Source organism: Limimaricola sp. AA108-03 (assembly GCF_050847355.1).
Classification (GTDB): Bacteria; Pseudomonadota; Alphaproteobacteria; order Rhodobacterales; family Rhodobacteraceae; genus Limimaricola.
This window is the reverse complement of record NZ_CP193755.1, coordinates 373,698-428,323: the sequence shown is the minus strand read 5'-3', so window position 1 is coordinate 428,323 and position 54,626 is coordinate 373,698. Positions and strand designations below refer to the sequence as shown.

The window sequence follows — 54,626 nt, the reverse complement described above, 5'->3', positions numbered from 1 at the left end:
ACCGCGTCGAGATCGTCGAGCGTGTCGACATCGACCCAGCACTGCGGCACGGCGATCACGAGATCGGCGCCGCCGAAGCCCATCTGCGCCAGTTCACGCAGGCGCAGGTCCCAGCCCGCCACCTTTTCGCGCACCAGATCCGATCCGGTGACACCGAGATGCAGCCGGCCGGCGGCCAGTTCGCGCGGGATCTCACCCGCCGACAGGAGCGCCAGTTCGACACCGTCGATGCCCTCGACCACGCCCGCGTATTCGCGGTCGTTGCCGCGCTTGCGCAGGGTCAGGCCGCGCGCGCCGAACCAGTCGAAGGTCTTTTCCATCAGCCGCCCCTTGGACGGCACGCCGAGACGGATCGTCATGTCCGGCCCTCCCTGATCTGCACCGCCAGCTCGGGCCGGATCACGCCGCCCACGGCGGGCACGGCACGGCCCCGCCCGAGATGCCGGGTCAGCGCGTCGTAGCGGCCGCCGGTGGCCACCGGCGGCAGGTCGGCGCGAGTGGGGGATTGGAAGCCGAAGACGAAGCCGTCGTAATATTCGAGCGTGGTGCGGCCGAAGCTGCCCTCGAAGGGCAGCGCGTCCACGTCGATGCCGCGTGCCGACATGGCATCGAGACGGCGGGTCAGCCCAGTCACCGCATCGCCGATGGCCGGCATGTCCACGGCGATGTCGCGCAGCGCCGACAGCACGTTGGGCGCGGTCTCGCGCAGGTCGAGGATCATGTCGACCAGCGCCATCTCCTCCTCGGAGAGGGGCCGCGTGTCGGCCTCCGCGCGCAGCGTGGCGATGCGCGCCTCGACCTCGCGCCGGCCGCGAAGCCCAAGCGCCGGCCCGGCACCCTCGAAGGGATCGGCGGCCGCCAACAGCGCCTTCTTGTGGGCAGGCAGCGGGGTGCGCGCGCCATAGCGGTCGAGCAGCGCCCGGAACCGGCGCGGACGCCAGACATGGCGCAGCAGCGCGCCCTTGCGGGCCTCGGATGTCTTCAGACCACGCACCGCCGCCATCAAGATGCCGATATCACCGGTGGCGGGCCGAAGTTCGAGCCCCTCCAGCGCTCCCGAAATGGTCGCGAAAACCTCGGCATCGGCCTGCGCCGGCTCGCCGCCGAAGATCTCGAAGCCCACCTGCAGGAACTCGATCGGCCGCGCCGGGTCGGTTTCCTGACGCCGGAACACCTCGCCCGCATAGCTGTAGCGGGCCGGATCACCGCCCTCATCCATATGCGCGCGCACAACCGGGACGGTGAAGTCCGGGCGCAGCATCATCTCGCCCCTGAGCGGGTCGGCGGTGACATAGGCGCGGGCGCGGATATCTTCGCCATAGAGGTCGAGCAGCACGTCGGCGGGCTGCAGGATCGAGGTGTCGACCGGCTGCGCGCCCAAGCCCTCGAAGATGGCCGAGAGCCGCGCCGCCTCGGCGCGGGCCTCCGGCCCCATGGGTCCGGGCATCATGACGACTGGCTTTCGATCATCGCGCGGACCCGCTCGACCAGCTCGTCGCGCGGCACCTCGATCTGGGAGGGGCGGTCCTTCCACTGCTCGAGCGTGGCCTCCTTGGCGATCTGCGCGCCGAGGATCAGGTCCTTGATCTGCACCACGCCGCGCTCCTTCTCGTCAGCCCCCTCGATCACCGCGACCGGGCTGCCGCGCCGGTCGGCATATTTCATCTGGTTGCCGAAGTTCTTGGGGTTGCCGAGATAGACCTCGGCGCGGATGCCGGCGGCGCGCAATTCGGAGGCCATCGCCTGGTAATCGGCCATGCGGTCGCGATCCATCACGGTGACGACCACCGGCCCCTGCGCCTCCGCCTCGCCGCACCCCTTGGCGGCGAGCGCCGCGAGCAGCCGATCGACGCCGATCGAGACGCCGGTGGCGGGCACGGCCTGCCCGGTGAAGCGCTTGACCAGATCGTCGTAGCGCCCGCCGCCCGCGACCGAGCCGAACTGGCGCGGCCGACCTTTCTCGTCGAGGATCTCGAAGGTCAGTTCGGCCTCGAAGACCGGGCCGGTGTAGTAGCCCAAGCCCCGCACGACAGAGGGGTCGATGACCACCCGGTCCGGGCCCATGCCCTGCGCCGACAGCAGGGCGGCGATGGTTTCCAGCTCGTCGACGCCTTCGGAGCCCATGGCCGAGGGGCCGACCAGTTCGCGCAGCCGTGCCAGCGTCGCCTCGGCCGTGTCGCGCCGCGCCTTCATGAAGCCCATCACGACCTCGGCCTGCTCGGCACCGAGCCCGGCCCCCTTGGTAAAGTCGCCGGATTCGTCCTTGCGGCCCTCGCCCAAGAGCGCCCGCACGCCATCCGTGCCCAGACGGTCGAGCTTGTCGATGGCGCGCAGCACGATGCCGCGCTCATGCGCGAACCTCTCGGGATCGGACGGATCCAGAACGCCCGCCACCTCCATCACGCCGTTGAGGACCTTGCGGTTGTTGACGCGCACGATGTAGTCGCCGCGCGAGATGCCAACGGCTTCCAGCGTGTCCGCGAGCATGGCGCAGATCTCGGCATCGGCGGCCACCGAGGGCGCGCCCACCGTGTCGGCGTCGCACTGGTAGAACTGCCGGAACCGGCCCGGACCGGGCTTCTCGTTGCGCCACACCGGACCCATCGCATAGCGACGATAGGGGGTCGGAAGGTCGTTGCGGTGCTGGGCATAGACCCGCGCCAGCGGCGCGGTCAGGTCGTAGCGCAGCGCCAGCCAGTCGCCGGGCCTGTCGCCTTCCGCGTCCTCCTGCCAGGCGAAGACGCCTTCGTTCGGACGATCGACGTCGGGGAGGAACTTGCCTAGCGCCTCGACCGTCTCGACGCCGCTGGTCTCCAGCGCCTCGAATCCGTAGCGATGATAGACCTCGGCGATCCGGCGCAGCATCGCGGCGCGCGCGGTGACCTCGGCGCCGAAATAGTCACGGAACCCCTTCGGCGTCTCGGCGCGGGGGCGGCGGATCTTGTCCTTGGCCATGGATCGGCATCCTTTCGGGAGCGGAGTCGCGCGCGGGCTTAGCGCGGGCCGCTCGCGGGGGCAACCTTCGGGCTTGAAACCCACGCGCCGCTGGTGTGTTTAGAGGGCATGACCGACCAGATCGACATTGAAGAGCGGCTGAGCCACCTGATCCGCACGGTCGAGGACCTGTCGGACGTGGTGGCGCGGCAGGAGCGCGACATCGACGCCCTCACCCGGCGCATGCGTATGCTGGGCGAGCGTCTGGCCGAAGCGGAGGCCGAGGCCGACAGCGGCGTCACCATCGGCAACGAGCGCCCGCCGCATTACTGAGGCTCAGCCCTCGACCCCCATCGCCAAGGCGCGTCCGTCATGCAGCAGCATGTCGGCATGGCGGCCGCTCGCGCCGAAGGCGGCATAGGCGGTGAGGAAGGTCGTATTGCGCGCCAACCGGGCGGTGGCGCGGCCGCAGGGCTGTCCCCTCGGCACGCCGCAGATCTGCCGCTTCACCTCCTCATAGGCCGGCTCGACCGGGCTATGCGAGATCCCTGCGCCGTAAGAGGTGGCCTCGAGCGTTCCGACATTGCCGAACAGCGCCAGAGCCGCCGTGAATTGCCGTGCGCAGCCATCGGCGAAGCCGGTCACGTATTGCGTGCGCTGCGCGGTCGATGTCGCGGCGGTGTCGTAGAGGGTGAAGCCCGCCTCGGTGGCGACCGGGGTGCCCAGCGCCGATGTCGACACGCCGCAGACCTTTGCCATCTGCCCGAACGGCAGCGCCGTGCCGGGCGCGACCTCCCGGGTATCGGGTCCGGGGGTCGAGAGCGTGGCGCTGCCACCGCCGGGCCCGGCCTCGCAGGCGGCGAGCAGGGTCAGGGCGCAGAACACGATGGCGGGGCGCATGGGTGATCTCCGGTTGGGCCTTGCCCGGTTCTAGCGCGCTGCTCCCCCGCGTCCATCGCGCGGGCGGGAGCCCGCTCAGACCTCCTCGACCTCGATCACCCCCGGCAGCGAGCGAAGCGCGCCCTTGATCTGCGGTGTCACCGGCCAGTCGGCGCCGCAGTCGATCTCGACCTCGCCGGGCAGCCCCTCGCCCATCAGGCAGATGCTGATCGGCCCGCGCGCGATGCGCTGGCCCTTCGGCACCTCGCGCCCGGCCCGTTCCAGCACATTGGCCAGCATGGTGATCGCGTCGGGCTGTTCGAGGAACACGCGCAGCCCCGAACCACCCGCATCCGCGACCACCCCCTCGATCGGCGCGACCGAGCGGCCCAGAAGCTTGAGCTGGTCGCTCTCCATCGTCGCCTCGACCTGCACCACCACCTGTGAGCCGGTCTCCAGATGCTCGCGCGCCGCCTCCAGAGTGTCGGAGAACATCGTCACCTCGAACTGACCCGTCGGGTCCGAGAGCTGCACGAAGGCAAAGCGGTTGCCGCGCGCCGATTTGCGCTCCTGCCGCCCCGCCACGGTACCGGCCATCTTGCCGACGAAGGCGCCGCGCGCGCCTGCCTGCTCAAGCACTTCGTCGAGCGTCATCACGCCCTTGCGCTTCAGGGGGGCAAGGTAGTCGTCGAGCGGATGCCCCGAGAGGTAGAAGCCGACGGCCTTGAACTCTTCGGCCAGCCGCTCGGCAGGCAACCAATCGGTGACCTGCGGCATCCGCGGCTCGGGCAGATCGTCGCCCGCCTCGCCAAAGAGCGAGACCTGCGCGCTGGCCTTCTGTTCGTGGATCGCGGCCGAATAGGCGACCAGCGCGTCGAGCCCGGAAAATACCCGCCGCCGGTTGCGGTCGAGCGCGTCGAAAGCCCCGGCTCGGGCCAGCATCTCCAATGGTCGTTTGCCCACCTTCTTGAGATCGACGCGGCGCGCGAGGTCGTAGAGCGTGGCGAATTGCTTTTCGCCCCGGCCCTCGACGATCAGCCGCATCGCCTCCACGCCCACGTTCTTGAGTGCGCCCAGCGCGTAGACCAGCTTGCCGTCCTTCACGTCGAAGGTCGCCTGCGAGCGGTTCACGCAGGGCGGGGTCCATTCGAGCGACAGCCCCTTGCGCACTTCCTGGAAGTAGATCGCGAGCTTGTCGGTGAGATGGATATCGCAGTTCATGACACCGGCCATGAACTCGACCGGGTGGTTCGCCTTGAGCCATGCCGTCTGGTAGCTGACCACGGCATAAGCGGCGGCGTGGGACTTGTTGAAGCCGTAATTGGCGAACTTCTCCAGAAGGTCGAACACCTCCATCGCCTTCTTCTTGTCGACCCCGTTCTTCATCGCCCCGTCGACGAATTTGGGGCGCTCCTTGGCCATCTCCTCGGCGATCTTCTTGCCCATGGCGCGGCGCAAGAGGTCGGCGCCGCCAAGGCTGTAGCCCGCCATGACCTGCGCGATCTGCATCACCTGTTCCTGGTAGACGATGATGCCCTGCGTCTCGGCGAGGATGTAGTCGATGCTGGGATGGATCGAGGTGATCTCGCGCTGGCCGTTCTTGACCTCGCAGTAGACCGGGATGTTCTCCATCGGGCCGGGGCGGTAGAGCGCCACCAGCGCCACGATGTCCTCGATGCAGGTGGGCTTCATGCGCTTGAGCGCATCCATCATGCCCGAGGATTCCACCTGGAACACTGCCACCGTCTTGGCGCGCGAATAGAGTTCGTAGGTCTTTTCGTCGTCGAGCGGGATCAGGTTGATCTGGTTCTCCGCCCCCTCGGGCGGGGTGTAAAGCTCGGCCCCATCGGCCGACACATGCAATGGCCGACCCGATTTCAGGATCAGATCCATCGCGTTCTGGATCACCGTCAGCGTCTTGAGACCGAGGAAGTCGAACTTCACCAGACCCGCCTGCTCGACCCATTTCATGTTGAACTGGGTCGCGGGCATATCCGAGCGCGGATCGCGGTAGAGCGGCACCAGCGCGTCGAGCGGCCGGTCGCCGATCACCACGCCGGCGGCGTGGGTCGAGGCGTTGCGATAAAGCCCCTCGACCTGCTGCGCATAGGTCAGCAGCCGGTTCACCACCTCCTCGTTCTTGGCCTCCTCCCGCAGCCGCGGCTCGTCGGCCAAAGCCTTCTCGATCGAGACCGGCTTGACCCCCTCGACCGGGATCATCTTCGACAGCCGGTCGACCTGGCCATAGGGCATCTGCAGCACCCGCCCCACATCGCGCACCGCGGCCTTCGACAGCAGAGCGCCGAAGGTGATGATCTGGCCCACCTTCTCGCGGCCGTATTTCTCCTGCACGTAGCGGATCACCTCCTCGCGGCGATCCATGCAGAAGTCGATGTCGAAGTCGGGCATCGAGACCCGCTCGGGGTTGAGGAAGCGTTCGAACAGCAGCGAGTAGCGCAGCGGGTCGAGGTCGGTGATGGTCAGCGCGTAGGCCACGAGAGAGCCCGCGCCCGAGCCCCGTCCCGGCCCCACGGGGATGTCGTGGTCCTTGGCCCACTTGATGAAGTCGGCGACGATCAGGAAGTAGCCCGGGAAGCCCATCCCCTCGATGATGCCCAGCTCGAATTCGAGCCGCTGCTCGTATTCCTCGACGCTCACCGCATGCGGGATCACGGCGAGACGGGCCTTGAGCCCCTCCTGCGCCTGACGCCGCAGTTCAACCACCTCGTCATCGGCGAATTTCGGCAGGATCGGCGCGCGCTTGTAGGTCTTGAAGGCGCAGCGTCTCGCGATCTCGACCGTGTTCTCCAGCGCCTCGGGCAGATCGGCGAACAGCGTTGCCATCTCCTGCGGGCTCTTGAAATAGTGCTGCGCGGTGAGCCTGCGGCGCGGCTCCTGCTGGTCGACATAGGCGCCCTGCGCGATGCAGATCAGCGCGTCATGCGCCTCGTAGATTTCCGGCTTCGGGAAATACACGTCGTTGGTCGCGACCAGCGGCAGGTCCATCGCATAGGCCATCTCGACATGGCCGCGCTCCGACAGCTTCTCGGCCTCGGGCAAGCCGTCCTCGCCGGGATGGCGCTGCAGCTCGACATAGAGCCGGTCGGGAAAGGCCGCCTTGAGCCGCCCCATCAGCGCCTCGGCCTTGGGTCTCTGGCCCTGCCGCAAGAGCCGTCCGATCGGGCCATCGGGGCCGCCCGTCAGGCAGATCAGCCCGCCCGACAGCGCCTCGATCTCCTCGATCGAGACCTGCGGAAGCTGCCCGTCGCTCTTGAGGTAGAGACAGGAGTTCAACTTCATCAGGTTCATGTAGCCGGCCTCGCTCTGCGCCAGCAGAACGATCGGCGCGGGTAGCTCGGGGCGCTTGCCCGGCTCGGGCGGCAGGTAACACAGGTCGACCTGGCAGCCGACGATCGGCTGCACCCCCGATTTCGCCGCCGTCTCGGAGAATTCGAGCGCCGCGAACATGTTGTTGGTATCGGTGATCGCCACGGCGGGCATCTCGGCCTTGGCGGCGAGACCCGGCAGCTTCTTCACGGGGATCGCGCCTTCGAGCAACGAGTGCTCGGTGTGAACGCGCAGATGTATGAATCGGGGATTGGCCATGCCGGAGTTCTATCCCGACGAGGCGGACGCGGGAAGCGCGCGCCGCCCCTGCCCCCCGGTCAGTCCGAAAGTTGTGATGCGAGATCCACGAGCTTTCGCGAGCCAGTGAGATCGGCGGCCGCCTGCGTGGCCCGGATCGCCATGCCGCCTGCGCTCTCCACCGCCATCAGCTCCAGAAATTCGGCGCGGCGCGCGCCGTCCGGAGCTTCGACCCGCGCCATCACGATCTCGCCACCGGAGGTCGCCACGAAATCGCGCACCGTGCCGACTGCTTCGCCCATGCTGGCGCTCCGTTCCAAGCCCGGATGATCCGTGACGAGCAGCCATGGATATCGGCTCGTCAGCGGCACCGCCGATGGCATCGGGCAGATGGTGCGTGGCGAGGATGGCGGCTTGGCTCGGGCGATCCATGGACGGCCTCCATCGGACCCATCCTTCAGGCGAGCCCGCGCCCCTCGACTCGCGTTCCGCCACGGCAGATACGAGACACTTGCCAAGCGCGGCCCGCATCGGGTTTCATGTTGTTCGACATGAGGGTGTCCCGGTCTACGCCGCATCGACCGGGTAGGATCACCCAAAGGCACATGGTAAGGCGGCGGATCTAGCGATGACCGAGATCGCGTTTCTTCTCAACGGAGAGACGGTACGCGCAGGCGGGGCGCCGACGCGCAGCCTGCTCGATTACCTTCGTGAACAACGGGGCCTGACCGGCACCAAGGAGGGCTGCAACGAGGGTGATTGCGGCGCCTGCACGGTGATCGTCACCGACCCCGAGGGGGGCCTGCGCGCGCTCAACGCCTGCATCCTGTTCCTGCCGCAACTCCAGGGCCGTGCCGTGCGCACGGTCGAGGGGCTGGCCGAGGGCGGTGCGCTGCATCCCGTCCAGCAGGCGATGGTCGAGCATCACGGCAGCCAATGCGGCTTTTGCACGCCGGGCTTCGTGATGGCGATGGCCGCGGCCCATGCGCAGGGCCGCACCGACCATGACGACCAGCTTGCGGGCAATCTGTGTCGCTGCACCGGCTACGCGCCGATCATCCGCGCGGCCGAGGCCGCCGAAGGCACCGCCCTACCCGCGTGGATCGAAAGCGACCGCGAGAAGCTCGCGACGCTCACCACCGCGCAGGTCGCGGGCGACGCCGCCCGGAGCGGCGACGCTGCCAGCGGCCCGGCGGGCGGTCATGCGCCCTACGAGCCCGAGGCGGGCCGGGGCAGCGATGCGACGCTGACCGAAGCGCCGGGCTTCATGCCCGAGAGCGCCGACGAACTGGCAGCGTGGTATCTCGACCACCCCGAGGCGACGCTGATCGCGGGCGCCACCGATGTCGGGCTGTGGGTCACCAAGGGGCTGCGCGCCCTGCCGGAGACGGCCTTTCTCAACCGTTGCGGGGATCTGAAGCGCATCGAGACCAAGGATGGCCGCATCCGCTTCGGTGCGGGTGTGACGATGACGCGAGTCATGGAAACGCTCGCCGCGCCCTACCCCTCCTATGCCGAGATGGTGCGCCGCTACGGCTCGGTGCAGGTGCGCAACGCCGCCACGATCGGCGGCAGCCTCGCCAACGGCTCGCCCATCGGCGACAACGCCCCCGCACTGATCGCGCTGGGCGCCACGATCCACCTACGGCACGGCGACGACCGTCGCGAGTTGCCGCTCGAGGCGTTCTTCATCGACTACGGCAGGCAGGACCGGCAACCCGGCGAGTTCGTCGAGGCGGTGAGCCTGCCCGAGACCCGCGAGAGCTTCCACGTCTACAAGATCTCCAAGCGTTTCGACCAGGACATTTCCGCCGTCTGTGCCGCATTCGACGTGAGCGTCGAGAACGGGGTGGTCACCGCGATCCGTACCGGCTTCGGCGGCATGGCCGCGACGCCCAAGCGCGCCTCTGCCTTCGAGGCCGCGCTCACCGGCAAGCCTTGGAACATCGAAAGCGTCGAGACGGCGCTGCCCGCATTGGCCGACGACTTCACCCCGCTCACCGACATGCGTGCCTCGGCCCAGTATCGGCTGGAGGCGGCGCAGGGCCTCGCGCGGCGCTACTTCGCCGAGGTGTCGGGCCAGCGAACCAGCGTTCTGGAGGTGCGGGCATGAGCGTCGGCAAACCCCTCCCCCATGACAGCGCGGTGCTGCACGTCACCGGACAGGCGCGCTACATCGACGACATCCCCGCCCCCGCCCATGCGCTGCACCTCGCCTTCGGCCTGTCGCGCATCGCGCGCGGGCGCATCGTGTCGATGAATCTCGACCGCGTGCGCGCCGCCCCCGGTGTCGCCATGGTGCTGACGGCCGAGGATCTCGACCGGCCCGCCGACTGCTCGCCCAGCGCCCATGACGAGCCGCTGCTGTCGGACGGCGCGGTGCATTACCTCGGCCAACAGCTCTTCCTCGTCGCCGCCGACAGCCACCTCGCCGCGCGCAAGGCGGCGCGGCTGGCGGAGGTGGAATACGAGGAAGAGGAGCCCATCCTCACCGTCGAGCAAGCGCTCGCCGCCAATTCGCGCTTCGAGGACGGGCCGCGCATCTGGTCCAAGGGCGACGCCGAGGCCGCCATCGCGAACGCCCCGCGCAAGCTCAGGGGCCGGATCGAGATGGGCGGCCAGGAGCACTTCTACCTCGAAGGCATGGCCGCGATGGCGCAGCCGCAGGAGGACGGGGTCACGATCCACTCCTCGACCCAGCACCCGACCGAGATCCAGCACAAGGTGGCCGATGCGCTTGGCCTGCCGATGTCGGCGGTCAAGGTCGAATGCCGACGCATGGGCGGCGGCTTCGGCGGCAAGGAGAGCCAGGGCAACGCGCTCGCCGTGGCCTGCGCCATCGTCGCGCAGAAAACGGGCCGCGCCTGCCGGATGCGCTACGACCGCGACGACGACATGACCATCACCGGCAAGCGGCACGATTTCCGCGTCGATTACGAGGTCGGGTATGACGAGAGCGGCCGGGTGCTCGGCGTCGACTTCACCCATTACACCCGCTGCGGCTGGTCGCTCGACCTGTCGCTGCCGGTGGCCGACCGGGCGATGCTGCATGCCGACAACGCCTATCTGCTCGACGCGGTGCGGATCACCTCGCACCGGCTCAAGACCAACCACCAATCCGCCACCGCATTCCGCGGCTTCGGCGGACCGCAGGGCGTGCTCGGCATCGAGCGGGTGATGGACGAGGTGGCGCATGAGCTGGGCCTCGACCCGGTCGAGGTACGGCAGCGCAACTACTACCGCGCGGCCTCAGAGCTGAACGAGGCGCCGCAGCACCACGACGACCCGGCGCCCGCCCTGCCTGCCGATGGCGACACAGACCTCGCCTCGCGCGGCGCGCAGACGCAGCTTCCTGCGGGAGAGGCCGCGCCGGAAAAGGGTCGCAACACCACGCCCTACGGCATGGAGGTCACCGATTTCATCCTGCACGAGATGACCGAGCGGCTGCTGGAGACCTCGGACTACAAGGCCCGCCGCGAGGCCATCGCGCAGTGGAACGCCGAGAACCCGATCCTCAAGCGCGGCATCGCCTTCTCGCCGGTGAAGTTCGGCATTTCCTTCACGCTCACGCACCTCAACCAGGCCGGCGCGCTGGTGCATGTCTACCAGGATGGTTCGATCCACCTGAACCATGGCGGCACCGAGATGGGACAGGGCCTGTTCCGCAAGGTGGCGCAGGTCGCCGCTTCGCGCTTCGGCGTCTCGCCCGAGCGGGTGCGGATCACCGCGACCGACACCCATAAGGTGCCCAACACCTCGGCCACCGCCGCCTCCTCCGGCTCGGATCTGAACGGCATGGCGGCGAAGGCCGCCTGCGACACGATCCGGACCCGGATCGCCGAGTTCCTCGCCGGGCTGCATCAGTGCAGTGCCTCCGAGGTGCGCTTCGCCGATGACCAAGTGCATGTCGGCGGCGAGACCTTGAGCTTCGAGCAGGCGGTCAAGCTCGCCTACGAGGCGCGCGTGAGCCTCTCGGCCACCGGCTTCTACAAGACGCCGGACCTGAAATGGGACCGCATCAAGGGTCAGGGCCGGCCCTTCTTCTACTTCGCGCACGGTGCCGCCGTGACCGAGGTGGCGATTGACACGCTGACCGGCGAAAACCGCATCCTGCGGACCGACATCCTGCATGATGCGGGCCATTCGCTGAACCCGGCGCTCGACCGTGGCCAGATCGAGGGCGGCTACGTGCAGGGCGCGGGCTGGCTCACCACCGAGGAGCTGGTCTGGGACGAGAAGGGCGCACTCCGGACCCACGCGCCCTCGACCTACAAGATTCCCGCCTGCTCGGACCGGCCGGACCTGTTTCACGTGGATCTGTGGGACGCGCCGAACCCGGCGCAGACGATCTACCGCTCCAAGGCGGTGGGCGAGCCGCCCTTCATGCTCGGCATTTCAGCCTTTCTGGCGCTGAGCCACGCGGCCTCTTCCTGCGGTCCCGCCTATCCGAACCTCGACGCGCCCGCCACGGCCGAGCGCGTGCTCGCTGCCGTCAGGAGGGCGAAGGGGTGAGCTTCGACCGCGACAGCCTGGCCGCCGCCATCGCCGCCCACGGGCCGGTGGTGCGCGTGCTGGTCGCGGCGACCGCGGGCTCGGCGCCGCGCGATGCCGGCACCGCGATGCTGGTCTGGGAGGAGGGCCAGTCCGGCACCATCGGCGGCGGCGCGCTCGAACACGAGGCGATCCGATCGGCGCGCGACATGCTGGCGGCGGGGCGCGCCACTGCGCAGCGCCGCCTGCCGCTGGGCCCGGCGCTGCGTCAGTGCTGCGGCGGGGCCGTGACACTGGTGTGGGAGCGTTTCGAGGCGGGCGATCTGCCCGACAGCCTGCCCCGCGCCCGTCCGCTCGGCCCCGCGCACGAGATGCCGGAGGCCGTGGCGCGCAAACGTGACACGATGCGGCCCGGTGCGGCACCGGCGCTGGTCGAGAACTGGCTGATCGAGGCCGCCCTCCCCAATGCGCGGCCGCTCTGGGTCTGGGGCGCCGGCCATGTCGGCCGTGCCGTGGTCTCGGTCATGGCCCCCCTGCCCGGTCGCGCGATCACCTGGATCGATCTCGCGCCCGACTGCTTTCCGGACACCATCCCCGAAGGCGTCACGGCGATCCCCGCCGCGACGCCGCCGGCGCTGATGCCGCGCGCACCGCGCGATGCCGATCACCTGATCCTGACCCGCGACCACGACCTCGATCTCGCGCTGTGCCACGCCGCCCTGAACCACGGCTTCGCCAGCTGCGGGCTGATCGGCTCGGCCACGAAATGGGCCCGCTTCCGGTCGCGTCTCGCGGCGCTGGGCCATTCCAACGCCTTGATTTCCCGCATTGCCTGTCCGATCGGTGACACCTCACTGGGCAGAGATCCCCAAGCCATTGCCGTCGGCGTGGCCGCCGCGCTACTGAGGTCCGGGAACAAGACGATGACGAGGGACCGGGCCGTATGACGACGCCGTTGCTGGAGCTGTCCGGCCTGACCAAGGCCTATCCCGGCGTCGTGGCCAATTCGGAGGTATCCTTCGACATCGCGCGCGGCGAGGTCCATGCGCTTCTGGGCGAGAACGGCGCGGGCAAGTCGACGCTGGTCAAGACGATCTACGGCCTCGTGCAGCCCGATGCCGGGACCATGCGCCTCGACGGCCAGCCCTTCGCGCCGCCGGAACCCCGCGCCGCACGCGCCGCCGGCGTCGCCATGGTGTTCCAGCATTTCTCGCTCTTCGACGCGATGAGCGTGGCCGAGAACGTGGCGCTGGGCATGGAGACGCCGCCCGCGCTGAACCGACTCGCGGCGCAGATTCGCGAGGTCTCGCAATCCTACGGCCTGCCGCTCGACCCCGACCGCATCGTCGGAGACCTCTCGGCCGGCGAACGCCAGCGGGTCGAAATCGTGCGCTGCCTGCTGCAGGAGCCCCGGCTCCTGATCATGGATGAGCCGACCTCGGTGCTGACCCCGCAGGAAGTGCAGATCCTGTTCGAGACGCTGCGCAAGCTGCGCGCCGAGGGCGTCTCGATCCTCTATATCAGCCACAAGCTGGAGGAGATCCGCACCATCTGCGACAGCGCGACGATCCTGCGCCATGGCAAGGTGGTCGGCAAATGCGACCCCAAGGTCACGGCCGCGCGCGACATGGCTGAGCAGATGGTCGGCGCGACGCTGTCCACACCTTCGCGCGCGGGCGGTCGCACCGGCGAGGTGGTGCTGGAGCTGACCGGCCTCTCGGCCCCCGCCCCGCGCGCCTTCGGCACCGCTCTCAAGCATATCGACCTGAGCCTGCGCGCGGGCGAGGTGCTCGGCATCGGCGGCGTCGCCGGCAACGGTCAGGACGAGCTGGCCATGGCGCTGTCGGGCGAAATGTCCGTGGCGCCCGGCATGATCCGCCTGAAGGGCCGCGAAATCGGTACCGTTGGCGTCAATGCACGCCGCCGGATGGGACTTCTCTGCGCCCCCGAGGAGCGCATGGGCCACGCCGCCGCCCCGGATATGAGCCTCACCGAGAACGCGCTTCTGACCGCCGGTCCGCGCGAGGATCTGGTGCGGCACGGCTTTCTGCGCTGGGGCCGGGCCCGCGGTTTCGCCGAGCGGGTGATCCAGCGTTTCGACGTACGCACGCCGGGTGCCGGCACCGCGGCGCGGGCGCTGTCGGGCGGCAACCTGCAGAAATTCGTCATCGGTCGCGAGATCATGCAGCGCCCCGAGGTACTGGTCGTGAACCAGCCCACCTGGGGCGTCGACGCCGCCGCCGCCGCGACGATCCGGCAGGCGCTCTTGGACCTCGCCGAGGCGGGTGCGGCGCTGATCGTCATCAGCCAGGACCTCGACGAGCTGATGGAGATCTCGGACCGCTTCGCGGCGCTGAACGGCGGCAGCCTGAGCGCGCCGCGCCCGGCAGAGGGGCTGGGTATCGATGAGATCGGGATGATGCTGGGCGGCGCGCATGACATGACGCCAGCGCATGGGGAAGGCTGAGGGATCTTGATTATTTCCGGAGTGAAGAAGCAGGGGCCCCGCGCCTCGGGAGCCACCGTGTGATCCGGCTCGACCGCCGCCCCGAACCGTCCCACGCCTGGACGATCGCCACGCCCTTCGTTGCCGTGGCGCTGACCATGGTGGCGGGCGGGCTGATGTTCGCGCTCCTGGGCAAGGACCCGGTCGAGGCGATCCGCACCATCTTCTGGGACCCGCTCTTCGGGGATTTCGCCTCCTATTCGCGGCCCCAGCTCCTCGTGAAGGCGGGGCCGCTGATCCTCATCGCCATCGGCCTCTCCCTGGGCTTCCGGGCTGGGATCTGGAACATCGGCGCCGAGGGGCAATACATCCTCGGGGCGATCTGCGCCGCCGCCACCGGCCTTGCCATCTATCCCGCCGAAACGTGGATCGTGTTTCCCGCGATGATCGTCGCGGGCGCGCTGGGCGGGCTGCTCTGGGCGATGATCCCGGCGCTGCTGAAGGTCCGCTTCGGCACCAACGAGGTGCTGGTCTCGCTGATGCTGGTCTATGTCGCCGAAGCGCTGCTGGCCTCGATGTCGCTGGGGCTGCTTCGCAACCCCGAGGGCATGGGCTTTCCCGGCTCACGCAACCTCGCGCAATACCCCTCCGCCGCCAATCTCGACCTGATCCCGGGCACCGGGCTGCACTGGGGCGTGGCGCTGGCCTTTGCCGCGGTGATCGTGGGCCAGGTGGTGATGACCCGCCACCAGCTCGGCTTCAGGGTCCGCCTCGCCGGGCAGAGCCCACGCGCCGCCGTCTTCGGCGGCGTCAATCCGGGCTGGCTCGTCGTGGTCTGCATGGGCATCTCCGGCGGGCTTGCCGGGCTTGCGGGGATGTTCGAGGTGGCCGGTCCCGCGGGTCGGCTCAGCATCGACTTCAACGTGGGCTACGGCTTCACCGCGATCATCGTGGCCTTCCTCGGGCGGCTGAACCCGATCGGCATCCTGCTGGCCGGGCTGCTGATGGCGCTCACCTATATCGGCGGCGAGCTGGCGCAGCTGCAGATGAACCTGCCGCTGGCCGCGATCCAGATGTTCCAGGGCATGCTGCTGTTCTTCCTGCTGGCGGTCGATCTTCTGACCAATTTCAGCATCCGTTTCGGCCGGAGGGTGGCGGCATGAGCAATATCGACCCGATCCTGCTGCTCTCGGCGATCATCATCGTCTCCACCCCGATCCTGCTCGCCGCGATCGGCGAGCTGGTGGTCGAACGCGCCGGCGTGCTCAACCTCGGCGTCGAGGGGATGATGATCACCGGCGCGGTCTGCGGCTTCATCGCCGCGACCTCGACCGGCTCGCCCTGGCTCGGCTTCGCGGGGGCGGCCTTGGGCGCGGCGCTGCTGTCGATGGTCTTCGGCGTGCTCACCCAGCTGTTCCTGTCGAACCAGGTGGCGACCGGCCTTGCGCTGACGCTGTTCGGCCTCGGCCTCTCGGCGCTTCTGGGACAGGGTTATATCGGCGTGAAGGGTCCGGTGGTGCCGGATCTCTACCTGCCGGTGCTGCGCGACATTCCCTTTTTCGGCCCGGTGCTGTTTCGCCACGACGCCATGGTCTACATCGCGCTCTTCATCGTGCTCGGCGTCTGGCTGTTTCTCAACCGGACCCGTGCCGGCCGGGTGCTGCGCGCGGTAGGCGAGAACCACGACGCGGCGCATGCGCTCGGCTACAAGGTGGTGCGGGTGCGGCTTTTGGCCATCGCCTTCGGCGGCGCCTGCGCGGGGCTGGGCGGCGCCTATCTCAGCCTCGTGCGCGTGCCGCAATGGACCGAAGGGATGACCGCCGGCGCCGGCTGGATCGCGCTCGCCATCGTCGTCTTCGCCAGCTGGCGACCGGGTCGGCTGGTGCTGGGCGCCTGGCTGTTCGGCGGTGCCACGGCGCTGCAACTGGCGCTGCAGGCCTCGGGCGGCGTGCAGATCCCGATCGAATACCTGCAGATGGCGCCCTACTTGGCGACCATCCTCGTTCTCGTCATCCTGCGGGCGGGGCGCGCCCCCGGCTCGCTCGGCCGCAGCTTCCACGCCTCGAGCTGAGGCGGAAGATCCACCAACAGGGAACAACGACATGACCTTCAAGACAGTGCTTCTGGGTGCCACCGCCGCCATGGGCCTCGCCACCGGGGCGATGGCGCAGGACGACAAGACCAAGGTTGGCTTCATCTATGTCGGCCCGATCGGCGATCTGGGCTGGTCCTACCAGCACGACCAGGGCCGCCTCGCGGTCGAGGAAGAGTACGGCGACAAGGTCGAGACGGTCTATGTCGAAAGCGTCCCCGAGGGCCCCGACGCCGAGCGCGTGCTGACGCAGATGGCGCTGCAGGGAGCGGACCTGATCTTCACCACTTCCTTCGGCTTCATGGAGCCGACGATGAACGTCGCGGCGAAGTTCCCGGACGTGAAGTTCGAGCACGCCACCGGCTATCAGCGCGCCGACAACGTCTCGACCTACTCGGCCCGCTTCTACGAGGGCCGCGCCGTGCAGGGCCTGATCGCCGGTGAGATGACCGAGAGCAACATCATCGGCTATATCGGCTCCTACCCGATCCCCGAGGTGATCCGCGGCATCAACGCCGCCTACATCCAGGCCAAGAAGGTCAACCCCGAGGTCGAGTTCCGCGTGGTCTGGGCCTACACATGGTTCGACCCGGCGAAAGAGGCCGAGGCCGCCAAGGCGCTGATCGACGCCGGCGCCGACGTGATCCTGCAGCACACCGATTCCACGGCGCCGCAAGCTGCGGCGCAGGAGGCGGGCGACGTCATCACCTTCGGCCAGGCCTCCGACATGCTCGACTACGCGCCCGAGCCGCGGGTCAGCTCGATCATCGACAACTGGAACCAGTATTACGTCGACCGGGTCGGCGCGGTGATCGACGGCAGCTGGGAGTCGACCGATACCTGGGGCGGCATCGACAGCGGCATGGTGGAGATCGGTGAGATCACCGAGGCCGTGCCGGCCGAGGTGAAGGAGGCCGCGCTGGCGCTCAAGGATGCGATCGCCGCCGGCGAGACCCACCCCTTCACCGGCCCGATCAACAAGCAGGACGGCTCGGAATGGCTGGCCGAGGGCGAGGTGGCCGATGACGAGACGCTGCTCGGCATGAACTTCTACGTCGAGGGGATCGAGGGCGACATCCCGCAGTAACCTGCCTCCAGCGACAACTCGAAGGCCCGCCCCCGTGGCGGGCCTTTTCGTGTTCGCGCATGATCCGCCCCCCGTGTAGCATGGCGCCAGCGCAAGGGAGGACGCGACATGCCAAGGATCAGACCCTGCCTATGGTTCGACGGGCAGGCAGAGGAGGCCGCCGAGTTCTATGTCTCGGTCTTTCCGAACTCGGAGATCACCGCGCGCAACACCAGTGCCATGGACTGGCCCGGCGGCCGCGCCGGCGACGTCATCCTCGTCGAGTTCAGCCTCGACGGTCAGGAGATGCAGGCGCTGAACGGCGGGCCCTACGCCACCTTCAACGAATCGGTCTCGCTCTCGGTCCCCTGCCCCGATCAGGCCGGGCTGGACCGGCTCTGGGCGGCCCTGCTGGCGGATGGCGGGGAGGAGATGCAGTGCGGCTGGCTCAAGGATCGCTACGGTCTGCGCTGGCAACTGGTGCCCGAGCCTTTCGAGGCGATGCTGCGGGAGGCGGATGAAGACCAGTCGAAACGGCTGATGGCGGCGATGATGGAGATGGTGAAGCTCGACCTCGCGGCGCTGGAGCGCGCCTGCCGGGGGGGTGCGCCCGCCCGGTAGGACGGGCGCACCGCGATCTAGCCGTCGGCGCGGATCGTAGCGTTGGCGGGATCGTAGGGGCTGTCCTCGCAGACTTCGGCATCCCACAACTCGCGGAACATCCTGAGCTTGAGCTTCGTCCCCGGCGCCGCCAGATCCGGGCGCACATAGCCCATGCCGATGGACTTCCCGAAGGCCGCCGACCAACCGCCCGAGGTCAGCCGCCCGACCTTCTCACCACCCGCATAGAGCGCCTCGCGGCCCCACGGATCGGCGTCCTGCGGCCCGTCGATCAACAGCGTCACGCATTTCGAGCGGATGCCGATACCCTCCATCGCCGCCTTGCCGTGGAACTCCTTGGACAGGTCGACGAAGCGGTCGAGACCGGCCTCGAGCGGCGTAGCATCCCGGCCCAGCTCGGTGCCGAAGGCGCGGTAGGACTTCTCCTGCCGGAGCCAGTTCTGCGCCCGCGCGCCCACCAGTTTCATTCCCGAAGGCGCGCCCGCCTCCACCAGCCTGTCCCACAGGTGGGTCTGCATCTCGATCGGATGGTGCAACTCCCAGCCCAGCTCACCGGTATAGGCGACGCGCAGCGCCCGCACCGGCACCATGCCCAGTTCGATCTCGCGGCACGACAGCCATGGGAACCGCTTGTTCGACAGCACCGTCGCGGGGTCGGCGTCGCGCACCAGCCGGTTCAGCACCTCGCGCGAACGGGGGCCCGCGATGGCGAAGACGCCCCATTGCGTGGTCACGTCCTGCACGTCGATCCGGCCGAACTCGGCCTCCTTGTCCTCCACGGCCTTTCGTAGGAAATCGCCGTCATAGGCCGCCCAGACCCCGGCCGAGACGAGGTAGAACCGGTCCTCGGCCAGCCGCACGATGGTGTATTCGGTGCGCGTGGTGCCGGCATCCGTCAGCGCGTAGGTGAGGTTGATGCGGCCGACCTTCGGCAGCTTGTTGGTGGTGAACCAGTCGAGGAAGGCCGCCGCGCCCGGCCCCTTCACCTCGTGCTTGGCAAACGCCGTGGCGTCGATCAGCCCGACGCCTTCGCGGATCGCCTTCGCCTCGCTTGCCGCGTATTCCCACCAGCCGCCCCGCCGGAACGAGCGGGCGTCGTGGTCGAAGCCCTCGGGCGCATCGGCGGGGCCATAATAATTCGGCCGTTCCCAGCCGTTCACCTGCCCGAACTGCGCGCCTGCCTTCTTCTGCCGGTCATAGGCGGGCGAGGTGCGCAGCGGTCGCGCCGCCGGGCGCTCCTCGTCGGGGTGGTGCAGGATGTAGACGTGCTCATAGGCCTCCTCGTTCTTGGCCACGGCATAGTCGGTCGTCATCCAAGACCCGAACCGCTTGGGGTCGAGCGACGCCATGTCGATCTCGGCCTCGCCCTCGACCATCATCTGCGCGAGGTAGTGCCCCGCCCCGCCAGCCGCCGTGATACCGAAGGAAAAGCCCTCGGCCAGCCACATGTTGCGCAGGCCCGGCGCCGGGCCGATCAGCGGGTTGCCGTCGGGCGTGTAGCAGATCGGGCCGTTGAAATCGTCCTTGAGCCCCACCGTCTCCGAGGACGGGATACGATGAATCATCGACATGTATTCCTCCTCGATCCGGTCGAGATCGAGCGGGAACAGGTCGGCACGGAAGCTGTCGGGCACGCCGTAGGGGAAGCGCGCGGGGGCGCCGCGCTCGTAAGGCCCGAGGATCCAGCCACCGCGTTCCTCGCGCACGTACCACTTGGCGTCGGCGTCGCGCAGCACCGGGTGCTGCGGGTTGTCCTTGCGCCATTCGACCAGGGCCGGGTCGGGCTCGGTGACGATGAACTGGTGCTCGACCGGGATCGCCGGGATCTTGATGCCGAGCAGGCGCGCGGTGCGCTGCGCGTGGTTGCCGGTGGCGGTGACGACATGCTCGGCGGTGATGACGGCCTGCTCGTCGGAGGGCACGAGGTTGCCGCCCTTCTCGACCATCTTGGTGACGGTCACGCGCCATTCGGAGCCGGTCCAGTCGTAGCCGTCGACCTGCCATTTGCGCTCGATCGTGACACCCCTCTGCCGCGCGCCCTTGGCCATCGCCATGGTGACGTCGGCGGGGTTTATGTAGCCGTCGGTCGGATGGAAGATCGCGCCTTCGAGGTCCTCGGTGCGCACCAGCGGCCAGCGCTCCTTGATCTGCGCGGGCGTCATCCATTCGAACGGCACGCCCACCGTCTCGGCGGTCGAGGCATAGAGCATGTATTCATCCATGCGCGCCTTCGACTGCGCCATGCGCAAATTGCCGACCACGAAGAACCCGGCGTCGAGCCCGGTCTCCTGCTCCAGTGTCTTGTAGAGCTTGATCGAATGGTCGTGGATCCAGGTCGTCGCGTAGGACATGTTGAAATAAGGCAGCAGCCCGGCCGCGTGCCATGTCGAGCCCGAGGTCAGCTCGTCGCGCTCGAGAAGCATCACCTCATCCCACCCGGCTTTCGCGAGGTGATAGGCGATCGAGGTGCCGACGGCGCCACCGCCGACGACAAGGGCTTTCACATGGGTCTTCATCGCGCGCACTCCGGGGCTGGCCTTGCCCGCACCATCGCGCGAATCCGCGAAACGGCCCGAAGCCCGGCGACCTCTCGCGCGCCGAATGCGACAAGAGCGGCGCGGAGGCGCGGAAACTCTGGACAGGCGCGGCAAGCATGACGTCCAATGACGCCACCCTCTGCGCATAGTCCCGGGAGCAGCCATGAAGACGCTCGATGTCGCCGAGGCGGCGCGGATCATCGACCGGATGGATGGGGGGCTGGACGGGCCCGACGTCGTCGAAACCATCGACCTGCGCGGCGTGCAGGCGGCGATGCTGAAACGCGGCATCCTCTACATCGCCGGGACCAACGAATTCTCGGACTGGTTCGAGTTCAACTTCGACTTCATCCATGACCGCGCCCCCGATGCGCATGGCTTCCGCATGGCGGCGGGCGACAGCGGCGCGATCTGGCACGCGGGATTCCTCGAACACGCGCAGATCGTCTACGCCTTCGCCAAGCCGCAGAAACCTGCCTTCATCATCGGTCATTCCCTTGGCGGAGCCTCGGCGCAGATCGTCGGCGCCTCGCTCGGGGTGCCGAGCCTTTCCTTCGGCAGCCCGCGCACGCATCTCGGGCGTGCGCATTTCGGCCGCGAGGGCTTCGTGCTCAACATCTGCCGCACCGACGACACGCTGTGCCACCTGCCACCGCGCTTCTTCGGCTTTCGCCATATCGGCTCGGTGCACTGGCTGAGCCCACCGGTGAGCGATGTCGAGGAGGGGCATTCGATCGCGAGCTATGCCGAGCTGCTCGAGCAGGGGCCCCTGCCCGCGGCCTTCCCCAAGGCCTGGCCACCCAGCGCCTGAGCGCCCTCGCCTGCCCGGTTGTGAAGCCCCCCGCGCCCCCGTAAAAGGCGCGCAACGTCTGGGAGGACCTCATGCAGATCTGCCGAAGCATCGCCGCCATCCGCGACGCGGTCGCGGGGTTTCGCGCCGAGGGCCAGAGCATCGGCCTGGTCACCACCATGGGCGCCCTGCATGCCGGCCATATGAGCCTGATCGAGGCGGCCAGACGCGATCATGGCCGGGTCGTCGCGACGATCTTCGTGAACCCGACCCAGTTCGGCGATCCGAAGGACCTGGAGACCTATCCGCGCACAGAAGAAGCCGATCTGGCGATGCTGGAGGCGGCGGGCTGCGACGCGGTGCTGATCCCGCGCGCCGACGAGATCTATCCCGAGGGCGACGAGACCATCGTCGAGACGCGAGACCTCGCCGTGCGGCTGCATGGGGCGGTGCGGCCCGGCCATTTCCGGGGCGTCGCCACCGTCGTCACCAAGCTGTTCAACATCACCCGCCCCGACGCCGCCTATTTCGGCGAAAAGGACTACCAGCAGCTTCAGGTGATCCGCCGCATGGCGCGCGATCTGCACATGAACATCGACATCGTCGGCGTGCCGACCATGCGCGAGGCGGACGGGCTCGCCATGTCGTCGCGCAACGTCCGGCTGGGGCCCGAGGACCGGGCCGCGGCGGTGGTGCTGAACCGCGCGCTCGACCGGGCCGAGCGGATGGCCATCGAGCGCGCCAGCCCGGCGCAGATCGAGGCCGCGATCCGCGCCTGCCTCGCCGACGAGCCGCGCGCGACGCTGACCGGGCTCGACCTGGCGCGGCCCGGCGACCTCGCACCGCTTTCGCAATCCGCCGACATGCCCTTGTCGGAGCCCGTAGCCATCATGATCTCGGCGCAGTTCGGCGAGGTCCTCTTGATCGATCAGAGGGAGATCGCCCCATGAGCACCCAGACCGAAACGATCCGCCGCACGACGGTCCCGCAGATCGCCCGCCGCAAGGGCGGCGAGCCGATCGTCTCGCTCACCTCATACCACGCGCACACCGCCGCGATCGTCGACCGCCACGCGGATTTCATCCTCGTGGGCGACAGCCTCGGCATGGTGATGCACGGCATGGAAAGCACGGTCGGCGTCTCGCTCGACCTGATGATCATGCATGGCCGTGCCGTGGTGCGCGGCACCAAGAAGGCGCTGATCGTCGTCGACATGCCCTTCGGCAGCTACGAGGAAAGCCCCGCCATGGCCTTTCGCAACGCCGCGCGGGTGATGAAGGAAACCCAGTGCGGCGCCGTGAAGCTCGAGGGCGGCGCCCGCATGGCCGAGACGATCCGTTTCCTCGTGGAGCGCGGCATCCCGGTGATGGCCCATATCGGCCTGACGCCGCAGTCGAGCCATGTCATGGGCGGCTTCAAGACCCAAGGCCGCGACGAAGAGACCTGGGAGGCGCATCTCGAGGACGCCCGTGCCGTGGCCGAGGCCGGCGCCTTCGCCGTGGTGCTCGAGGGCATGGTCGAGCCGCTGGCCGCGAAGATCACCAAGGCGGTGGAGATCCCGACCATCGGCATCGGCGCATCGGCCGAATGCGACGGCCAGATCCTCGTGCTCGAGGACATGCTGGGACTGAACCCTTGGACCCCGAAATTCGTGAAGGTCTATGGCCAGCTCGGTCCGATGATCGAGGATTCCGTGAAGCGCTACGCCGAGGACGTGAAGTCACGCGCCTTTCCGACGGAGGACGAGGTATACCGCTGACACATGTCGTTGAAAGGATACCGATGTTCCATCGTCGTCACCTGATCGCCCTCGGCGTCGCCGGGCTTCTCGCGGCCTGCGGCGCACCCGATCCGAACCCGCTGTCGCGCGCGGCGCGCGGCGAGTTGCAGCTCGCCGACATCGTGGTCACGGCCGAGGGCGCGGGTTTCGAGAGCGGTGCGGCCCGCGACTACACGAGCCGTATCGCGCCCGATCTCGACGCCGCGTTGAGCCGGGAGTTCGCCGACAGGTTGGACCGGGGCGGCCAATGGCGGATGCTGGTCGAGATATCCCGAATCAATCTCGCCGGTGGCACCGCGACGGCGCGGGGACGCGATCAATCGCGGCTTTCGGGGGCGGTGCGCGTCATCGATCCGACGGGGGCGCTGCGCGGCAGCTACACGGTGCAGGTCCTTGCGGGCGAGGCCGCCGAAACCCGAACCGGCGCGCTTGTCGGCGCGGTGACCAACTCGGCGGGCGGGTATTACCGCGATCTGCTGGCAGCCTTTGCGCGTGATACGCGCGAACAGGTACTGGGCGGCGACCTGCCAGGCCAGCGTCTCGTGCGGCGCATGTCGAACTGATCAGGTCCTGAGCGGCCCGCCCCTGCCGGGCCGCTCGCGCAGCCGGGCCTGCAGCCTGTGGGCGGTCGCCGCATAGGCGGCCAGCACACCGAACAGGACCATCAGCGTGCGCGCGACGCTCAGATCCGCAGGCGTGTTCGACCCGAGGCAGACCAGCCCCGACAGGAACGCGAGCGCGAAGAATACGATGGCCCAGTTGCGCATTGAAACATGAATCCCATTGGCTTCAGTCGCCCGTGCAACGCGCCTGACGCGTTTTCGGTTCCGATGACATGAACCTTCTCAGGCGTCCTGCGGCCTCACGAGATCGGGAAGCGGAGCCCCTTCCGCCAGTGCCGCGATGTTGGCGATCACCCGCTCGCCCATCGCCAGGCGCCCCTCCACCGTGGCCGAGCCCATATGCGGAAGCAGCACCACGTTGGGCAGCGCCCGCAGCCGCGGGTTGATCTCGCGGCGCTTCTCGAACACGTCGAGCCCGGCGCCGCCGATTTCGCCCGCGCGCAGCGCCCGAGTCAGGGCATTCTCGTCGATCACCTCGCCGCGTGACGTGTTCACCACGACCGCGCCGGGCTTCATCAGCGCGATCCGGCGCGCATTGACCAGATGGTAGGTGGCCGGGGTGTGCGGGCAGTTGATCGACAGCACGTCGGCCTGCGCGATCATTTGGTCGAGGCTGGACCACCAGCGCGCGCCGAGGGCTTCCTCGACCTCCATCGGCAGCCGGTTGCGGTTGTGATAGCCGATCGTCATGCCGAAGGCGGCGGCGCGGCGAGCCACCGCCTGACCGATCCGGCCCATGCCGAGAATCGCCAGGTTGCGACCGGCGATCCGGCCACCCAAGAGCAGGTCCGGCGACCAGCCGTCCCATTCGCCCGATTGTAGCAGCGCGAAGGCCTCCGGCAACCGGCGCGTCACCGCGAGGATCAGCACCATGGTCACATCGGCGGTGTCCTCGGTGGCGACATCGGGGGTGTTGGTCACGGCGATACCATGCCGCGCCGCGGCCGCGACGTCGATATGATCGACGCCCGCGCCGAAATTGGCCAGAAGCCGCAGCCGCTCTCCCGCCGCCTCAAGACAGGTGTCACTGATCCGGTCCGAAAGGGTGGTGACCAGCACTTCGGCCTCGTGCAGTGCCGCATCGAGCGCCTCGCCCCCGAGCGGCGTCTCCGCCGGTCCCGGCGTGAAATCGAACCGTGCCGCGAGTTGCCGCTCCACCCCTTCGGGCAGGCGTCGCGTGGCGATCACACGAAGCCGCTTCTCCGACATGCGAACGTCCCTTGCGCTTTTCCCCGAACCGGCTTCATGACAGAGTGCCGGGACCGGGCGCGCGACGCAAGAACGCGCCTTCTGCGGGCCAGTGGCCTCGGCATCGGGACCAGACGGACAGGGCGCGGATGACGCATTTCGGACCAATCGTGACGCTGCTGCTGGCTCTGGCGGCACAGCCGGTGCTGGCTCAGGACGTGCCGGGCAGCCGCCCCAAGCCCCGGCCCGAGCGGTCGGAGACCGTGGCAGCGGCGCCCCAACCGGCGCCCGCCCCCGCCTCGCCCGCCGCCCCGCGCGAGATCGCGGTACCGGAAGGGCCCGAGAGGGGTCCCGAGACCAACCTGCCGCTGCCGCGCTTCGTGTCGCTTTCGACCGATCGCGGCAATGTCCGGCGCGGCCCGTCACTGTCGCACCGGATCGACTGGGTGTTCCTGCGCCGTGACATGCCGCTGCAGGTGACCGCCGAATACGGCCACTGGCGCCGCGTCACCGACCGCGAGGGGGTGGGCGGCTGGATGCATTACGCGATGCTGTCCGGCGTGCGCACGGTGATCGTCGATGCCGAACTGCTGCCCCTGCGCAGCCGGCCGCAGGAGAACGCCACGGTGGTGGCGCAACTTGAGGCCGGCGTGGTGGCGCGGCTGGGCGAATGCGAACCGGACTGGTGCCGCCTCACCGCCGGCGGCTACAAGGGCTGGGCGCCCAAGACGCAGATCTGGGGCGTCGCTCCGGACGAGATCCGGGACTGATCGCATGGCAGCGCAGCGCGACGACGACCGGCTGAACCTTTCGGCCGGGATCGCCTCCGTTGCGGTGGCCCTGATCCTGATCGCGGCCAAGCTCTGGGCGCTGTTCCAGACCGGCGCCCTCTCGGTCGCCGCGACGCTGGCCGATTCGGCGCTGGATCTGGCGATGTCGCTGGGCGCGCTGGCGGCGATCGCCTATGCGGCGCGGCCGGCCGACGACGACCACGCCTTCGGTCATGGCTCGGCCGAGGACCTCGCGGCGCTGGGGCAATGCCTGTTCATCCTCGCCTCGGCCGCGCTGATCGGCGGCGCCGGGGCGCAGCGCCTCGCCAACCCCGCCCCCGCGATGCCCACCGCGGAAGGGGCGGGCATCGCGGTGATGTCGCTGTCGATCGGGCTGACGCTGGCCCTAGTCGGCTGGCAGCGCCACGTGGCCCGCGCCACCGGCAACCGCGTGGTGGCGGCGGATTCGCTGCATTACCTCGGTGATCTTGTGCCCGCGCTCGGCGCGATCGGCGCGCTATGGGCCTCGCGACGCTTCGGGCTGGGCTGGGTCGACCCGGTCGTCGCGATCGGCGCGGCGCTGCTGATGGCGCGCGGCGCGCTGATCATCGGACGCGACGCTTGGGACGCGCTGATGGACCGGGCGGTGGATGCCGAAACCGTCGCCGGGATCGAGGCGATCGCCAGCGATTTTCCGGGCGTACACGGCCATCACGACCTGCGCACACGCCGCTCCGGCGGCCGGGTCTTCGTGAATCTGCATATCGAGCTCGACGGCACGCAGAGCCTGCAAGAGGCGCATGCCATCGGCGCCGCGCTCAAGCATGAGATCCTCGCCCGATACCCGCGGGCCGATGTGATCATCCACAAGGACCCGGTCTGAGGTCAGTAGCTCGATGGCGGGTCCGAGGCCGGAAAGCTTTCGTCCGCCGTCTCGTCCTGCAGGTCCCAGCGCCGCGGCGGATCGCGCATTTCCTCGCGCCCGGCCTGCCGCACCGGCCCGCCATCGTCATGGGCGAAAGCGGCGTAGCCTCGATGGCGGGCCCGGCTGGCCTGCATCCGGTCCATCCCGGCCTCGGCCGCTTCGCGGATCTCGCTGCGATAGCGCCGGACCAGCCAGACCGCGCCGCCCAGAAGGGCCAGCGTCGGCAAAAGCGCGGGCCCGCGCTTTCGGTGGTGTCGCATGACGTGCCTCCGATCCTTGTTCTCAGGGGAGGAAACGCCTGGCTGACGCGCGCGTTCCGGGAACGTCCCACCCTCAGCCAACGTTGGCCCAACAGGATCAACCAAACCCGGAGGCCGCCCATGTCCGCCAATCCAGATACGCTCGAAGGCCGTCTCCTGGCCCAGCGCAAGGTGCTTGCCCGGCTGGTCGCCGCGCTCGAGGGGCCGGCGGGCGACGAGTTGCGCGATTACATCCGCGATCGCAGCCACATGATCGCCGACGAAGAGGACCCGGGCGCGGTGCCCGGCGAAGGCCTGTCGATCGAGGGTGCCCTCGCCGACGAGATGCACCACATCTTCGAAGCCGCCGAGGCGCATCGCAAGGCGGTCTGATCCGCGTGGCCACGAAAAAGGGGCGCGGAAAACCGCGCCCCCCTTCATGGCCCTTCGGGCACTACCGGGACGCTCAGTCCCAGAAGCCTTCATCCACGCCTTCGAGCGCTTCCAGTTCCTCTTCGCTCAGGCGGGTCACGATCGCATAGGTCGCATCGTCGACGGCGACGAGGCGGACATCGCCGGTGGCCAGCATCACGTGCTTGTCCGCGATGTCGAGAAAGCCGCCGACCTCGGCCACCACGCCGACCATCTGGCCGTCGCTCGACAGGACCACGTCCTCGATCTCGCCGATCTCGTTCCAGTCCGCGCCAAGCTCGTCATAGGCGCTGACGCCGTCCCAGCCTTCGTCGTCGGCCTCGTTGATGGTGTAGATCGCCCCGCCGGTGATGTCGCGGGTCCGGATCAGATCCCCCTGCATGCCCGACAGGTCGGCGCTCGTCATCGCCGGGGTCTCGGTCATGACGTGGCTTTCGGCCAGCGCGCCGGTGGCGGCGACGGAAAGGGCGAGGGCGCTTGCGGTGAAGAGTTTCATCTTGGGCGTTCCTTTCTTGGTCCGTGTTGCCGACTCAACGGGTCGGGCGGAGCGCAGTTCCCCGCCCCGTCCCGCTCCGGCCTTCCCCTCGCGTCAGCTCAGGCCGCCAGTCCCCGCCCCTTCAAGAGGGCCTCGACGCTCGGCGTCGCGCCCCGGAACCGCTCGTAGAGCACCCCGGCCTCCTCGGAGCCGCCGCGTGACAGCACATGCGCCTCGAGCCTGCGCGCGGTATCGGGATCGAAGGGATCGCCGGTCTCGCGGAACGCTTCGAAGGCGTCCGCATCCATCATCTCGGACCACAGGTAGCTGTAATAGCCCGCCGCATAGCCGTCGCCCGAGAAGACATGCGCGAAATGCGGCGTGGCGTGGCGCATCGCGATGGCGCGGGGCATGCGGATCTCCTCCAGCAGTTCCGCCTGTCGCTGCATCGGGTCGGCGGGGGCCGGGCCGCAATGAAACTCGAGATCGACGATGGCCGAGGCCGTCTGTTCGACCGTGGCAAAGCCTTGGTCGAAATTCGCCGCCGCCAGCATCTTTTCCATCAGCGCCTCGGGCATCGGCGCGCCGGTCTCGGCATGGGTGGCGAATTCGCGCAGCACCTGCGGCACTTCGAGCCAATGCTCGAAAAGCTGGCTCGGCAGTTCGACGAAATCGCGCGCCACCGAGGTGCCCGAGATGCTCTCCCATGTCACGTCGGACAGCATCTGGTGCAGCGCGTGACCGAACTCGTGGAAGAGGGTGCGCGCATCGTCGAAGGAGAGCAGCGCCGGTTCGCCCTGGTCTGGCTTCGCGAAGTTGCACACGTTGAGGACCAGCGGCCGCACCTCCTGCCCGCCCATGCGGTGCTGCTGGCGCATCGTCGTGCACCACGCACCGGAGCGCTTGGACGGCCGGGCGAACCAGTCGCCGATGAAGACGGCAAGGTGCTTGCCGTCCCGGGTGATCTCGAAGGCGCGGGCGTCCGGGTGGTAGAGCGGTGCCTCGATCTCGCGCGCCTCGATCCCGAACAGGCGCTGCGCCACGGAAAAGGCGGCCTCGATCATCCGGTCGAGCTGGAGATAGGGCTTGAGCGTGCCGTCATCGATCTCGTGTTCGGCCCGGCGGCGAGCCTCGGCATAGTAGCGCCAGTCCCAAGGCTCCAGCGGCCCCTCATGCCCGTCGGCACGCAGCATCTCCTCGTAGATCGCGGCGTCGGCCTCGGCCGCCGCGCGCGCCGGCTCCCAGACCGCGTGCAGAAGCTCGCGCACGGATTGCGGATCCCCCGCCATCTCGGTTTCGAGCTTCCACGCGGCGTAGTCATCGTGGCCCAGAAGCTTCGCGCGTTCCTCGCGCAGCTTCAGCGTTTCCGCGGCGATGGCGCGGTTGTCGGTTTTGCCGCCATTCATGCCCCGCGCGGTCCACGCCTCGAAGGCTTTCTTCCGCAGCACCCGGTCCGGCGAATATTGCAGGAACGGCACCACCAGCGAACGCGACAGGGTGATGACCGGCCCGTTCTCGCCACCGGCGGATTTCGCGGCCGACCGCAGACCGGCGGGCAGCGGCGCCAGCGCTTCGGGCGACAACGGCATGGTCCAGCCCGCCTCGTCCGCGAGCAGGTTCTGCGAGAACTCGGTGCCCAGCACCGAGAGCCGGGCGCGGATCTCGGCCATGCGCTCCGCCTGCGCGCCTTCGAGCCGCGCCCCGGCCCGCACGAAGCGGCGATGCGTCAGCATCAGCACCCGCGCCGCTTCCCGGTCGAGCTCGAGCGTCTCGCGCGATTGCCAGAGCGTATCGATCCGCTCGAACAGTGCGCGGTTACCGATCACCCATGACGTATGGGCCGAGAGCATCGGGGCGAAATCACGTTGGAGCGACTGGCGCGCCGGCGTGCTGTCGGCGCCGGCTACCGCGTAGAAGGCGCCGAACACCCGGCCCATGCCCTCATCGGACATCTCCAGCGCGGCGATGGTGTTGTCGAAGCTGGGCGGCTCGGGGTTGGCGGCGATCGCCTCGACGGCGGCTCGCGCCTCGGCGATCACCGCCTCCGCCGCGGGCATCCAGTGATCGTCTTCGATGCGGTCATAGGGCGGCAGGCCGAAGGGCGTGTCCCAGGGCGCCAGTAGCGGATTGGTCATGCAGGTCTCCTTTGTCGGAAAACCTATGGGCGCACGGCCCCCGCTTCCAGCCCCCGCCCGCCGCAGACCGGGCAGCCCGGGCGAGGCCGGATCGCGATGCTGCGGTTCTCGGCATAGAGCGTGTCGATGATCGCCAGCCGCCCCGCCAGTGTCTCGCCCGCCCCCGTCAGCCGCTTGATCGCCTCGGCCGCCATCGTCGCGCCGACGATGCCCGGCAGCGGCGACAACACCCCCGCCTCGGCACAGGAGGGGATGAGCGAGGCGTCGGGCCGCTCGGGAAAGACGCAGGCCCAGCAGGGCGTGCCGCGCGCCGGCTCGTAGAGCGAGATCTGCCCTTCCCATTGCGTTAAGGCCGCCGCCACGAGCGGCTTGGCGGTCGCGACGGCGGCGGCGTTGACCGCCTCGCGGGTGGCGAAGTTGTCGGTGCCGTCGAGCACGAGGTCGTAATCCTCGAAGAGATCCCCGGCGATTTCGGGCGTCAGGCGGCGTTCATAGGGCCGGATCTCCACATGCGGGTTCTGCGCGCGCAGCTTGGCGGCGGCGGCGTGGACCTTGGGCATGCCGATCTGCGCCTCGTCGAACAGCACCTGCCGCCCGAGATTGCTCAGATCCACCGCGTCGTCGTCGATCACGCCGATGGTGCCGACGCCCGAGGCCGCGAGATAGGTCAGCGCCGGGCAGCCCAGGCCACCCGCGCCCACGACCAGCACCCTCGCGCGCCTGAGCGCACCCTGCCCCGGCCCGCCGATCTCGCGCAGGGTGATGTGGCGCGCATAGCGGGTCAGTTCGGTTTCCGAGAACCCCTTGCGCGGGGCCGGAACGGCGGCAGGTGCCGCACGCGCTTTCAACCGTCGCAGCCCCTTGGAATAAAGCCAGACCAGCGCGCCACCCGCCAGAAGCAGCAGCCAGAACGCCGCTTCGCCGCCCATCGCCTCGCGCAGCGGATGACCGTCGGGCAACACCAGATGCGCGGCGATCACGCCGGTCATCAAGAGACCGATCATGTAGAGCCGGGCACGGCGCGGCGCGCCGGTCAGCGCGCCGATGCCCCAAAGCGCGGCGATCATCACGCCGACCAGGATCATGCGATTCCCCCGGTCGAGCCGAAGCCGCCCTGCCCGCGCGCCGTGTCGTCGAGATCCGTGGCCAGATCGAAGACTGCCGTGACCACGGGCGCCAGCACCGCTTGGGCGATGCGCATGCCATGGGCGATGGTAAAGCTTTCCTGCCCGGCATTCATGACGATCACCCCCAAGGGCCCGCGATAGTCGCTGTCGATGGTGCCGGGGCTGTTCGGCAGGGTGATGCCGTGCTTCAGCGCCAGCCCCGACCGGGGCCGCAGCTGCAACTCATAGCCTTCGGGCACCGCGACGCGCAGCCCCGTGGGCACCAGGGCACGGGCTCCCGGGACGAGCGGGATCCCCGCCTCGCGGTCGAGCGGGTCGAGATTGGCGACCAGATCCGCCCCGGCCGCCCCTGCCGTCTGGTAGGTCGGCAACGGCAGCGACCGGTCCGCCGTGTCGGTCCAGCACAGCCTCACCCCGATGCGCGATCCCATGTTCATCTTTCCTCAAATACGCCCGCCGGAGGCGGTCCCGCCAGCCCGGCCCAGCGCCTCGGCCAGCCTCTGCGCGAGCCGCTCGGCCACCGCCCGCTTGGCCATGCGGGGCCATTCCTCGGCCCCTTCCTCGGTGATCAGCGTCACCGCGTTCTCGGCGCCACCCATGATCCCGGTGCCCGGGGAGACGTCATTGGCGACGATCCAGTCGCACCCCTTGCGCGCCCGCTTGGCGGTGGCGTTGGCGATCACGTCATCGGTCTCGGCGGCAAAGCCCACGACGAGCTCGGGCCGTCCCACCGCCATGCCCGCGACCCGCGCAAGGATGTCGGCATTCTCGGCCAGCGACAGGTCGGGCAGCGCCCCGGCGCGCTTCTTGATCTTTCGGTCCGAAGCGGTCCCGACACGCCAGTCGGCCACGGCGGCGGCAAAGATCGCCGCGTCGGCGGGCAGCGCCGCCTCGACGGCGGCGAGCATCTCGGCCGCGGTTTCGACCGCCACGATCTCCGCGCCTTCCGGCGGGGCGGCGCTGGCCGGGCCGGTCACGAAGGTGACCCGCGCCCCCAGCCGCAGCAGCGCCGTCGCGATGGCCGTGCCCTGCGCACCCGACGAGCGGTTGGCGATATAGCGCACCGGGTCGATCGGCTCATGGGTAGGCCCCGAAGTGACAAGCACGTGACGCCCCGAAAGCGGACGATCGGCGGGAGCGAGAGCGGCCTCGATCGCGGCGATGATCGCGGCGGGTTCGGACATCCGCCCCGGCCCGTATTCGCCGCAGGCCATCTCGCCCGCATCGGGGCCGACCACCATGACGCCGTCGCCCTTCAAGGTCGCGAGGTTACGCCGGGTCGCGGGATGCTCCCACATCCGGACGTTCATCGCGGGCGCGATCAGCACCGGCGTGTCGGTGGCGAGGAGCAGCGTCGAGGCGAGATCCGAAGCCCGGCCCTGCGCCATCTTGGCCATCATTTCGGCCGTGGCGGGGGCTACCACCAACAGGTCGGCCACGCGCGACAGCTGGATATGCCCCATCTCCGCCTCGGCGGTGAGGTCGAACAGCGCCTCGTGAACCTTTCTGCCTGCGAGGGCCGAGACCGAGAGCGGCGTGACGAACTGGGCCGCGCTTTCGGTCATGACCGGCGTCACCTCATGACCCGCTTTCGATAGCTGCCGGATCAGCTCCAGCGACTTGTAGGCCGCGATGCCGCCGCCGATGATCAGGAGGATGTGCGACATGGCTTCGCCCCGCAGTCAATGCGGGGCGACCCTAGGGCTTTGATGCGGCGGGGGCAATCGACGGCTCAGGCGAAGAAGCCGCGGACCTCGCGCGACTGAGCCTCGAGGCTGCGGCGCATCTTGCCGAAGGCGGCCGCCTCGAGCTGGCGTACACGCTCCTTCGACAGCCCCAGCTCGTCGCCGAGGCTTTCGAGCGTACGCGGCTCGTCACGCAGCTTGCGCTCGCGCACGATGAACTGCTCGCGGGCATTGAGCGCCGAGAGCGCCGAGAGCAGCCATTGGCGCAGCATGTCGGTGTCGTGGTTGTTCTGGACCAGCTCCGCGGCCTGAATGCCCTCGTCTTCGAGCGCCTCGATCCATTCGCGCCCCTCATCCTCGGTCGACTGCGTCGCGTTGAGCGAGAAATCGGACCCGGACAGGCGACCCTCCATCATCTCCACATCGGCGAGCGGTACGCCCACCTCCTTGGCGATCATCTTGCGCAGCGTCGCGCCATCGAGCTCGCGCCCTTCGGCCGCGGCTTCGCGCTCGATCCGGGCCTGCACCCGGCGCATGTTGAAGAACAGCGATTTCTGGGACGAGGTCGAGCCGGTGCGCACCATCGACCAGTTGCGCATCACGTAGTCCTGGATCGACGCCTTGATCCACCAGACGGCATAGGTCGAGAAGCGCACGCCGCGATCGGGGTCGAACTTGTCGGCCGCCTTCATGAGACCGAGCGAGGCCTCCTGAATGAGGTCGTTCATCGGCGCGCCGTAGCGGCGGAATTTCGAAGCCATGGAGATGGCGAGGCGCATATAGGCGGTGATGAGCCGGTGCAGCGATTTCTCGCAACGCTGGTCGCGCCAGGCATAGGCGAGTCGCAGTTCGGTCTCGGCGTCTAGGAGTTCTGCCCGCATCGCGTTGCGGGTCATCGACTGGTCCGCAAATCCGTCAAAAGCCATGTCATCGTCCCCGGGACATTAGAGGGTCGGTGCGCTTGCCATGGCCGGACGGCCTGCTAGTCACCTTGCTGACCCGTTAACGCGGCACCCTTCGAGAAAGTTTCCGACATGACCTTGCAGAATTTGACGCTGGTTCTAGGCGGGGCCGCATCGGGCAAGTCGGATTTTGCCGAAAGCCTTGCGAGAAAGGCCGAGAAGCGGCTCGTCTACATCGCCACCGGGCAGGCCTTCGATCGCGAGATGGAAGAAAAGATCGAGAGGCACCGCCGGTCGCGCGGCCCCGGCTGGCGCACGGTCGAGACACCGCTCGACCCGGGTTCGGCCATTTCCAGCCTTGCGACCGGCGAGATCGCGCTGCTCGACTGCGCGACGCTGTGGCTTTCGAACCTGCTTCTCGCAAAGGCCGATCTGGACGCCGAGGAAGCGCGGCTCTTCGCGGCCCTCGCCGACTGCCCTGCCCCGGTCATCGTGGTCTCGAACGAGGTCGGCGCCGGGATCGTACCGGAGAACGCGCTCGCACGGCGGTTTCGCGCCGCGCAGGGCGGCTTCAACCGACGTCTCGCCGCGCGGGCCGACACGGTGATCGGGGTGATGGCGGGGCTGCCCTTCGCGCTCAAGGGCGAAATGCCATGAGCGGGCTGTGGCTGATCCGGCACGGGCCCACCCATGCCAAGGGCATGTGCGGTTGGTCCGACCTGCCCGCCGACCTGTCCGATCTGGCGGCGCTGGCGCGGCTCTCGGCCCGGCTGCCTGAGGCGCCGGTGGTTTCCTCGGATCTGGACCGGGCGGTGCGAACCGCCGATGCGCTTGCGCGGGACCGGCCACGCCTTGCGCATGAGCGGGCGCTGCGCGAAATGCATTTCGGCGACTGGGAGTTGCGGCGGCACGACGAGATCGAGGCCGAGACCCCGGCGCTGATCCGCGACTTCTGGGATCGGCCCGGCGATGTCGCTCCGCCGGGCGGCGAAAGCTGGAACGCGTTGCGTGCCCGTTGCGATGGGGCCATCGACCGGCTCTGGAACGGTGGCGACCTGATCGTGGTGGCGCATTTCGGGGTGATCCTGACCCAACTGCAACGCGCGCTCGGCTGCGAGGCGCTGGAGGTCTTCGGCCACCGGATCGAGCCGCTGTCGTTGACCCGGCTGAGCCGCGAGGACGGCGTCTGGCGGGTGATCGAGATCAACGCCCTCCCCTGAACACCCTTCCAAACCTGCCGACGCCGCTCCGACCGCCCCCCGAACTTGACGACGACGGTTAACCCTTCCTGAACCATTCCCGCGCGAGCCTAGCGGGACGGACAAGGGGGGCGGCGACATGGTGGCGCGGGCCTATACGGTGGCCTTCGAGGGGGTGGAGGCGCGGCTCGTCGAGGTGCAATGCGCCGTGACCGCGGGGCTGCCCGGCTTTACCATCGTCGGCCTGCCGAACAAGGCGGTGAGCGAGGCGCGCGAGCGGGTGCGCGCGGCGCTCTCGGCTCTCTCCATCGCCCTGCCTTCCAAGAAGGTGACGGTGAATCTTTCGCCCGCCGACCTGCCGAAGGAAGGCTCGCATTTCGATCTGCCGATCGCGCTGGCGCTGCTGGCCGCGATCGAGGTGCTTCCCGAGGATGAGGTGGCCGGCACCGTGGCCTTGGGCGAGCTGTCCCTCTCGGGCGATCTGGTGCCGGTGATCGGCGCTCTGCCCGCCGCGATGGCCGCGGCCGAGGAGGCGCGGCGCCTGCTCTGCCCCGCCGCCTGCGGCGCCGAGGCGGCCTGGGTCGAGGCGGTCGAGGTGATCGCGGCCCCCTCGCTGGCCCGAGCCATCCGGCATTTCACCGGCCAGCAACCGCTCGAACCCGCGCAGGCGGGGATCGCGCCCGCCTGCGTCTCGCCCCGCGACCTGCGCGACGTGAAGGGGCAGGAGCGCGCCAAGCGGGCGCTTGAGATCGCCGCCGCCGGCCGGCATCACCTGCTGCTTCTGGGCACGCCGGGATCGGGCAAATCAATGCTCGCCGCCCGCCTGCCGGGGCTGCTGCCGCCGCTCTCGCCGGTGGAGGCCCTGGAAACCTCGATGATCCATTCCGTGTCGGGGCTTCTGACCGAAGGCGGGATCAGTCGCGCCCGCCCCTTTCGCGAACCGCATCACACCGCCTCCATCGCCGCGATCGCCGGCGGCGGGCGCGACGCGAAGCCCGGCGAGATCAGCCTTGCGCATAACGGCGTGCTGTTCATGGACGAGTTGCCCGAGTTTCCGCGCACGGTGCTCGAGACGCTGCGCCAGCCGATCGAGACCGGCGAGGTGGTGGTGGCGCGCGCCAATGCGCATCTGCGCTATCCCTGCCGGTTCCTGCTGGTCGCCGCCGCGAACCCCTGCCGCTGCGGCTATCTCTCGGATCCGGATCGGGCCTGCGCCCGGGCCCCGGCCTGCGGCGAGGACTATCTCGGGCGGATCTCCGGACCGCTCCTCGACCGGATCGACCTGCGGGTCGAGGTGCCGCCCGTCGCCTTCACCGATCTCGACCTGCCCGATCCCGCCGAGGGCTCGGCCGAGGTCGCGCTCCGGGTGTCGGCGGCGCGGGAAATCCAGACGGCGCGCTTCGAGGGAATGGCGGCGCGGGTCAACGCCGATGCCGAAGGACAGCTTCTGGAGGACATCGCGGCCCCTGACACCGAGGGCCGCGAATTGTTGCTGCGGGTGGCCGAGCGCTTCGGCCTGTCGGCGCGCGGCTACCATCGGGTGCTGCGGGTGGCGCGGACCATCGCCGATCTGGACGGGTCGAAGACGGTCCGGCGGCCCCATGTGGCCGAGGCGGTCGGCTATCGGCTCGCGTCGAACCGCGCGCCCTGAGGCCGGGCGACGAAACCTAGCGCTTCGCCTCGATCGCTTCCCAGATCTTCGCTGCGACGTTGATGCCGTCGAAGCGCTCCAGCTCCTGGATGCCGGTGGGCGAGGTCACGTTGATCTCGGTGAGCCAGTCGCCGATCACGTCGATGCCGACGAGGATCTGGCCCTTCTCCCGCAGAAGCGGCCCGATCTTCTCGCAGATTTCGCGGTCGCGCGCGGTCAGCTCGACCTTTTCGGGTCGGCCACCGACATGCATGTTCGAGCGGGTCTCGCCCTTGGCCGGCACGCGGTTGATCGCGCCCACCGGCTCGCCATCGACCAGCAGCACCCGCTTGTCGCCCTTGGTCACGTCGGGCAGGTATTTCTGCACGATCAGCGGCTCGCGGTTGATGCCCGAGAACATCTCGTGCAGCGAGGCGAGGTTGCCGTCCCGGCTGTGCAGCTTGAACACCCCGGCGCCGCCATTGCCGTAGAGCGGCTTGAGGATGATGTCTCCGTGCCGGTCGCGGAACGACCGCAGCGTCGCCAGATCGCGGGCGATGGCGGTCGGCGGCGTCAGGTCGGGAAAGTTCAGGACCAGCAGCTTCTCGGGGTAATTGCGCACCCAGAAGGGGTCGTTCACCACCAGCGTGCCGGGGTGAATCATGTCCAAGAGATGCGTGGTGGTGATGTAGCCCATGTCGAAGGGCGGGTCCTGGCGCAGCCAGACCACGTCCATCTCCGACAGGTCGACCTCCCGCTCCTCGCCGAGGCTGTAATGGTTGCCCTTTTCGCGGCGCAGCTCCAGCGGCCAGCCCCGCGCCGTCACCCGCCCTTCCTGAAAGGCGAGGCGGTCGGGGGTGTAGTAGAACAGCTCGTGCCCGCGCGCCTGCGCCTCCTCGCCGATGCGAAAGGTGGTGTCGGCGTCGATGTTGACGCTGCCGATCGGGTCCATCTGGAGGGCGACCTTGAGAGGCTTGGGCATGGCGGCGATCTTTCGCTGGGAATGCGGTTCCCGATCCATGCCCGAAGCGCGCCCGCTCCGCAATGCGCCGCGCCTGCGCTCCCGCGCACAGGGCGGGTCCCGCTTCAGCCGCCGTCAAAGGCGTTCTCGATCACCCGCACCGCGCCCTGCCCGTCGACCAGCGCGAGGTCGAAGCGCATTTCGGTCAGCGCCCCGTCAGGCATCTCGCCGCAATAGGCCTCGGCGGAACGGCAGATGCGTTCCATCTGGCGACGGCCCAGCTGCACCGTGGCGGCATCGAAGCTGCGGCTGGCCTTGACCTCGACGAAGACGAGCCGCGCGCCCTCGCGGACGATCAGATCGATCTCGCCGCCCGGGCCCCGCCAACGCCGTGCCAAAACGGCACGGCCGCTGCGCGCGTAATGCCGCGCGACGCTGTCCTCGGCGGCAAGCCCCGACAGCCGGGCGCGGCAGCCGCGCTCCACGTGCTGGGCATGGGTCATCTGGGCCGTTCAGGCCGGCTCATCGACCTCTGTTGAGGGCGGGGGTTACGGATGAGCGCGGGTGATCGGATCCGGCCTGTCTGTTCCGGCCACAGAAGAAGATGGCTGGAAAGAGACGCGATGCTTCGCAGCCATCGCCACGGCATCGCCAGCGTATCAAAGCCCTGCGTCCGGGCTGTCGCACGTACCGCCCTTCCGCTGTCAGCTCTCGTCCCCATCTGCATCATCGGTCCCTTTCTCCAGCGCGAGCGCCGCCTGATAGACCTCGCGGCGCGGCAGCCCCAGCGCACCGGCCACCGCCGTCGCCGCGTCCTTCATGCGCATCGTGCGCATCGCGTCGCGCAGCGCGGTTTCCAGATCGGCCCCGGTGACCTCTTCGGTCTCGGCCCGGCCGACGAGCACAACGATCTCGCCCTTGAGCGTGCGGCCCTCGATCGCCGCGCAGACCTCGGCCGCCGTGCCACGGATCACCTCCTCGAACCGCTTGGTCAGTTCGCGGCACAGCGCCACGGGCCGGTCCGCCCCCAGAATGTCGCGCAAACTTCCCAACAATTCGTGAACGCGCTTGGGGCTCTCATAGAGCACCAGCGTGAAGGGCAGCGACCTGAGCGCCGCGATCTCGGTCTCGCGCTGGGTCTTGGCGGGGGGCAAAAAGCCCGCGAAGGCGAAACGGTCGGTGGGCAGCCCGGAGACCGCCAGCGCCGCCAGCACCGCCGAGGCGCCGGGCGCCGCCAGAACCGTGTGCCCTGCGGCGATCGCGGCCCGGCCCAGCGCATAGCCCGGATCGGCGACGAGCGGCGTTCCGGCTTCGGAGACATATGCCACGGAGCCGCCACGCTCGAGCACCGCGAGAATGCGGTTGCGATCACCGGCGCCGGAATGGTCGTGATAGGCCAGAAGCGGTCGGTTATTCAGCGAAATCCCGTGGATTTCCATGAGCTTGCGCAGCGTCCGCGTGTCTTCGGCGGCAAGCGCGTCGGCATTCGCCAAGAGGTCGAGCGCCCGCAGCGTGATGTCGCGCGCGGTGCCGATCGGCGTCGCCACGAAGTGCAGCCCCGGTGCCACCGGCCGTGTTTCGAAATTCGTCACTGGACCCCTGCCCGCCCCGGTTTATGATTGGTTGCGAACCTGCCCCGCGCCCGTGCCGGAGAAAGTGATGCCCATGTTCGCCCGTTTGACGCAGCCTCGCAAGGCTGCGGCCCGACTTCTCGCCCTGTTCTCACTCGTTTGGCTCGCCGCGTGCCAGCCGATCGTGGCCTCCGGCCCGGTCTCGGATGCGCAGCGCGTGACGCCCGGCGCCCCCGTGAAGGTGGCGCTTCTCGTGCCCGCCGGCTCCTCCTCCGGGGCCGACCAGCTGCTCGCCAGCAACCTCGAAAACGCCGCCCGCCTCGCCATCGCCGATCTCGGCAATGTCGAGATCGACATGAAGGTCTACCCGACCGCCGGCGATCCGGGCCGTGCCGCGCAGGCCGCGACCACGGCCGTGTCCGAGGGCGCGCAGATCATCCTCGGGCCGCTCTACGCCGAGGCCGCCAACGCCGCCGGCGTCGCGGTGGCGAACCAGGGCGTCAACGTGCTCGCCTTCTCGAACAACCCGACGATCGCCGGCGGCAACGTCTTCATCCTCGGGCCGACCTTCGCCAACACCGCCGACCGGCTGGTACAGTACGGCATGCGCAACGGCATCCAGCGTTACGTGGTGGCCTATGGCAACGACCTGCAGGGCACGATCGGCCGCGACGCGATCGTCAACGCCGTCAACCGGTCGGGCGGCGCCGTCGCCGGGACCCAGCCCTACGAGTTGAGCCAGGCCGGCGTGCAATCCGCCGCGCCGCGCGTGGCCGAGACGGTGCGCGGCTCCGGCGCCACCGGCGTCTTCACCACGGCGGGCGTCAATGCCGATCTGCCAATCCTCGCCACCGCGCTGAACGAGGCCGGAATCACGCCGCAGCAGGCGCGGATGCTGGGCCTGACCCGCTGGGACGCGGCGCCGCAGGCGCTGGCGCTCCCGGGTCTTCAGAACGGCCTCTTCGCTGTGCCGGACACCAACCGCACGCGCGCCTTCGAGCAGCGCTACTCGGCGACCTATGGCGCGCAGCCGCACCCGCTGGCCGGTCTCGCCTATGACGGGATCGCCGCCATCGGCGCGCTGGCCGCGACTGGCCGCGCCGACGCCCTGACCCAGAGCGCTCTGGTCCAGAGCCAGGGCTTCAAGGGCACGTCGGGGATCTTCCGGCTGCTGTCCAACGGCACCAACCAGCGGGGGCTGGCCGTGGCCACGATCCGCAACAACCAGGTGGTTATCCTTGACCCTGCTCCCACAAGCTTCCGCGGCGCCGGCTTCTAAGACGCCGTCCCTCGCGAAGCCAGACACGACCGACGCGCCGGAGGATCTGATCCTTCCGGCGCGCGACATATTCGACATCGAGGCCGTGACGCGGCAACTCGAGACGGCCATGGCCGAGGCCGGGGACGCGATGGCCGCGCGCCGGGCCGCCGTCGGGGTGCTGGCAGAGGCCCGCCGCCAAGGCCGCGAGGCGCTCGCCGACGCCTTCGCCACGCGTCCCTTCGCGGCGCGCCCTGTGACCCGGGCCCATGCCTGGCTTACCGACCGGATCGTCACCGCGAGCTTCGACGTCGCGCGTGCGCTGCACCCGCTGCACAATCCCACCGAGGGCGAGCGCCTGTCGCTTCTGGGCGTCGGCGGCTACGGCCGCGGCGAGATGGCGCCGCATTCCGACGTCGACCTGCTGTTCCTGACGCCGTGGAAGATCACGCCCTGGGCCGAGAGCGTCATCGAATCGATGCTCTACATGCTGTGGGACCTGAAGTTGAAGGTCGGCCATGCGAGCCGCACCGTGAAGGATTGCCTGCGGCTGGCGAAGGAGGATTTCACGATCCGCACCTCGCTCGTCGAATGCCGCCGCCTCGCCGGCGACACGGCGCTGGCGGCGAGCCTCAAGGAACGGCTCTGGACCGAGCTGTTTCGCAATACCGCGCCCGAATTCATCGCCGCCAAGCTGGCGGAGCGCGACGCGCGCCACCTCAAGCAGGGCGGTCAGCGCTACGTGGTCGAGCCCAACGTCAAGGAGGGCAAGGGCGGCCTGCGCGACCTGCAATCGCTCTACTGGATCGGCAAATACGTCTACGGCGTGCAGGACGCGGCCGAGCTGGTAGGCCGCGGCGTCTTCACCGACGAGGAATACGCCGAGTTCGTGCGGGCCGAGGATTTCCTCTGGGCGGTGCGCTGCCACCTGCACCTGATCACCAACCGGGCGATGGACCAGCTCACCTTCGACATGCAGGTCGAGGTGGCCGAGCGCATGGGCTATGTCGATGGCGGCGGACGGCGCGCGGTCGAGCATTTCATGCAGGATTACTTCCGCCACGCGACCCGGGTCGGCGAGCTGACGCGGATCTTCCTGACCGCGCAGGAGGCCACGCATCTGAAATCCGAGCCGATGCTGACCCGGCTGCTGGCGCGCCGCAAGCGCGCCCGCCCGCCCTACCGCATCGTGCATAACCGGCTCGACGTGGCCGACGAGGCGGCGTTCCTCGCCGAGCCGGTGAACCTGCTCAGGATCTTCGACGAAAGCCTGCGCACCGGCCATCTGCTGCACCCCGACGCGATGCGGCTGATCTCGGCCAACCTGCATCTCATCGACGCCAAGCTGCGCGAGGACCGGGAGGCCAACCGCATCTTCCTCGACCTGATGATCCGGCGCGGCAACCCCGAGCGGGCGCTGCGACGGATGAACGAGCTCGGCGTGCTGGCGGCGTTCCTGCCCGAATTCGCGCCGATCGTCGCGATGATGCAGTTCAACATGTACCACCACTACACGGTGGACGAGCACACCATCCAGTGCATCTCGACGCTGGCGCAGATCGAGCGCGAGGAGCTGGTCGAGGAACTGCCCGTGGCCTCGGGCATCCTCAAGGCCGGGGTGAACCGCCGGGTGCTCTACGTGGCGCTGCTGCTGCACGACATCGGCAAGGGCCGGGACGAGGACCATTCGGTTCTGGGCGCGCAGATCGCCCGCCGCGTGGCGCCACGGCTGGGTCTCAACCGCAAGGAATCCGAAACGGTGGAATGGCTGGTCCGGCATCACCTGCTGATGTCGGACATGGCGCAGAAGCGCGACATCGCCGAGCCGCGCACGGTGCGCGATTTCGCCCGCGCGGTGAAGACCAAGGAGCGGCTCGACCTGCTCTGCGTGCTGACGGTCTGCGACATCCGCGGCGTCGGCCCGGGTACATGGAACAACTGGAAGGCCATGCTGCTGCGCGGCCTTTACACCGCGACCGAGGAGGCGCTGGCCACCGGGCTGGAGGATCTCAACCGTGGCGCCCGCGAGGCCGAGGCCAAGAAGGCGCTGCGCGAGGCGCTGTCGGACTGGCCGCAGGCCGAGCTTCGGGCCGAGACGACGCGGCATTACGGCCCCTACTGGCAGGGCCTGCCGCTCGACAGCCATGTCCGCTTCGCGCATCTGCTGCGCGGCCTTGGCGCCGACGAGATTCGTACCGACCTGATGCTCGATGCCGATCGCGACGCGACGCGGGTCAGCTTCGCCACCACCGACCACCCGGGGCTGTTCTCGCGGCTCACCGGGGCGCTGGCGCTGGTCGGCGCCAACATCGTCGACGCGCGCACCTATACCGCCAAGGACGGGCTGTGCACCGCCGTGTTCTGGATTCAGGATGCCGAGGGACACCCCTACGAGGAGGCCCGGCTGCCGCGGCTCGAACAGATGATCGGCAAGACTCTGCGCGGCGAGGTGGTGGCGCGCGATGCGATCAAGGACCGCGACAAGATCCGCAAGCGCGAGCGCGCCTTCCGGGTGCCGACCTCGATCGCCTTCGACAACGAAGGCTCGGAGATCTTCACCATCATCGAGGTCGATACCCGCGACCGCCCCGGCCTGCTGTTCGACCTGACCCGGACGCTGGCTGCCGCAAACGTCTATATTTCCTCCGCCGTCATCGCGACCTATGGGGAGCAGGCGGTCGATACCTTCTACGTCAAGGACATGTTCGGATTGAAATACCATTCTGAGTCGAAGCAGCGCGCGCTCGAGCGCCGCCTGCGCGAGGCCATCGAAGCGGGCGCACGGAGGGCCGTGTCTTGAAGCCCATCCGCCTCGTGCAGGGCTTTCTCACCGTCGGCATCTGGACCCTCCTCTCCCGCGTCTTCGGATTCGCCCGCGACATCATGATCGCGGGCTATCTCGGCGCGGGCCCGGTGGCCGAGGCCTTCCTCGTGGCCTTCTCCCTGCCCAACATGTTCCGCCGCTTCTTCGCCGAGGGCGCGTTCAACATGGCCTTCGTGCCGATGTTCTCGAAAAAGGTCGAGGCGGGCGAGGACGCCGAGCGTTTCGCGCAGGAGGCCTTCGCGGGCATGGCCTTCCTGCTCACGATCTTCACCGTGATCGGCATCCTCGCCATGCCGGGGCTGGTCTTCGCCATGGCCTCGGGCTTCGCCGAGGACGAGCGCTTCGAGCTTGCGGTCGAATACGGGCGGCTGGCCTTTCCCTACATCCTGTTCATCTCGCTCGCGGCGCTGGTCTCGGGCGTGCTGAACGCCACGGGCCGCTTCATGGCCGCGGCGGCGGCGCCGGTGCTTTTGAACGTCATCTTCATCGTGGCGGTGCTGGCCGGCGCGGCGATGGGGCGCGACCCGTCGGAAAGCCTCGGGCTGGGCATCGACCGGGCGCTGGGCCTCAGGGTCGGCGACACCCTCGCCGCCTCGGTGCCGCTCGCCGGGCTAGTACAGCTCGGCCTCGTCTGGATCGCCGCCAAGCGCGCGGGCTTCCACCTGCGGCTCGCACGGCCGCGCCTCACGCCCGAGTTGAAGAAGCTCGCCGTGATCGCCGCACCGGCGGCGCTCGCGGGCGGCGTGGTGCAGATCAACCTGCTGGTCGGCCGCCAGGTGGCCAGCTTCTTCGAGGGCGCGGTGGCCTGGCTCAACTATGCCGACCGGCTCTACCAGCTGCCCTTGGGCGTGGTCGGCATCGCCGTGGGCGTGGTGCTCTTGCCCGATCTCTCACGGCGGCTGCGCGCAGGCGACGAAGCGGGCGGGCGCGACGCCTTCAACCGCGCCGCCGAAATGAGCCTTGCCCTGACCATCCCCGCCGCCGTGGCGCTCGTGGTGATCCCGGTGCCGCTGGTCTCGGTACTGTTCGAGCGTGGCGCCTTCACCACCGACGACACCATGGCGACGGCGCTGGCGGTGGCGGTCTACGGCCTCGGCCTGCCCGCCTTCGTGCTGCAAAAGGCGCTGCAACCGCTGTTCTTCGCGCGCGAGGACACGCGATCGCCGTTCCGCTACGCGCTTGCTGCGATGCTGGTGAACGTGGTGGTGGCGGTGGGTCTCGCCCCGGTGATCGGCTTCATCGCCGCGGCGCTGGGCACGACTCTCGCGGGTTGGGCGATGGTCTGGCTGTTGTGGCGCGGCTCGCGCTCCATGGGTCACGCCGCCGAATGGGACGACCGGTTCCGCCACCGGCTATGGCGGATCTGCGGCGCCTCGGCGCTGATGGGGGCGCTGCTGCTCGGCACCGCCGCCCTGCTCGGCCCGTTCCTTGCCACCGCCTCGGTGCGCTACCTCGCGCTGGCGCTGCTCGTGGCGATCGGCATGGCCGGCTATTTCGGCTTCGGCCAGCTCCTGGGCGCGTTCCGCCTCGCCGAGTTCCGTCGCGCGGTGCGGCGCTAGCGCGCCCGCATCCGCGCGAGGAAAGCGCGGGTGCCACCCGGCGCGAGCAGCGGCGACAGCGCGAGCCCGGTCACGAAGCCAGCGGCGTCGGCCACCCATGAGGGGTCGGCGCCGAACATCAGACCGAACACGAGCTGAAGCGCCAGCAGCACGCCGATCAGCCGGAAGGCGGCGAGCCGGTTCGAGCCGGCGCGACCGAGCTGCAACCACATCAGGTAGGTGAAACCACCGATCAGCCCGTAGACCGCCGGAAAGGCGCCGATCAGCGGGTAGTTGGTGCTGATGAACAGCCCGAAGGCCAGCCCGCCCGCCAGAGTCGTTGCGACCAGCATCACGCCCAGAGCGACCGGATGCAGCACCTCGCCCACGAACTTGCCCAGCGCCAGCAGCAGCGCCACCGCGAAGAGCGCATGGGTCATGCTCATATGGACGAAGGGGTAGCTCAGAAGCCGCGAGGCAAGGCCCCAATCCCAGCCCGTCAGCAATCGGTCGAGCACCGCAGGGGCGAAACCCCAGCCCTCGATCGCGCCGATACGCCAGCCTACCGCCTGCGGCCCGCCGACGAGCCCGGTGGCCCCGAGCGACAGCGCCGCCTCGATCCCCGCCATCGCCAGCGCCAGCACCACGATCAGCGGCGGCAACGTACCGAACGGGCCTTCCATCGGCGCGTGGTTCGGATCGGGGCGTTCGTAATAACCTTGCGGTCGCATCCTCAGGTCCCTTCGGTTGACCTCGACAGGGGGCATGGCTAATCGGAATGCCACCCGGTTTCCAGCAGGACACGCGCCATGACCGCCACCACGTTCGCCCCCCGCGTCTTTTCCGGCATCAAGCCCTCGGGGGGTCTGACGCTCGGCAACTATCTGGGGGCCATCAAGCGCTTCGTCGAGATGCAGGGCGGCGAATTCGAGACGATCTATTGCGTCGTCGACCTGCACGCGATCACGGTCTGGCAGGAGCCGGAAGAGCTGCGCCGTGCCACCCGCGAGGTGGCGGCGGGCTACCTCGCCTCGGGCGTCGACCCGGAAAAGTCGATCCTGTTCAACCAGAGCCGCGTTTCGGCCCATGCCGAGCTGGGTTGGCTGTTCAATTGCGTCGCGCGCGTGGGCTGGATGAACCGGATGACGCAGTTCAAGGAAAAGGCGGGCAAGAATGCCGAGAAGCAGAGCCTCGGCCTCTACGCCTACCCGTCGCTGATGGCCGCCGACATCCTCGCCTACCATGCCACGCATGTGCCGGTTGGCGAGGATCAGAAGCAGCATGTCGAACTGACCCGCGACATCGCCGCCAAGTTCAATCACGACTACAAGACCGATTTCTTCCCGCTCACCACCCCGGTGATCGAGGGTCCGGCGATGCGGGTGATGAACCTGCGCGACGGCACCAAGAAGATGTCGAAGTCGGGCGAGAGCGACATGGAGCGGATCAACATGACCGACGATGCCGACGCCATCGCCAAGAAGTTCAAGAAGGCGCGCACCGATCCGGCGCCGCTGCCCGAGAGCCTCGACGGCCTCTCCGACCGGCCCGAGGCGAAGAACCTCGTCGACATCTATGCGGGCCTGTCGGGAATGACGGCGGAACAGGTGATCGCCGAGCATGGCGGTGCCGGCTGGGGCCAGTTCAAACCGGCGCTCGCCGATCTCGCGGTCGAAAAGCTGGCACCGATCTCGTCGGAGATGGCGCGGCTCATGGATGATCCGGCCGAGATCGACCGGATCATGGCCCGCGGCGCCGAGCGCGCCCGCGCCATCGCCGAACCGATCGTCGCGAAAACCTCCGAGATCATGGGACTCATTCGCTGAGCCCCGGGACGGGGCGCCATGCGCCCTGTCTCTCGAGACGAGCAGAAACCCCGCCCCAGCCTGCCTAAAGCCGTATTCCTTCAGCGGAAACGGCAGGAAGGCAGGCGCGCCGCATGGCCACTTTGTTCCAGAAATACGCAATCCGAAGGGTCGCAGGTGGCGCAGCGATCAGGCTGCTCGCACCTAGTTTCCTGACCACGGCAGGAAGGGGCGCGTCGTCCCCTTCCGCCGGAACGGCTCAGATCAGTCGCACCTGCGTGCCGGTTTCGACCAGCGCGTAGAGCTTGGCGATGTGCTCGTTGTAGAGACCGATGCAGCCATCCGAGGACGGGCGCCCGATCTTGCGCGTGTCGTGCGTGCCGTGGATGCGGTAGTACTGCCAAGACAGGTAGAGAGCATGGGTGCCGAGCGGGTTGCCGGGACCGGGGGGGACCACGGCCGGGAGCGACGGGTCACGCTCGCGCATCGACGGCGTCGGGGTCCATGTCGGCCCGTCGACCTTGCGCACCACCTCGGTGTAGCCGAGCTTGGTCAGCTCCGGGCTGACCGGCACCGACGAGGGGTAGAGCCGGTAGGTTTCGTCGTCGCCGCCCCAGAAATGCACCGCGCGGGCCTTGGTGTCGGCGACGATGACCCCCACGCCCAGCGCGTCGAAATGGTCGCGCCAGTCGATCTTCTGCAGCGCAGAGACGTTGCGCTGCACCGCGCTCTGGGCGGCGATGGCCGGTGCGGCGAGCGTGACGAGGCCAGCGGCGCCGCTGGCGATGAAACCGCGTCGGGTCTGGGTCATGGGAACTCCTTGCCTGTTTGGGCCTCCTTTCCCCCTTCCCGCGCGGGAGGATCAACTCACGTCGGCGCGAGCGGCGGCATCGCGCTTTCGCGCTGTTGCACCGATGCCGTGCGAAACTGGCGACTGCCGCGCCCCGGGCGGAGCCCCTATCTGGGCGGTAGAACCCGTCAGGACCGGAGAGCCGAAATGACCACCACCATCGCCCCTGCCGCGACCCGCATCGGTCACGTGCATCTGCGCGTCGCCGATCTCGACCGTGCCATCGCCTTCTACGGCGAGCTGCTGGGTTTCGAGCTGATGCAGCGATACGGCGCCGGCGCCGCCTTTCTCTCGGCCGGGGGCTATCACCACCATATCGGCCTCAACACCTGGGAGAGCCTCGGCGCGGTGCCGCCGCCGCCGGGCCATACCGGTCTCTTCCACACCGCGATCCTCTACCCGGACCGCAAGTCATTGGCGCAGGCGCTGCAGCGGGTCATCGCGGCCGGGGTCGAGATCGAGGGGGCCGCGGATCACGGGGTGAGCGAGGCGATCTACTTCCGCGACCCGGACGGCAACGGGGTCGAGATCTACCGCGACCGCGCCGAGGCCGACTGGCCGCGCGATGCCGGGGGCGGGCTTTCGATGCGCAATGCCCGGCTCGATCTCGAGGCGCTGCTGGCCGAGGCTTGAGCGCAACGCCCGGGCGCTGCGGATCGGCGGATCACCGCCGCCTCTCGACCGATTTGCGCCGCTGGCCTAGCCTGCGCTCCAAAGCGGAGGACAGGCATGGCGACGGGCACCGATATCCGGACCTATTTCGAAGGGCGTTGGCACAAGGGCGACATCGCCGTGATCCGTGCCTCGGATCACGGCGCGTGGCTCGGCACGACGGTGTTCGACGGTGCGCGCTACGCGCATGGCCTCGCGCCCGATCTCGACCGCCACTGTGCCCGGGCCAATGCCTCGGCCGAGGCGCTGATGATCATCCCCACCGTCTCGACGCAGGAGATGGTCGGCATCGTCCGCGAGGGGCTGGCCGCCTGCCCGAAGGATGCCGCGATCTACATCCGACCGATGTACTGGGCACTCGATGGTGGCCATTTGGGCATCCTGCCCAAGGAGGGCGCGACCGGGTTCGCCGTGGCGCTGGAGACGATCCCGATGGCGCCGCCCGACGCTTCGACCACACTCACCACCACCCGTTTCCGCCGCCCCGTGATGGAGGATGCGGTGGTCAACGCCAAGGCGGGCTGCCTCTACCCCAACAACGCCCGGATGATCGCCGAGGCGCGCGCGAAGGGCTTCGGCAACGCGCTGGTGGCCGACGCGCTGGGTAATGTCGCCGAGAGCGCCAGCTCCAATGTCTTCATCGTGCGCGACGGCGAGGTGTTCACCCCGATCCCCAACGGCACCTTCCTCGCGGGCATCACGCGGGCGCGTCACATCGCCAATCTGCGCGCCGATGGCGTAAAGGTGCACGAGGTCACCATGTCCTTCGAGGACGTGCACGCCGCCGACGAGGTGTTCCTGTCGGGCAACATGCACAAGGTCACGCCGGTCACCACCTTCGACGACACGGCCTATCCGATCGGCCCGGTGACGAAGCGGGTGCGCGAGATGTACTGGGACTGGGCGGCGACGGCGGGCTGAGATGCGGCTCTGGCGCGCCCTCGACCGGCTGCTGGCGTTCCTGCCCGTCGCGCTGAGCACGGTGGCGTTGGCGCTCTTGATGTCGCAGAACCCCTTCGCCGCGCCCTATCTGGAGCGCAGCACCGAGGCGGTGGCGCTGGAGTTGCGCGCGGCCCTGGCGCGCGAGGTGACGCCGGAATGGTACATGGCCGAGATGGACCGGGCGCTTCTGGCCGAGGATCTCGACGCGATGCGCATGGTTTCGGCGGTGGGCGGGCGTCACGGCATCGCGCCCTCGCCGGCGCTTCTGGGCCGCATGCAGGCGCTGGAGGCGCGCGAGACCGGGGCGCTGGCGGCGGCGCGTGACTGCGCGGTCTGCGCCGCCGACATCACCGCCTGCCCGCGCGTGGCGCTTCTGGCGATGTGCGGCGTCACCGTCGAGATGACGCCGTTGGGCGATCTGAACGCGCTCAGGCGGGCGGCGCAGGCCGGCATCGCCGGCGAGGAGATCGACCGCATCGAGGTGGCGCTCGCGGGCGTCGGGCTCGGGGCCACCGGCCTGGTGCTGGCCTCGGGCGGCACCAGCGCCACGGTGAAGGTCGGCGCAACCTCGCTGCGGCTAGCGCGGCGGCTCGGCACCGTCAGCACGAGCTTCTCCGACGAGCTGCGGCGGCTGTCCGATGTCGGCTTCCGGCCGGATCGGCTCGACGATCTCGCTTTGGGCAAGATGGGTCTCGACGAGGTGGCCGATCCGGTGAAGCTCGCCCGGGTGGGCGAGCTGGCCTCGGATCTGGGCCGCGTCGCCGCGAATAGCTCGCTCACCGACGCGGTGCTGATGCTGCGCCACGTCGATGACGCCGCCGATGCGCGGCGGCTGGCGCGGCTCTCGGACGCCGCCGGTCCGGACACCCGCGCCACGCTCGACATTCTCGGCAAGGGTCGCGCCTTCCGCGCGCTGGTGCGGCTGTCGGACCTCGCGATCGGCGCGGCGGCGCTCTTGTGGCTGCTGGCGGGACAGGTGCTGATCTTCCTCGGTGAGCGGGTCGGCCGGATGCTGCTGTCGCTGATCCGCGCGCCGGTGCAAGCGCAGCTCCGGCAGGCGGCGCACAAGGCCCCCACCCCGCGCGCCGAGCCGCCGCTGACCCGGCCGCAGCCGCAGCTGCGCCCCGACCCGCCGCTGCGCCGCCCGGCCATACACCGCCCGGTTGCCCCGCGTCCGGTGCTGGGTCACACTCCGGCCGAATAGCTCCGACAGGACGACCCATGCGCAAGTTCCTCGTGATCCTCGACGATACCCGCGAATGCCTCAACGCGATGCGTTTCGCGGCGATGCGCGCGGGCAAGACCGGCGGCGGGGTCACCATCCTGTCGGTGATCCCCCCGGACGAGTTCAACCATTGGGTAGGGGTGGGCGAGATCATGCGGGCCGAGGCGCGCGAGCGGATCGAGGTGCATTTCGAGGTCTTCGCCAAGTGGATGCGCGACCGCCAGAACGTGCATCCCGATCTGGTGATCCGCGAGGGCGAAGCGGTGCCCGAGATCCTCGCCCAGATCCGCGAGGACCCGGAGATCGGCGTGCTGGTGCTCGGCGCGGGCGACGACCGCAAGGGGCCGGGGCCATTGGTGAGCCAGCTCACCCGCGAGGCCGGCAGCCTGCCGGTGCCGATCACCATCGTGCCGGGCGACATCTCCAAGGAGCGGCTCGAGGCGATTACCTAAGCCACTGCCGACGGCCGATTTAGAACCGTTCCAAATCTTGACTTCGGGTCCGGCGAGGCGCATATCGGGGACCTGAAACGAAAGGTGGTCCGATGTTCATCCAGACCGAATCCACGCCGAACCCCGCGACGCTGAAGTTCCTGCCGGGGCAGACCGTGCTCGAGATGGGCACGGCCGATTTCCCCTCCGAGGAAGCCGCGCAGTCGAGCCCCTTGGCCAAGCGCATCTTCGCGACCGGCGGCGTGGCCGGCGTGTTCCTCGGCTCCGACTTCGTCACGGTGACCAAGACCGAAGCCGTCGAGTGGGATCACATCAAGCCCGCCGTGCTCGGCGCGGTGATGGAGCATTTCCAGTCCGGCGCCCCGGCGATCGACGACGGCACCTCGAACAGCGCCTCGGGTGGCCATGCCGAACATACCGGCGAGGACGGCGCCATCGTCGAGCAGATCAAGGAATTGCTCGACACCCGCGTGCGGCCCGCCGTGGCGCAGGATGGCGGCGACATCACCTTCCACGGCTTCGACCGTGGCGTGGTCTATCTGCACATGCAGGGCGCCTGCGCCGGCTGCCCCTCTTCGACGCTGACGCTCAAGATGGGCATCGAGAACCTGCTGCGCCACTACATCCCCGAAGTGGTCGAGGTCCGGCCCGTCGCAGCCTGATGCGTCCGCTACTCGCATTCGACAGCTCGGCCGCGCATTGCGCGGCCGCTCTGCATCTGGGCGATCGCATGGTCACCCGTGTCGAGCCGATGGCCAAGGGCCAGGCCGAGCGGCTGATGCCGTTTCTTGAGGAATTGCTGCAGCATGAGGGGCTGGCCTGGCGCGATCTCGCGGCGATCGGCGTCGGCACCGGGCCCGGCAACTTCACCGGGCTGAGGATCGGCGTCTCGGCGGCGCGCGGCCTGTCTCTGGGCCTGGGCATCCCGGCCATCGGGGTCTCGGGCTTCGAGGCGGCGGCGCTGGAGCATCCGCGCCCTCTCACCGTCGCCCTGCCCGCTCCCCGTGACCATCTCTGGCTGCAACGGCTGACCGATGCCGGTGCCGAGGCCCCGCGCCTTGCCCCCGCCGCCGAGGCCGGTGAGGTGCTGCACGGCTCTGGACCCGAGGCCCTCGTGCGCGCCATCGCGCGGATCGCCCGCGAGCGTGCCGGGACGCCGCAGCCGCGCCCGGCGCCGCTCTACGTCCGCCCCGCCGACGCGGCACCGCCGCGCGACCCGGCCCCCGTCCTGATCGAATGAGCGCGCCGCGGGCGCTCGCCGCGACCTATGCGGCGGCCTTCCCGGACGAGCGCGGCTGGAGCACGGAGGAGTTCGCCGCGCTGCTTACCGCACCCGGCGCGATCCTCGCGGGCGACGCCTCTGGTTTCGCGCTGGGGCGCGTGACCCTGGACGAGGCCGAGATCATCACACTGGCCACCCACCCCGACCATCGCAGGCAGGGCCGCGCCCGTACGGCGCTGGAGGCGTTTCACGACGCGGCGCGGGCTGCCGGGGCGGTGACAATCTTTCTCGAGGTGGCGGAGGACAACGCCCCGGCGCGGGCGCTCTACGAGCAGATGGGATACGCACGGGCCGGTCGGCGGCCGGGCTATTATCCACGGGCCGGGCAATCGCCCGCAGCGGCGCTGATCCTTACCCGCCCATTGCGATAACATACCCCTGCGTCAGTCGCCTCAGAGGTGGGCCGTAACGCTGCGAAGTCCCGGTGACTTGGCGCAAATCATGGAAAAATCAGTTGACCCGAAAGCGCCGCGCATTGCCTTATCCTGCCATGAGCCGGCGCATGACCGGCAGACGCGCGGCGCCGGGACGGCACCGCGCCGTGACCTGACAGGGAGCTTTAGATGACTCATCTCGCGAAATTCCTCGGCGCGACCGCCGCGCTGGCGATCTCGGCCGGCGCCGCACTGGCCGACCCGGCGCTGGTCTTCGACCTGGGCGGCAAGTTCGACAAGTCGTTCAATGAGAGCGCGCATAACGGCGCCACCCGCTGGGCCGAGGAAACCGGCAACTCCTATGCCGAGGTCGAGCTGCAGTCCGATGCGCAGCGCGAGCAGGCGCTCCGCCGCTTCGCCGAGGCCGGCAACAACCCGATCGTCACCGTCGGCTTCTCCTTCATGACCCCGCTCGAAGAGATCGCCGCCGACTACCCCGACACCAAGTTCGTGATCGTCGACGGCGTGGTCGACCAGCCCAACGTCCGCTCGGTGATCTTCAACGAGCACGAGGGCTCCTACCTCGTCGGCCAGATGGCGGCGATGGCCTCCGAGAGCGGCACCGTCGGCTTCATCGGCGGCATGGACATCCCGCTCATCCGCAAGTTCGCCTGCGGCTACGCCCAGGGCGCCAAGTCGGTGAACCCCGAGATCACCGTGCTGTCGAACATGACCGGCACCACCCCCGCGGCCTGGAACGACCCGGTCAAGGGCTCCGAGCTGACCCAGGCGCAGATCTCCCAAGGCGCCGACGTGGTCTATGCCGCCGCCGGCGGCACCGGCATCGGCGTGCTGCAGACCGCCGCCGACCAAGGCATCCTGTCGATCGGCGTCGACAGCAACCAGAACTACCTGCAGCCGGGCAAGGTGCTGACCTCGATGGTCAAGCGCGTCGACAACGCCGTCTACGACGCCTTCGAGGCCGGCACCGAGATCGAGACCGGCATCAACGTCATGGGCGTGAACAACGAGGGCGTCGGCATCGCCGTCGACGAGCACAACGAGGCGCTGGTGACCGAGGAGATGACCGCGGCAGTCGAGGACGCCAAGGCCAAGATCGCCTCCGGCGAGATCGAAGTGCACGACTACATGAGCGACGAGAGCTGCCCCTCGCTCGACTTCTGATCGCCCTCAAGGGCATGACACGAGGGGCCGCGCCGCAAAGCGCGGCCCCGTTTCGCACCCGAGGACCGGACATCACATGACCGACCACACCCCCGCGATCGAGCTCAAGGGCATCTCCAAGGCCTTTGGCCCCGTGCAGGCCAACAAGGACATCTCGATCCGGGTGATGCCAGGCACGATCCATGGCATCATCGGCGAGAACGGCGCCGGCAAATCGACGCTGATGTCGATCCTCTACGGCTTCTACAAGGCCGATGCGGGCGAGATCTTCATCAATGGCCGCCCGACCCAGATCCCCGACAGCCAGGCCGCGATCCGCGCCGGCATCGGCATGGTGTTCCAGCACTTCAAGCTGGTGCAGAACTTCACCGTGCTCGAGAACGTCGTGCTCGGGGCCGAGGAAGGCGCGATGCTGCGCCCCTCGCTCGCCAAGGCACGGCGCCAGCTCAAGCAGCTGGCCGCCGAATACGAGCTCAACATCGATCCCGACGCGCGGATCGAGGATATCGGCGTCGGCATGCAGCAGCGTGTCGAGATCCTCAAGGCGCTGTACCGGCAGGCCGACATCCTGATCCTCGACGAGCCCACCGGCGTGCTGACCCCGGCCGAGGCCGACCATTTGTTCCGCATCCTCAAGGGGCTGCGCGACCAGGGCAAGACGATCATCCTGATCACCCACAAGCTGCGCGAGATCATGGAGATCACCGACACGGTGAGCGTGATGCGGCGCGGCGAGATGACCGCCACCGTCCAGACCGCCGAGACCTCGCCGCCGGAGCTGGCCGAGCTGATGGTCGGCCGCAAGGTGCTGCTGCAGGTCGAGAAGGCCCCCGCCACGCCGGGCCGGACGATCCTCGAGGTCGAGAACCTGACGGTGATCGACAGCAAGGGGGTCGAGCGGCTGCGCGGCATCGGGCTCGAGATCCGCGCCGGCGAGATCCTCGGCCTCGCCGGCGTCGCCGGCAACGGCCAATCCGAACTGCTCGAGGTGCTGGGCGGCTACCGCAAGGCCGAGGGGACGATCCGCCTGAACGGCGAGGAGATCGACCTGACGGGCCGCAAGTCCGACGCCCGCACCCGGCGCGCGCGGGGCATCGCCCATGTCCCTGAGGACCGGCACCATGAGGGGCTGATCC

General features: G+C 69.0%; 53 protein-coding genes (2 of these 53 cut by a window edge). 32 read left to right on the top strand and 21 right to left on the bottom strand.

Features of this window, described 5'->3' with window-relative positions; genetic code table 11:
• The 3 genes in view from hisG to hisS are tightly spaced (each overlapping or abutting the next) and all read right to left on the bottom strand, a layout consistent with a single transcriptional unit that may run on beyond the window.
• Positions 1-359 carry the 5' portion of an ATP phosphoribosyltransferase gene (gene hisG / locus ACRAQ3_RS02220; RefSeq protein ID WP_432255505.1) on the bottom strand. 334 nt of this gene lie to the left of the window's left edge, so 359 of the gene's 693 nt are visible here — the first part of the coding sequence; it begins with the start codon at positions 357-359; its stop codon lies beyond the left edge, outside the window.
• A complete protein-coding gene (locus tag ACRAQ3_RS02215; RefSeq protein ID WP_432255504.1) occupies positions 356-1,450 on the bottom strand; it encodes an ATP phosphoribosyltransferase regulatory subunit in 1,095 nt (364 codons plus the stop codon). Before ACRAQ3_RS02215 ends, hisG begins: the two co-directional genes overlap by 4 nt.
• On the bottom strand, positions 1,447-2,955 hold the full coding sequence (gene hisS / locus ACRAQ3_RS02210; RefSeq protein ID WP_432255503.1) for a histidine--tRNA ligase: 1,509 nt from the start codon (positions 2,953-2,955) through the stop codon (positions 1,447-1,449). Before hisS ends, ACRAQ3_RS02215 begins: the two co-directional genes overlap by 4 nt.
• A gap of 108 nt (positions 2,956-3,063) precedes the next feature.
• Between hisS and ACRAQ3_RS02205 the strand changes: the two genes are divergently transcribed.
• Complete coding sequence (locus ACRAQ3_RS02205) at positions 3,064-3,267, top strand: SlyX family protein (protein WP_085896876.1); 204 nt, start codon at positions 3,064-3,066, stop codon at positions 3,265-3,267.
• 3 nt (positions 3,268-3,270) lie between these two features.
• Here ACRAQ3_RS02205 and ACRAQ3_RS02200 read toward each other — a convergent pair whose 3' ends face one another.
• From ACRAQ3_RS02200 to ACRAQ3_RS02190, 3 genes are all read right to left on the bottom strand, one after another.
• Positions 3,271-3,834 (bottom strand): hypothetical protein, encoded by a 564-nt coding sequence (locus ACRAQ3_RS02200; RefSeq protein ID WP_432255502.1) that lies wholly within the window; start codon positions 3,832-3,834, stop codon positions 3,271-3,273.
• A gap of 75 nt (positions 3,835-3,909) precedes the next feature.
• A complete protein-coding gene (dnaE, locus tag ACRAQ3_RS02195; RefSeq protein ID WP_432255501.1) occupies positions 3,910-7,419 on the bottom strand; it encodes a DNA polymerase III subunit alpha in 3,510 nt (1,169 codons plus the stop codon).
• A 59-nt stretch (positions 7,420-7,478) separates the two neighbouring features.
• Positions 7,479-7,700, bottom strand: coding sequence for a hypothetical protein (locus ACRAQ3_RS02190; protein WP_432255500.1), 222 nt, complete (start codon positions 7,698-7,700; stop codon positions 7,479-7,481).
• Positions 7,701-8,026: 326 nt separating this feature from the next.
• Between ACRAQ3_RS02190 and xdhA the strand changes: the two genes are divergently transcribed.
• The 8 genes from xdhA to ACRAQ3_RS02150 all read left to right on the top strand — a co-directional run bounded on the left by xdhA (position 8,027) and on the right by ACRAQ3_RS02150 (position 18,114).
• Entirely contained in the window at positions 8,027-9,511 is a 1,485-nt protein-coding gene (gene xdhA, locus ACRAQ3_RS02185) for a xanthine dehydrogenase small subunit (protein WP_432255499.1), read from the top strand.
• On the top strand, positions 9,508-11,910 hold the full coding sequence (xdhB, locus tag ACRAQ3_RS02180; RefSeq protein WP_432255498.1) for a xanthine dehydrogenase molybdopterin binding subunit: 2,403 nt from the start codon (positions 9,508-9,510) through the stop codon (positions 11,908-11,910). Before xdhA ends, xdhB begins: the two co-directional genes overlap by 4 nt.
• Complete coding sequence (xdhC, locus tag ACRAQ3_RS02175; RefSeq protein WP_432255497.1) at positions 11,907-12,836, top strand: xanthine dehydrogenase accessory protein XdhC; 930 nt, start codon at positions 11,907-11,909, stop codon at positions 12,834-12,836. The genes xdhB and xdhC overlap by 4 nt, the downstream gene beginning before the upstream one ends.
• On the top strand, positions 12,833-14,356 hold the full coding sequence (locus ACRAQ3_RS02170; protein ID WP_432255496.1) for an ABC transporter ATP-binding protein: 1,524 nt from the start codon (positions 12,833-12,835) through the stop codon (positions 14,354-14,356). Before xdhC ends, ACRAQ3_RS02170 begins: the two co-directional genes overlap by 4 nt.
• A gap of 59 nt (positions 14,357-14,415) precedes the next feature.
• A complete protein-coding gene (locus ACRAQ3_RS02165; protein WP_432255495.1) occupies positions 14,416-15,498 on the top strand; it encodes an ABC transporter permease in 1,083 nt (360 codons plus the stop codon).
• Positions 15,495-16,406 (top strand): ABC transporter permease, encoded by a 912-nt coding sequence (locus ACRAQ3_RS02160; protein WP_432255494.1) that lies wholly within the window; start codon positions 15,495-15,497, stop codon positions 16,404-16,406. Before ACRAQ3_RS02165 ends, ACRAQ3_RS02160 begins: the two co-directional genes overlap by 4 nt.
• A 31-nt stretch (positions 16,407-16,437) precedes the next feature.
• On the top strand, positions 16,438-17,514 hold the full coding sequence (locus ACRAQ3_RS02155; RefSeq protein ID WP_432255493.1) for a BMP family ABC transporter substrate-binding protein: 1,077 nt from the start codon (positions 16,438-16,440) through the stop codon (positions 17,512-17,514).
• Between the two features lie 108 nt (positions 17,515-17,622).
• Positions 17,623-18,114, top strand: a complete 492-nt coding sequence (locus tag ACRAQ3_RS02150) for a VOC family protein (RefSeq protein ID WP_432255492.1) — start codon at positions 17,623-17,625, stop codon at positions 18,112-18,114.
• 17 nt (positions 18,115-18,131) lie between these two features.
• Here ACRAQ3_RS02150 and ACRAQ3_RS02145 read toward each other — a convergent pair whose 3' ends face one another.
• Entirely contained in the window at positions 18,132-20,630 is a 2,499-nt protein-coding gene (locus ACRAQ3_RS02145; protein ID WP_432255491.1) for a GcvT family protein, read from the bottom strand.
• Between the two features lie 184 nt (positions 20,631-20,814).
• Here ACRAQ3_RS02145 and ACRAQ3_RS02140 point away from each other — a divergent pair, with 184 nt between their 5' ends.
• The 4 genes from ACRAQ3_RS02140 to ACRAQ3_RS02125 all read left to right on the top strand — a co-directional run bounded on the left by ACRAQ3_RS02140 (position 20,815) and on the right by ACRAQ3_RS02125 (position 23,784).
• Positions 20,815-21,462, top strand: a complete 648-nt coding sequence (locus tag ACRAQ3_RS02140) for a hypothetical protein (RefSeq protein ID WP_432255490.1) — start codon at positions 20,815-20,817, stop codon at positions 21,460-21,462.
• 71 nt (positions 21,463-21,533) lie between these two features.
• Positions 21,534-22,391 carry a pantoate--beta-alanine ligase gene (gene panC / locus ACRAQ3_RS02135; RefSeq protein ID WP_269397748.1) on the top strand — a complete coding sequence of 286 codons (858 nt, stop codon included), beginning with the start codon at positions 21,534-21,536 and terminating at the stop codon, positions 22,389-22,391.
• Entirely contained in the window at positions 22,388-23,200 is an 813-nt protein-coding gene (gene panB, locus ACRAQ3_RS02130) for a 3-methyl-2-oxobutanoate hydroxymethyltransferase (protein WP_269397747.1), read from the top strand. The genes panC and panB overlap by 4 nt, the downstream gene beginning before the upstream one ends.
• Before the next feature lie 23 nt (positions 23,201-23,223).
• The gene (locus ACRAQ3_RS02125; protein ID WP_432255489.1) at positions 23,224-23,784 is read left to right on the top strand and encodes a hypothetical protein; all 561 of its coding nucleotides are present in this window, start codon (positions 23,224-23,226) and stop codon (positions 23,782-23,784) included.
• Here ACRAQ3_RS02125 and ACRAQ3_RS02120 read toward each other — a convergent pair whose 3' ends face one another.
• Positions 23,785-23,988 carry a hypothetical protein gene (locus tag ACRAQ3_RS02120; protein ID WP_269397745.1) on the bottom strand — a complete coding sequence of 68 codons (204 nt, stop codon included), beginning with the start codon at positions 23,986-23,988 and terminating at the stop codon, positions 23,785-23,787. It lies immediately after the preceding gene.
• Positions 23,989-24,066: 78 nt separating this feature from the next.
• On the bottom strand, positions 24,067-25,053 hold the full coding sequence (locus ACRAQ3_RS02115) for a 2-hydroxyacid dehydrogenase (RefSeq protein ID WP_269397744.1): 987 nt from the start codon (positions 25,051-25,053) through the stop codon (positions 24,067-24,069).
• A gap of 128 nt (positions 25,054-25,181) precedes the next feature.
• Between ACRAQ3_RS02115 and ACRAQ3_RS02110 the strand changes: the two genes are divergently transcribed.
• Together ACRAQ3_RS02110 and ACRAQ3_RS02105 are read left to right on the top strand one after the other, a co-directional pair.
• Positions 25,182-25,802, top strand: a complete 621-nt coding sequence (locus ACRAQ3_RS02110; RefSeq protein WP_269397743.1) for an SH3 domain-containing protein — start codon at positions 25,182-25,184, stop codon at positions 25,800-25,802.
• 4 nt (positions 25,803-25,806) lie between these two features.
• Positions 25,807-26,685, top strand: a complete 879-nt coding sequence (locus ACRAQ3_RS02105; protein WP_269397742.1) for a cation diffusion facilitator family transporter — start codon at positions 25,807-25,809, stop codon at positions 26,683-26,685.
• Between the two features lie 2 nt (positions 26,686-26,687).
• Here ACRAQ3_RS02105 and ACRAQ3_RS02100 read toward each other — a convergent pair whose 3' ends face one another.
• Positions 26,688-26,987: a hypothetical protein gene (locus ACRAQ3_RS02100; protein WP_432255488.1), complete on the bottom strand. Its 300-nt coding sequence runs from the start codon at positions 26,985-26,987 to the stop codon at positions 26,688-26,690.
• A 120-nt stretch (positions 26,988-27,107) separates the two neighbouring features.
• Here ACRAQ3_RS02100 and ACRAQ3_RS02095 point away from each other — a divergent pair, with 120 nt between their 5' ends.
• Positions 27,108-27,359 (top strand): hypothetical protein, encoded by a 252-nt coding sequence (locus ACRAQ3_RS02095; protein WP_269397740.1) that lies wholly within the window; start codon positions 27,108-27,110, stop codon positions 27,357-27,359.
• A gap of 73 nt (positions 27,360-27,432) precedes the next feature.
• Here ACRAQ3_RS02095 and ACRAQ3_RS02090 read toward each other — a convergent pair whose 3' ends face one another.
• The 6 genes from ACRAQ3_RS02090 to ACRAQ3_RS02065 all read right to left on the bottom strand — a co-directional run bounded on the left by ACRAQ3_RS02090 (position 27,433) and on the right by ACRAQ3_RS02065 (position 33,746).
• Positions 27,433-27,894, bottom strand: coding sequence for a PRC-barrel domain-containing protein (locus tag ACRAQ3_RS02090; RefSeq protein WP_432255487.1), 462 nt, complete (start codon positions 27,892-27,894; stop codon positions 27,433-27,435).
• 98 nt (positions 27,895-27,992) lie between these two features.
• Positions 27,993-30,008: a M3 family metallopeptidase gene (locus tag ACRAQ3_RS02085; RefSeq protein WP_432255486.1), complete on the bottom strand. Its 2,016-nt coding sequence runs from the start codon at positions 30,006-30,008 to the stop codon at positions 27,993-27,995.
• 23 nt (positions 30,009-30,031) lie between these two features.
• Positions 30,032-31,093 (bottom strand): HesA/MoeB/ThiF family protein, encoded by a 1,062-nt coding sequence (locus ACRAQ3_RS02080; protein ID WP_432255485.1) that lies wholly within the window; start codon positions 31,091-31,093, stop codon positions 30,032-30,034.
• Positions 31,090-31,572 (bottom strand): dUTP diphosphatase, encoded by a 483-nt coding sequence (gene dut / locus ACRAQ3_RS02075; RefSeq protein ID WP_432255484.1) that lies wholly within the window; start codon positions 31,570-31,572, stop codon positions 31,090-31,092. The genes ACRAQ3_RS02080 and dut overlap by 4 nt, the downstream gene beginning before the upstream one ends.
• Positions 31,573-31,578: 6 nt before the next feature.
• Complete coding sequence (gene coaBC / locus ACRAQ3_RS02070) at positions 31,579-32,802, bottom strand: bifunctional phosphopantothenoylcysteine decarboxylase/phosphopantothenate--cysteine ligase CoaBC (RefSeq protein ID WP_432255483.1); 1,224 nt, start codon at positions 32,800-32,802, stop codon at positions 31,579-31,581.
• Between the two features lie 65 nt (positions 32,803-32,867).
• Positions 32,868-33,746, bottom strand: a complete 879-nt coding sequence (locus ACRAQ3_RS02065) for an RNA polymerase factor sigma-32 (protein WP_432255482.1) — start codon at positions 33,744-33,746, stop codon at positions 32,868-32,870.
• Positions 33,747-33,854: 108 nt separating this feature from the next.
• Between ACRAQ3_RS02065 and cobU the strand changes: the two genes are divergently transcribed.
• The 3 genes from cobU to ACRAQ3_RS02050 all read left to right on the top strand — a co-directional run bounded on the left by cobU (position 33,855) and on the right by ACRAQ3_RS02050 (position 36,572).
• Complete coding sequence (gene cobU / locus ACRAQ3_RS02060) at positions 33,855-34,379, top strand: bifunctional adenosylcobinamide kinase/adenosylcobinamide-phosphate guanylyltransferase (RefSeq protein WP_432255481.1); 525 nt, start codon at positions 33,855-33,857, stop codon at positions 34,377-34,379.
• Complete coding sequence (locus ACRAQ3_RS02055; protein WP_432255480.1) at positions 34,376-34,942, top strand: histidine phosphatase family protein; 567 nt, start codon at positions 34,376-34,378, stop codon at positions 34,940-34,942. Before cobU ends, ACRAQ3_RS02055 begins: the two co-directional genes overlap by 4 nt.
• Before the next feature lie 118 nt (positions 34,943-35,060).
• Positions 35,061-36,572 (top strand): YifB family Mg chelatase-like AAA ATPase, encoded by a 1,512-nt coding sequence (locus ACRAQ3_RS02050; RefSeq protein ID WP_432255479.1) that lies wholly within the window; start codon positions 35,061-35,063, stop codon positions 36,570-36,572.
• Positions 36,573-36,588: 16 nt separating this feature from the next.
• Here the strand turns inward: ACRAQ3_RS02050 and gshB are convergent, their stop codons facing one another.
• The 3 genes from gshB to rsmI all read right to left on the bottom strand — a co-directional run bounded on the left by gshB (position 36,589) and on the right by rsmI (position 39,104).
• Positions 36,589-37,533, bottom strand: a complete 945-nt coding sequence (gshB, locus tag ACRAQ3_RS02045; RefSeq protein WP_432255478.1) for a glutathione synthase — start codon at positions 37,531-37,533, stop codon at positions 36,589-36,591.
• A 104-nt stretch (positions 37,534-37,637) separates the two neighbouring features.
• Positions 37,638-38,015 (bottom strand): YraN family protein, encoded by a 378-nt coding sequence (locus ACRAQ3_RS02040; RefSeq protein ID WP_432255477.1) that lies wholly within the window; start codon positions 38,013-38,015, stop codon positions 37,638-37,640.
• 201 nt (positions 38,016-38,216) lie between these two features.
• A complete protein-coding gene (gene rsmI / locus ACRAQ3_RS02035) occupies positions 38,217-39,104 on the bottom strand; it encodes a 16S rRNA (cytidine(1402)-2'-O)-methyltransferase (RefSeq protein WP_432255476.1) in 888 nt (295 codons plus the stop codon).
• A gap of 73 nt (positions 39,105-39,177) precedes the next feature.
• Between rsmI and ACRAQ3_RS02030 the strand changes: the two genes are divergently transcribed.
• Genes ACRAQ3_RS02030 through murJ form a run of 3 tightly spaced genes read left to right on the top strand, consistent with a single transcriptional unit; the run spans position 39,178 to position 44,724 of the window.
• A complete protein-coding gene (locus ACRAQ3_RS02030; protein WP_432256252.1) occupies positions 39,178-40,362 on the top strand; it encodes a penicillin-binding protein activator in 1,185 nt (394 codons plus the stop codon).
• A complete protein-coding gene (locus tag ACRAQ3_RS02025; protein ID WP_432255475.1) occupies positions 40,322-43,141 on the top strand; it encodes a [protein-PII] uridylyltransferase in 2,820 nt (939 codons plus the stop codon). Before ACRAQ3_RS02030 ends, ACRAQ3_RS02025 begins: the two co-directional genes overlap by 41 nt.
• The gene (murJ, locus tag ACRAQ3_RS02020) at positions 43,138-44,724 is read left to right on the top strand and encodes a murein biosynthesis integral membrane protein MurJ (RefSeq protein ID WP_432255474.1); all 1,587 of its coding nucleotides are present in this window, start codon (positions 43,138-43,140) and stop codon (positions 44,722-44,724) included. Before ACRAQ3_RS02025 ends, murJ begins: the two co-directional genes overlap by 4 nt.
• Here murJ and ACRAQ3_RS02015 read toward each other — a convergent pair.
• Positions 44,721-45,434, bottom strand: coding sequence for a rhomboid family intramembrane serine protease (locus ACRAQ3_RS02015; protein ID WP_432255473.1), 714 nt, complete (start codon positions 45,432-45,434; stop codon positions 44,721-44,723). The two genes, murJ and ACRAQ3_RS02015, sit on opposite strands and share 4 nt — an antisense overlap.
• 78 nt (positions 45,435-45,512) lie before the next feature.
• On the opposite strand from ACRAQ3_RS02015, the gene trpS reads away from it, so the two are divergent.
• Positions 45,513-46,529, top strand: coding sequence for a tryptophan--tRNA ligase (gene trpS, locus ACRAQ3_RS02010; protein ID WP_432255472.1), 1,017 nt, complete (start codon positions 45,513-45,515; stop codon positions 46,527-46,529).
• 238 nt (positions 46,530-46,767) lie between these two features.
• On the opposite strand, the gene ACRAQ3_RS02005 is transcribed toward trpS, so the two are convergent.
• Positions 46,768-47,319 (bottom strand): L,D-transpeptidase, encoded by a 552-nt coding sequence (locus ACRAQ3_RS02005; RefSeq protein WP_432255471.1) that lies wholly within the window; start codon positions 47,317-47,319, stop codon positions 46,768-46,770.
• Between the two features lie 186 nt (positions 47,320-47,505).
• Here ACRAQ3_RS02005 and ACRAQ3_RS02000 point away from each other — a divergent pair, with 186 nt between their 5' ends.
• The 9 genes from ACRAQ3_RS02000 to ACRAQ3_RS01960 all read left to right on the top strand — a co-directional run.
• A complete protein-coding gene (locus ACRAQ3_RS02000) occupies positions 47,506-47,991 on the top strand; it encodes a VOC family protein (RefSeq protein WP_432255470.1) in 486 nt (161 codons plus the stop codon).
• Positions 47,992-48,087: 96 nt separating this feature from the next.
• A complete protein-coding gene (locus ACRAQ3_RS01995) occupies positions 48,088-48,951 on the top strand; it encodes a branched-chain amino acid aminotransferase (RefSeq protein ID WP_432255469.1) in 864 nt (287 codons plus the stop codon).
• A 1-nt stretch (position 48,952) separates the two neighbouring features.
• Entirely contained in the window at positions 48,953-50,176 is a 1,224-nt protein-coding gene (locus ACRAQ3_RS01990) for a hypothetical protein (protein WP_432255468.1), read from the top strand.
• 17 nt (positions 50,177-50,193) lie between these two features.
• A complete protein-coding gene (locus ACRAQ3_RS01985) occupies positions 50,194-50,649 on the top strand; it encodes a universal stress protein (RefSeq protein WP_021693706.1) in 456 nt (151 codons plus the stop codon).
• Positions 50,650-50,741: 92 nt separating this feature from the next.
• Positions 50,742-51,311 (top strand): NifU family protein, encoded by a 570-nt coding sequence (locus ACRAQ3_RS01980; RefSeq protein ID WP_085896833.1) that lies wholly within the window; start codon positions 50,742-50,744, stop codon positions 51,309-51,311.
• On the top strand, positions 51,311-51,889 hold the full coding sequence (gene tsaB / locus ACRAQ3_RS01975) for a tRNA (adenosine(37)-N6)-threonylcarbamoyltransferase complex dimerization subunit type 1 TsaB (protein WP_432255467.1): 579 nt from the start codon (positions 51,311-51,313) through the stop codon (positions 51,887-51,889). Before ACRAQ3_RS01980 ends, tsaB begins: the two co-directional genes overlap by 1 nt.
• Positions 51,886-52,302: a GNAT family N-acetyltransferase gene (locus ACRAQ3_RS01970; RefSeq protein WP_432255466.1), complete on the top strand. Its 417-nt coding sequence runs from the start codon at positions 51,886-51,888 to the stop codon at positions 52,300-52,302. The genes tsaB and ACRAQ3_RS01970 overlap by 4 nt, the downstream gene beginning before the upstream one ends.
• A gap of 192 nt (positions 52,303-52,494) precedes the next feature.
• The gene (locus ACRAQ3_RS01965) at positions 52,495-53,490 is read left to right on the top strand and encodes a BMP family lipoprotein (RefSeq protein ID WP_432255465.1); all 996 of its coding nucleotides are present in this window, start codon (positions 52,495-52,497) and stop codon (positions 53,488-53,490) included.
• A gap of 76 nt (positions 53,491-53,566) precedes the next feature.
• Positions 53,567-54,626, top strand: partial view of an ABC transporter ATP-binding protein gene (locus ACRAQ3_RS01960; RefSeq protein WP_269397717.1) — the 5' portion only. Its footprint extends 542 nt past the window's final position; 1,060 of the gene's 1,602 nt are visible here — the first part of the coding sequence; its start codon is at positions 53,567-53,569; the stop codon falls past the right edge of the window.

Excerpts from the sequence above, each read along its gene's own strand:
- ACRAQ3_RS02085 (WP_432255486.1), bottom strand. The coding sequence starts at position 30,008 with ATGACCAATCCGCTACTGGCGCCCTGGGACACGCCCTTCGGCCTGCCG.
- ACRAQ3_RS02115 (WP_269397744.1), bottom strand. The coding sequence starts at position 25,053 with ATGTCGGAGAAGCGGCTTCGTGTGATCGCCACGCGACGCCTGCCCGAA.
- ACRAQ3_RS02205 (WP_085896876.1), top strand. The coding sequence starts at position 3,064 with ATGACCGACCAGATCGACATTGAAGAGCGGCTGAGCCACCTGATCCGC.
- ACRAQ3_RS01990 (WP_432255468.1), top strand. The coding sequence starts at position 48,953 with ATGCGGCTCTGGCGCGCCCTCGACCGGCTGCTGGCGTTCCTGCCCGTC.
- ACRAQ3_RS02160 (WP_432255494.1), top strand. The coding sequence starts at position 15,495 with ATGAGCAATATCGACCCGATCCTGCTGCTCTCGGCGATCATCATCGTC.
- ACRAQ3_RS02125 (WP_432255489.1), top strand. The coding sequence starts at position 23,224 with ATGTTCCATCGTCGTCACCTGATCGCCCTCGGCGTCGCCGGGCTTCTC.
- ACRAQ3_RS02050 (WP_432255479.1), top strand. The coding sequence starts at position 35,061 with ATGGTGGCGCGGGCCTATACGGTGGCCTTCGAGGGGGTGGAGGCGCGG.
- ACRAQ3_RS01965 (WP_432255465.1), top strand. The coding sequence starts at position 52,495 with ATGACTCATCTCGCGAAATTCCTCGGCGCGACCGCCGCGCTGGCGATC.
- ACRAQ3_RS02015 (WP_432255473.1), bottom strand. The coding sequence starts at position 45,434 with ATGCGACCGCAAGGTTATTACGAACGCCCCGATCCGAACCACGCGCCG.
- ACRAQ3_RS02190 (WP_432255500.1), bottom strand. The coding sequence starts at position 7,700 with ATGGGCGAAGCAGTCGGCACGGTGCGCGATTTCGTGGCGACCTCCGGT.
- cobU (WP_432255481.1), top strand. The coding sequence starts at position 33,855 with ATGACCTTGCAGAATTTGACGCTGGTTCTAGGCGGGGCCGCATCGGGC.
- ACRAQ3_RS02170 (WP_432255496.1), top strand. The coding sequence starts at position 12,833 with ATGACGACGCCGTTGCTGGAGCTGTCCGGCCTGACCAAGGCCTATCCC.
- ACRAQ3_RS02090 (WP_432255487.1), bottom strand. The coding sequence starts at position 27,894 with ATGAAACTCTTCACCGCAAGCGCCCTCGCCCTTTCCGTCGCCGCCACC.
- ACRAQ3_RS02000 (WP_432255470.1), top strand. The coding sequence starts at position 47,506 with ATGACCACCACCATCGCCCCTGCCGCGACCCGCATCGGTCACGTGCAT.
- ACRAQ3_RS02120 (WP_269397745.1), bottom strand. The coding sequence starts at position 23,988 with ATGCGCAACTGGGCCATCGTATTCTTCGCGCTCGCGTTCCTGTCGGGG.
- ACRAQ3_RS02055 (WP_432255480.1), top strand. The coding sequence starts at position 34,376 with ATGAGCGGGCTGTGGCTGATCCGGCACGGGCCCACCCATGCCAAGGGC.
- panC (WP_269397748.1), top strand. The coding sequence starts at position 21,534 with ATGCAGATCTGCCGAAGCATCGCCGCCATCCGCGACGCGGTCGCGGGG.
- ACRAQ3_RS02100 (WP_432255488.1), bottom strand. The coding sequence starts at position 26,987 with ATGCGACACCACCGAAAGCGCGGGCCCGCGCTTTTGCCGACGCTGGCC.
- ACRAQ3_RS02065 (WP_432255482.1), bottom strand. The coding sequence starts at position 33,746 with ATGGCTTTTGACGGATTTGCGGACCAGTCGATGACCCGCAACGCGATG.
- ACRAQ3_RS01985 (WP_021693706.1), top strand. The coding sequence starts at position 50,194 with ATGCGCAAGTTCCTCGTGATCCTCGACGATACCCGCGAATGCCTCAAC.
- ACRAQ3_RS02155 (WP_432255493.1), top strand. The coding sequence starts at position 16,438 with ATGACCTTCAAGACAGTGCTTCTGGGTGCCACCGCCGCCATGGGCCTC.
- ACRAQ3_RS02215 (WP_432255504.1), bottom strand. The coding sequence starts at position 1,450 with ATGATGCCCGGACCCATGGGGCCGGAGGCCCGCGCCGAGGCGGCGCGG.
- ACRAQ3_RS02145 (WP_432255491.1), bottom strand. The coding sequence starts at position 20,630 with ATGAAGACCCATGTGAAAGCCCTTGTCGTCGGCGGTGGCGCCGTCGGC.
- ACRAQ3_RS02200 (WP_432255502.1), bottom strand. The coding sequence starts at position 3,834 with ATGCGCCCCGCCATCGTGTTCTGCGCCCTGACCCTGCTCGCCGCCTGC.
- trpS (WP_432255472.1), top strand. The coding sequence starts at position 45,513 with ATGACCGCCACCACGTTCGCCCCCCGCGTCTTTTCCGGCATCAAGCCC.
- ACRAQ3_RS02005 (WP_432255471.1), bottom strand. The coding sequence starts at position 47,319 with ATGACCCAGACCCGACGCGGTTTCATCGCCAGCGGCGCCGCTGGCCTC.
- ACRAQ3_RS02105 (WP_269397742.1), top strand. The coding sequence starts at position 25,807 with ATGGCAGCGCAGCGCGACGACGACCGGCTGAACCTTTCGGCCGGGATC.
- ACRAQ3_RS01980 (WP_085896833.1), top strand. The coding sequence starts at position 50,742 with ATGTTCATCCAGACCGAATCCACGCCGAACCCCGCGACGCTGAAGTTC.
- ACRAQ3_RS02150 (WP_432255492.1), top strand. The coding sequence starts at position 17,623 with ATGCCAAGGATCAGACCCTGCCTATGGTTCGACGGGCAGGCAGAGGAG.
- hisS (WP_432255503.1), bottom strand. The coding sequence starts at position 2,955 with ATGGCCAAGGACAAGATCCGCCGCCCCCGCGCCGAGACGCCGAAGGGG.
- ACRAQ3_RS02095 (WP_269397740.1), top strand. The coding sequence starts at position 27,108 with ATGTCCGCCAATCCAGATACGCTCGAAGGCCGTCTCCTGGCCCAGCGC.
- dut (WP_432255484.1), bottom strand. The coding sequence starts at position 31,572 with ATGAACATGGGATCGCGCATCGGGGTGAGGCTGTGCTGGACCGACACG.
- panB (WP_269397747.1), top strand. The coding sequence starts at position 22,388 with ATGAGCACCCAGACCGAAACGATCCGCCGCACGACGGTCCCGCAGATC.
- ACRAQ3_RS02040 (WP_432255477.1), bottom strand. The coding sequence starts at position 38,015 with ATGACCCATGCCCAGCACGTGGAGCGCGGCTGCCGCGCCCGGCTGTCG.
- ACRAQ3_RS02080 (WP_432255485.1), bottom strand. The coding sequence starts at position 31,093 with ATGATCCTGGTCGGCGTGATGATCGCCGCGCTTTGGGGCATCGGCGCG.
- ACRAQ3_RS01970 (WP_432255466.1), top strand. The coding sequence starts at position 51,886 with ATGAGCGCGCCGCGGGCGCTCGCCGCGACCTATGCGGCGGCCTTCCCG.
- ACRAQ3_RS02110 (WP_269397743.1), top strand. The coding sequence starts at position 25,182 with ATGACGCATTTCGGACCAATCGTGACGCTGCTGCTGGCTCTGGCGGCA.
- coaBC (WP_432255483.1), bottom strand. The coding sequence starts at position 32,802 with ATGTCGCACATCCTCCTGATCATCGGCGGCGGCATCGCGGCCTACAAG.
- ACRAQ3_RS02140 (WP_432255490.1), top strand. The coding sequence starts at position 20,815 with ATGAAGACGCTCGATGTCGCCGAGGCGGCGCGGATCATCGACCGGATG.
- gshB (WP_432255478.1), bottom strand. The coding sequence starts at position 37,533 with ATGCCCAAGCCTCTCAAGGTCGCCCTCCAGATGGACCCGATCGGCAGC.
- xdhB (WP_432255498.1), top strand. The coding sequence starts at position 9,508 with ATGAGCGTCGGCAAACCCCTCCCCCATGACAGCGCGGTGCTGCACGTC.
- ACRAQ3_RS02030 (WP_432256252.1), top strand. The coding sequence starts at position 39,178 with ATGTTCGCCCGTTTGACGCAGCCTCGCAAGGCTGCGGCCCGACTTCTC.
- xdhA (WP_432255499.1), top strand. The coding sequence starts at position 8,027 with ATGACCGAGATCGCGTTTCTTCTCAACGGAGAGACGGTACGCGCAGGC.
- ACRAQ3_RS01995 (WP_432255469.1), top strand. The coding sequence starts at position 48,088 with ATGGCGACGGGCACCGATATCCGGACCTATTTCGAAGGGCGTTGGCAC.
- dnaE (WP_432255501.1), bottom strand. The coding sequence starts at position 7,419 with ATGGCCAATCCCCGATTCATACATCTGCGCGTTCACACCGAGCACTCG.
- tsaB (WP_432255467.1), top strand. The coding sequence starts at position 51,311 with ATGCGTCCGCTACTCGCATTCGACAGCTCGGCCGCGCATTGCGCGGCC.